Source organism: Streptomyces sp. NPDC079020 (assembly GCF_044542225.1).
GTDB lineage: Bacteria > Actinomycetota > Actinomycetes > Streptomycetales > Streptomycetaceae > Streptomyces.
The window spans coordinates 55,869-111,757 of sequence record NZ_JBITUB010000006.1; the positions used below are offsets into that span (position 1 = coordinate 55,869).

The window sequence follows — 55,889 nt, forward strand, 5'->3', positions numbered from 1 at the left end:
CTCGCGCTGTGCATGTTCGCCGCCGTGATCGGTCCGATCATGCTGCGCCGTCGCGGCGGTATCCGCCAGGTCGCCCCCGGCTCCCCGGACGCGGCCGACCCGGACACGTACGGCTTCGTCCGCCAGGAGGAACTGGACGTCCGGATGCCGGGCCCCGACCAGGACCTGCTCGATGTCCTGGACGTCGTCCAGCGCACCCAGGACTGGCGGGCGGCCGCACAGCTGCTGGCCGGTACGCCGAAGGAGGGCGAGGTGCGCTGGCAGCGGGTGCAGGCGTTCGCGGGCGCGGCCTCGCTGGAGCTGGCGCGGCAGCCGGGCGTGGGCGGGGCATGGCTGCGCAACTGGCGTTCGGAGTCGGCCAAGGACGCGGGCGGCGCCGCGGTGCACGCCGAGTTCCTGGTGCAGCAGGCGTGGCGGTCCTCCACCGCGGGCTCCGACGACTTCCGGATCATCCTGGAGGAGGCCCGGACGGTCTGCGGCGAGGCCGCGCTGCTGGCGCCCGGTGACCCCGTCCCGTACATCGTCGAGCTGGCCGTGGCCCGCGGACTGGGCTACTCCCACGAGCAGTTCGACCAGCTCTGGGCGAAGATCATCGACCGGGCCCCGGCGCACATGGGAGCGCACATCGCCGCGCTGCACTTCTGGTGCGAGAAGTGGCACGGTTCGCGCGAGGAGGCCGAACGGTTCGCGACCACGGCCGCCGCCCGCGCCCCGCGGGGATCGCTGCTCGCCGCGCTGCCGCTGTTCGCGGTGTACGAGCATCTGCCCGAGGTCAACCTGGTGCAGGGCTTCTACCGGGGTGCCGTGGTGACGAAGGCGGTCGAGGGGGCGCTGTTCGCGGTGCACGCGGCCCGTGCGGACGACCCGATGCTCGCGCATGTACACCATCTCCTGGTGCTGTTCCTCGTCCGGATGGAACGCTGGTCCGAGGCGATGAACCAGATCGTCCGCATCGACGGACACGTGGGCGCGCTGCCGTGGACGCAGGACCCGGACCCGGCGGCCGAGTACACGGTCTACCGGGCGCTCGCGGTGGCCGGCTACGAGGCGAACGGCGGCAGCCCCGCGACGCTGCCGAACTGACCCGTCACACCCTTCCCGTACGTCCGGACGCGGACTCCTCCCTGGGCCTCCGATCACGGACGCCCCCGGGCCTCCGGCCACGGACTCCTCGTGCGGACCGGACCGGTACCCCGGGACCGGACCGGTACCCCGCACGGCACGGCTGATCCCGCTCGTCATGATCGCGCCCGCGTCCGGCTCGGGCTCCGGCTCGGGGCGGCCCCTCGGCGGGCGGCCCCTCGGCGGCCCCCCCTCGGCGGGCGGCCCGGAATCCTGACCGCCCTGCCTTTGTTGTACGAAGCGTCCCCGCACCCGGCCCCCGGAGGAGCCCCCCGTATGTTCCTGAACAGCCGTACCCCCGAGCTCCCCACCCGCGAGCAGGCCCTGCGCGGCCGTCCCACCCCCGGATTCACGGTGCCCTCCCGCCACACGGTCCTGGGCAATCCGCTGCTCGGCCCCTACCCCGAGGGCCTGGAGGTCGCGGACTTCGCCCTGGGCTGTTTCTGGGGTGCCGAGCGCAAGTTCTGGCAGACGGAAGGGGTCTGGACGACCCTCGTCGGCTACCAGGGCGGTTACACCGAGAACCCCACGTACGAGGAGGCCTGCTCGGGCCTGACCGGCCACACGGAGGCCGTCCGGGTCGTCTTCGACCCGAGGACCGTCACGTACGCGGAGCTGCTCAGGCTCTTCTGGGAGTCCCACAACCCGACCCAGGGCTTCCGCCAGGGCAACGACGTGGGCACCCAGTACCGCTCGGCGATCTACACCCACTCCCCCGAGCAGGCGGCGGCGGTGGCCGCGTCCCGCGAGGCGTACCAGCGGGTCCTGACCGGCTCCGGCTTCGGGACGATCACCACGGAGATCCTCCCGGCGGAGGGCCGGCCGTTCTGGCCCGCGGAGGCATATCACCAGCAGTACCTCGACCGCAACATTAACGGCTACTGCGGCATCGGCGGGACCGGCGTTTCGTGCCCGATCGGGGTGGCTCCGGCGTCGTCGGGTGAGTGACCGCCCCTCGGGGTGAGCACGTGCGGGAAAGCGGCGGCGGCAGGTCTTCGGGCCTGCCGCCGCCGCTTCCGTGCTCCGGGCCGCTCTGCCGGTGGCGAATCTGCTGTGGGCCGAGAAATGCCCGGTGGCGGCGCGGGCGGGTCAAGAGTGGAGGGAACGCGGCGGTCACTGCCGCACCACCCCACCGGGAGGACCGATGTCGCCACACCCCGCCCCATATCCGCGCGCCGCGTCGGAGGACACGCCCTCGACACGGTTCGACGACCATCTCGCCGCACAGCTCCTGACCCAGCGGATCGTCTTCCTCGGCACACAGGTGGACGAGGTCTCCGCGAACCGGGTCTGCGCGCAGTTGCTCCTGCTGTCGGCGGAGGACCCGCGGACCGATATCAGCCTCTGCATCAACAGCCCCGGCGGCTCGGTGTCCGCCGGGCTCGCGATCTACGACACGATGCGGCTGATACCCAACGACGTCTCCACGCTCGCCATGGGGTTCGCCGCGAGCATGGGGCAGTTCCTGCTCACCGTCGGGACGGCCGGGAAGCGTTTCGCGCTGCCCAACGCGCGGATCATGATGCACCAGCCGTCCGCCGGGATCGGCGGCACCGCGGCCGACATCGCGATCCAGGCGGAGAACCTGGAGTTCACCAAGCGGGCCGTCGAGCGGATCACCGCGGAGCACACTGGTCGGAGCGCGGAGACGATCTCCCGCGACGGTGACCGCGACCGGTGGTTCACGGCCGAGCAGGCGAAGGAGTACGGCATGGTCGACCGGGTCGTCGACACGCTCGACGACGTACGGCCGGCGGGTCCGCGGCGACGGGTGGGACTCTGACATGGGCCAGTACACGATTCCGAACGTCGTCGAGCGCACCCCGCAGGGCGAGCGGTCCTACGACGTGTTCAGCCGGCTCCTGTCGGAGCGGATCATCTTCCTCGGTACGGAGATCGACGACGGGGTCGCCAACGTCGTCATCGCGCAGCTCCTCCATCTGGAGTCGTCGAGCCCGGACACGGAGATCGCGATCTACATCAACTCCCCCGGCGGCTCGTTCACTTCGCTGATGGCGATCTACGACACCATGAGCTTCATCGCCTCGCCCATCTCGACGTTCTGCGTGGGACAGGCCGCCTCGACGGCGGCGGTGCTGCTGGCCGGGGGCGATCCCGGGCGGCGGTTCGTGCTCGAACACGCCCGTGTACTCCTGGGACAGCCGGCGAGCGGCGGGCAGCAGGGGACGGTCTCGGATCTGCGCGTGCACGCCAGGGAGATGCTCCGGATCCGCTCCGAGGTCGAGGACGTGCTCTCCCGGCACACGGACCACGATCCCGCGACGCTCCGCGCGGACATGGACCGGGACAAGATCTTCACCCCGCACGAGGCGGTGGCCTACGGGCTCGCGGATGAGGTGCTCAGCCGGAGGATCCCGCTCAGGGGCTGAGAGCCGCCGGGGGAGGGCGGGGCCCGCGAAGGACGGGGGCGTACGGCGGGGGGCGGAGGCGTACGGCGAGGGACGAGGGCGTACGGCGGGAGCGGAGGGCCGGAGGCGTACGGCGGCGGGAGCGGAGGGCCGGAGGCGCGCGGCGGCGGGAGCGGAGGGCCGGAGGCGCGCGGCGGCGGGGCGGTACGGGGGTCCGCCCCGCCGCCGTACGCCCCGCGCTCAGGCCGCCAGGCGCACCTCGCCCATCGGGGCCCGGGACGGACCGGCGACGCGGACGGGGCGGGTGGCCAGGGGGCGCACCGAGGTCAGCCGGATCAACTCGCCCCGGGCCAGGCCGAGGAGATCGGCGAGACCGAGGCCGAGCGCGTGTGCGGCTGCCGCGAGGACTTCCGACGAAGCCTCCTTGCGGCCGCGTTCCACCTCGGAGAGATAGGCCATCGAGATCCGTGCGGCGTCGGCGACGTCCTTGAGCGTGCGCTCCTGCGCCAGGCGCTCGCGGCGCAGGACCTCCCCGACGATGTCGCGCCACAGCGGCTCTCTGGGCGCGGGCGCGGCGGGCGCCGCGGGGGCGGCGGTGGCCGGAGGGGCCGCGGGGACCGGGCGCAGGGGGATGACGCGGGCTTGGTTCGTCGCTTGGGTGCTCACCGCTCCAGAGTAGGAGTGCCCCGCCCGGCCCGCACCGCACGGGCGTTGCGCGCCGGGCGGATCTGCTGTCGGCGAAGTCCCGTGACACGCGGACGCCTCGCGGGAAAGGCATCGGAGCCCTGCCCGCGAGGCGCGTACGGAGAGGATCAGATGAGGCCCTGCGCGAGCATGGCCTCCGCGACCAGTTCGAAGCCCGCGATGTTGGCGCCCACCACGTAGTTGCCGGGGCTGCCGTAGCGCTCGGCGGTGGTGTAGCAGGAGTCGTGGATGTGGCGCATGATCTCCGCGAGCCGCTCCTCGGTGTGCGAGAACGACCAGGAGTCGCGGGACGCGTTCTGCTGCATCTCCAGTGCGCTGGTGGCCACCCCGCCCGCGTTGGCCGCCTTGCCGGGAGCGAAGGCGACGCCGGCCTCCTGGAGGACCCGGACGGCGTCCGGAGTGGTGGGCATGTTGGCGCCCTCGGCGACAGCCTTCACCCCGTTGCGCACGAGGGTGAGGGCGTCGGCCTCGTGGAGTTCGTTCTGGGTGGCGCAGGGCAGGGCGACATCCACGGGCACGGACCAGACACCCGTACCGGGTACGAACCGCGCGTGCTCGCCGCGGCGTTCGGCGTACTCGGAGACCCGGCCGCGGCCGGCCTCCTTGATCTCCTTGAGGAGGGCGAGGTCGATGCCCTTCTCGTCGACGACATAGCCGTCGGAGTCGGAGCAGGTCACGACGGTCGCACCGAGCTGCTGGGCCTTCTCGATGGCGTAGATGGCCACATTGCCGGAGCCCGAGACGGCGATGCGCTGGCCGTCGAGCGAGTCTCCCCGGCTGCGCAGCATCTCGGCGGTGAACAGGACGCAGCCGTATCCGGTGGCCTCGGTACGGGCCTGGGCGCCTCCCCAGCCGAGGCCCTTGCCGGTGAGCACACCGGACTCGTAGCGGTTGGTGATCCGCTTGTACTGGCCGAAGAGGTAGCCGATCTCCCGGCCGCCCACACCGATGTCACCGGCGGGGACGTCGGTGTACTCGCCCAGGTGGCGGTGGAGTTCGGTCATGAAGGACTGGCAGAACCGCATGATCTCCGCGTCGGAGCGGCCCTTGGGGTCGAAGTCCGCGCCACCCTTGCCGCCGCCGATGGGCATGCCGGTGAGGGCGTTCTTGAAGATCTGCTCGAAGCCGAGGAACTTCACGATCCCGAGGTTGACCGAGGGGTGGAAGCGCAGCCCGCCCTTGTACGGTCCCAGGGAGCTGGAGAACTCGACCCGGAAGCCGCGGTTCACATGGATGTCGCCGGTGTCGTCCGCCCACGGCACCCGGAAGATCAGCTGGCGCTCCGGCTCGCAGACCCGCTCGATGATGCGCGCGTCGACGAACTCCGGCCGCCGTGCCAGCACCGGGCCGAGGGTTTCGAGAACCTCGCGTACCGCCTGGTGGAATTCGTTCTCGCCCTGGTTGCGCCGCAGGATCTCGGCGTAGAGCGGTTCGATGACGCTGTGGTCCGCGTCGCGGGGGAATGACGGGGCGGGGCTGGCCGGCATCTGATCAAGACCTTCCATGGGGGTCGGCGACAGGCACGTCGACGCCCCCGTCCCGAGGGGTGACGCACGGACCGTTGTACGGCGCAATTGTCCCAGAGCTGGCCGATGATCTTCGAAGGCATCCACATATTGGCCTCCATCGACCGCTTTGGCCGCCACGGGGTGCTTCTCGCACGTACCCGGTCCGCAGTCTCCGTAGTCACGGGAGCCGTGGTCACCTGAGCCGGGACGGCCACGGTATCCGCGTTCCCGCACCCGCCGGGACCCGCCCGCCCCCTCAGGATTCACGGGCCCCTCAGGACTCGCGCGGGCTCCGCAGCATCCAGAGCCCGACCCCGGACCCGATCACGACGACGCCCGCGGTGGCGCTCATCACGATCTGGAGGACGCTTTCCTCCACCACGAAGTTGATGAACAGGTTCGCGACGAGAGCGGCGCACAGTACGAGCCAGAGCAGGGCCTTCATGGTGTCCTCCGTGTTGGGGTGATGCGTCAAGTCTCCCGGCCGGCGGCCCCCACCACGAGGGAGCCGTCCCCCCGGACGGGGTGTAGCCACCTACACCCCATGGCCGCATCCGGGAACGGTGTGTCGCCTCGTCGCACCGACGCTCATGCCCCCTGTGACCATTAGGGTCTGGGCGATGGGGATCACCGAGGGCATCCGCACACACCCGCCCGGCCCGCTCGCCGGCGCCGCCGACAACGGGCGCGGGGCGCTCCTGCGGGTGCCCCTCCTCGCGACGCTGGCCGTGGTGCCGCTGTACGCGGTGTGGGCGGCGGTCCTGGCCACCGGCGGCGGGGACCTGGCCGCACAGTTCGCCTGGGCCGAATTCGCGGCGCGGCATCCCTGGTCCGCGTACAACCTCTCCTGGTACGGCGGCATGCACACCGCCAACTACAGCGTGCTGACCCCGCCGTTGATGGGGTTTGCCGGGGTGCGGGCGGTCTCCGTCGGCGCCGGGCTGCTCGGGTCGTGGGCGCTGGGGCGGCTGTGTGTGCGCACCGGGGTGCCGTGGCCGCTGGCCCCCGCGGTGCTGGGGTCGCTGCTGCTCTGGTGCAATGCCGCCTCCGGGCGGACGACGTTCGCGCTGGGGCTGGCGTTCGGGATGGTCGCGCTGCTGTACGTGCGGAACCGTCCGGTGCTCGCGGCGGGCTGCGGGCTGCTGGCGACGGCCGCCAGTCCGGTGGCGGGGCTGTTCCTGGTGGTGGTGGGTGCGGCCCATGGGCTCGACCGGCAGTGGCACCGGGCCCTGGCGCTGGTCCTGCCGCCCTTCGCCGTGGTGGCCATGACCACCGCGCTCTTCCCGTTCACGGGCGAACAGCCGATGCCCGCCGGGAAGTTATGGATGCCGCTCGCCGCCTGCGCGGCCGTGTGGCCGGCGGCGCCGCGCGACGGCGGCTGGCGGGTGGTGCGGTTCGCGAGCGCCGTGTACGCGCTCGGGGTCGTCCTGACCTTCTTGGTGCCCTCGCCCATCGGGACCAACGTGGAGCGGCTGGTGGGGGTCGCCGGTCCGCCCGTGCTGCTGTCCGCCCTGCTGACGCGCGTCCGCCGCGAACGCGGTACGGGACATGAGCGCCGTACGGGACGCGAACGCCGTACGGGACACGAACGCGGTGCAAGATGCGGGCGGCGCACCGTGCGGCGGGGGCGCGTCCTGGTTCTGGCGGCACTGCTCGCCGTCACCACGGGCTGGGTGGCGGACAAGACCGGTGACGATCTGGAGGTCTCCAGCGCCGTGCCCTCCTGGGCGGCGCACCCCGAGGGGGCGGTCGCCGCACTGCGCCGGCTCGGCGCGGACCGCACCCGGGTCGAGGCCGTCCCGGCCCGCAACCACCGGGAGGCCGCCGCACTCGCCCCCCACGTGCGCCTGGCCCGTGGCTGGAACCGCCAACTGGACGTGGAACGCGGGCGGCTGTTCTACGACGGCACCCTGACCCCCCTCACGTACCGCCGCTGGCTCGACCGCTGGGCCGTCGGGCTGGTGGTGCTGCACAGCGGGCGCCCGGACGGTCCGGCGGAGGCGGAGGCGGAGATCGTGCGGCGCGGCACGGACTGGCTGGAACCGGTCTGGCAGGACGCGGACTGGCGGATCTACCGGGTCCGGAACGCGGTGCCGCTGGTGTCCGCGCCCGGTGCCGCGGTGCGCGGGGACGCGGCCTCGCTGGTGGTGCGGATGCCGGCGGCCGGTTCGGTACGGGTACGGATCGCCTACTCCCCGTGGCTGCGGGCGGACGGCGGCGGGTGTGTGCGCCGGGACGGCGCATGGTCACGGCTCACGGTGGACCGGGGCGGTGACTACCGGCTGGACGGGCGCTACCGGCTGCCGGGTACGGGCAGGAACGCGGGTACGGGCGCGGGCTGCGGATAGTCCGTACCACCCCGGGAATTCCTTGCCATGGAGGCAAGGAAGTGGGGTCACCGGCCCGCGCTGTGCGATGTTGATCCGATGTGCGAGGACTTACCTCCGGGAACCGGCGCGCAACAGCCGACAATCGGCCATGATGCCGTCATGACGACGCCATGGGAGCACCGGAACGGCCAACGCCCGTACGGACCAAGGCCGTTGGATGTACATAAGGCAACGGCGCACCCCCCGCGCCGGAACCCCGCGCCACCGATTGGCGCGCCCCGCGGCACCGTCCACCCGCACCGCGCGGCGCCCCCGCGGCCGCCCGGACCGCTGAGACCTCCACCCCGTCTGCCCTCGGCGGCCGGGGACATGCGGCGGTATCTCGCGGTCGGGCTCGACTCCTACCTCTGCCTGCTGGCCGTCGGACTGCTGGTCCGCCCCTATCTGGACGCGACCGGTGCCGGCCGCGCGGCCGCGCTGCTGGTCGTCCAGGCGCTGGCTCTGTCCTTCACCAACCAGGTGCTCCTGACCGCCGCGGTCCGGGCGAGCGCGGGAAAGCTGATCATGGGGGTCCGGGTGATCGGACTGCCCGACGCGGGCCGGCCCGGCTTCCGGCAGCTGGTGCGGCGCTGGCTGTACGGCCTGTTCTGGCTGCCGTTCCAGCCCTGGCGCGGGCTGCGCGCACATGCCCCCGGGCGGACCCCCGACCGCCCGGGGGCGGCCGGACCGGGCGCGGCGCCGGGTGTGCTGTGCCCCATCGCGGACGCCGGACCGCAGCACGAGGATCTGGTGGGGCTCCGCCAGATCAGGCACCGGGACCTGCTCTGCTACCGGGCCGCCGTGGCAGCCCGGACGGAGTGAGCGCGGTACGGGCGGAGTGAGCGCGGTCCGGCGGAAGGCCGGCGCCTCACGGTCCGGCGGAAGGCCGGCGCCTCACGGTCCGGCGGAAGGCCGGCGCCTCACGGTCCGGCGGAAGGCCGGCGCCCGAACACGCCGAAGGCGGCGGCACCGGGGATCCAGGAGGATCCGGGTGCCGCCGCCTTCGTAGGGGGTTCGGTACGGGGATACGTACCGGAATGGCGGAGAAGGGGGGCGGGGTCAGCCGGCGGCGGGCGCCGTCCACTGGGCCCAGCTCATGTTCCAGCCGTTGAGGCCGTTGTCCGGGGTGATGGTCTTGTCCGGGGAGTTCTTGACGATGACCACGTCGCCGACGAGCGAGTTGTTGTAGAACCAGGCGCCGGGCTGGCCGGGGTCACCGGCGCCCTTCACATCGGCGAGGCCCACACAGCCGTGGCTGGTGTTCGCCGAGCCGAAGATGCCCTTGCCCCAGTAGTTGCCGTGGATGAAGGTGCCCGAGGTGGACAGCCGCATGGCGTGCGGCACGTCCTTGATGTCGTACTCACCCTTGCCGTCGTCGTCGGTGAAGCCGACGGTCGCACCGTTCATCCGGGTCTCCTTGTACTTCTCGGAGATCACCATCTGACCGTTGTACGTGGGGTTGTCGGGCGAACCGGCGGAGATCGGGATGGTCTTGACCGTCTTGCCGTCCCGGGTGACCGTCATGGTCTTCGTCCGGGCGTCCACGGTGGAGACCTGGTTGCGGCCGACCTTGAAGGTGACCGTCTTCTGCTGGACGCCGAAGACACCGTCCGCGCCCTCGACACCGTCCAGCGCCAGCTTCAGCGTGACGGTGGAGCCGCCCTGCCAGTAGTCCTCGGGGCGCAGGTCCAGGCGCTGCGAGTTGAACCAGTGACCGGCGACCTCCTGGCCGCTGCTCGACGTCACGGTGATGCCGTCCTGGACGGCCTTCTTGTCCGTGATCGGCTTGTTGAAGTTGATCGAGACCGGCATGCCGACGCCGACGGTGGAACCGTCCTCGGGGGTGAAGTTCCCGATGAAGCTGTTGGCGGGCGACACCGTGGTGAAGGAGCTGTTCTCGTGCGCCTCGCGGCCCTTCGAGTCCTTCGCCGTGGCGTTGATCTTGTACGCGGTGGAGCGCTCCAGCTGACCGGCCGGCTGCCAGCTCAGGCCGTCCGCCGCCAGGGTGCCCTCGACCGCCTCGCCGGCCGCCGTGGTCATGACCACCTCGGTCAGCTTGCCCTTGGTGACGGTGACCTTGGCGTCGTTGTTGATGCTGGCGTTGGTGGCACCGTTCTTCGGCTTGATCGCTATCTGTGCCTCGGAAGCGTCCTCGGCGGCCGCCTTGTCCACCTCCTGCGCCTGCGATGTCTTCGAGCCGTCGGCGTTCGCTCCGCCCTTGTCCCCGTCGTCGCTACAGGCCGAAAGCACCAGCACGCCGCCGAGCAGTGCGGACACGGCCACGAGACCCCTGCGCCGCTTGCTGTCCGTCATCACACGCTTCTCCATCGTTGCCGATTCCCCAAAAATCCCCGAACGGGGCCGCCGGACGGCGAATACCCGTCAATGTTCCAAGAACACCCGGAACGGGCGCTCGGTTCCTCATCCCCGGCGGATGTGGGGAACACCACTCAATGACGTGGCGGTGGCAGCGGCGGTTCCCGGCCGGCCTGTGCATGCGCGGCCCGGGACACGGTTCGGCCCCGGCCCGCGGGTGGGCGGACCGGGGCCGTTCTCTCACACGTCAGCCCTGCCGTACCGCGTCACTGTTCTCGCCGTCGTCCCTCCCATTGTGCGCGACCGCGCCACCGCCGTCGCCGCCGCCCTCGCCGCCCTCCTCGTCGTCGCCGAGAAGGATCTCCTCCCCGAGGAGGAGCGCGTCCGTGAGGTAGTCCTCGTCCTCGTCGTCTTCCCAGCCCTCCGCGTCGGGGTCGTAGTCGACGCTCTCGCTGCTCCAGGAGGCCTGGGCCAGCTCGACCCCGGGTACCTCGCTGACCAGGTCGAAGGGGTCCACCAGGGAGGCGAGTGCCTCCGCCGCGTCGGCCCGGACGGTGCTCTCCGCCCGCGTGCGTTCCTCGGCGGTGTCGCTCTCGGCGATCCCGGTGACGGGCTCCCCGTACTCGGCGGCGATGCTTTCGAGCGCGGTGCCGGTCAGGGCGTCGGAGTCGGTGATCTCCAGCACCATCTCCACACGAAGTCGAACAAACCTGGATGTCTCTGAAGTGCTCATAAGCCGGAGCGTAAGGCTCCCGCTCTCCGCGACTTTCCTACGACCCGCTGCTTTGCTTAGCATCGGCCCACGGGGCTAACTCATGGTTGTCGCAAGGGGATCGAATCTGTGTCAGTCACTCGTCGCACACTGCTGACCACCACCGCCGCGGGCACCCTGCTCTGCGCTCTCTGGTTCGTTCCCTCGGCCAACGCGACCGTCGACAGGACGGCGCACAGGACCGGGGCGGCCGAATCCGCACAGCCGGGAGCGGCGCCCGCCGCCGGGAACGAGGGCCCGGGTGAGACCCTCGCCGACACCGGCACCGGGGTCGACACCAGGCCGTACCTGATCGGCGGCACGGCACTGCTGGGGATCGGCGCGGGCTTCGTCACGTACTCGGCGCGCCGGGGGACGGTACGTCCCGCGCTCTGAGCCGGTGAGCAGGACACACCGGTCACCCGCGGGGGCCGGTACGCGGGACACGGAGGGCTGCCGCACCACCCGGTGCGGCAGCCCTCCGTGCCGTACGGCGCTTCCGGTCCGCCCGGGGACCGGCGGGCTCAGGCCAGCGGCCCGGTGACCGGCTCCACGGCCTCCACGAGCTTCCCCTCGCGTACGAAGGTGTCCGCGGCGGCCAGGTCCGGCGAGAGGAAGCGGTCCGGTCCCGGGCCCTGGACGCCGGCCGCCCGCAGCGCGTCGATGGCGGCCCGCGAGGCGGGGGCAGGGGTGAGGCCCTGCGCGGCGCGCAGCTCGACGGCGCGGGTCGCCGCGTACAGCTCGACGGCGACGATCCGGGCGAGGCTGTCGACGGCGGTACGGAGCTTGCGCGCCGCGGACCAGCCCATGGAGACGTGGTCCTCCTGCATCGCGGAGGACGGGATCGAGTCGGCGGAGGCGGGGACCGCGAGCCGCTTCATCTCGCTGACCAGGGCGGCCTGGGTGTACTGGGCGATCATCAGGCCCGAGTCGACCCCGGCGTCGTCGGCGAGGAACGGCGGCAGCCCGTGCGAACGGTTCTTGTCCAGGAGCCGGTCGGTGCGGCGCTCGGAGATCGAGCCGAGGTCGGCGGCCACGATGGCGAGGAAGTCCAGGACGTACGCCACGGGGGCGCCGTGGAAGTTGCCGTTGGACTCGACCCTGCCGTCGGGCAGCACCACCGGGTTGTCGACGGCGGAGGCCAGCTCACGCCCGGCGACCACGGCCGCGTAGGCGAGGGTGTCCCGCCCCGCGCCGTTGACCTGCGGGGCGCAGCGCACCGAGTAGGCGTCCTGGACGCGCGGCGCGTCGCCTGTGATCTCGGCGTGCCGCCCCGTAAGACCGGAGCCCGCCAGTACCCGCAGCATGTTGTCGGCGCTGACGCCCTGGCCCGGGTGGGGGCGGATGGCGTGCAGTTCCGGCGCGAGGACCTTGTCCGTGCCGAGCAGCGCCTCCAGCGAGAGGGCGGCGGTGATGTCGGCCGAGGTGTAGAGGTTCTTGAGGTCGGCGAGGGCCATGACCAGCATGCCGAGCATGCCGTCGGTGCCGTTGAGGAGGGCGAGGCCCTCCTTCTCGCGCAGCTCGACCGGGGTAATGCCGTGAGCGGCGAGCAGTTCGCCCGCGGGGCGCACGGTGCCGCCGGGGCCCTCCGCGTCGCCCTCGCCCATCAGCGTCAGGGCGCAGTGCGAGAGCGGTGCCAGGTCGCCGGAGCAGCCGAGCGAGCCGTACTCGTGCACGACGGGCGTGATGCCCGCGTTGAGCACATCGGCCATGGTCTGCGCGACCTCGGGGCGTACGCCGGTGTGGCCGGAGGCGACCGTCTTCAGCCGGAGGAACATCAGGGCGCGCACGACTTCGCGCTCGACGTGGGGGCCCATGCCCGCGGCGTGCGAGCGGACGATGTTGCGCTGCAGCTGCGCCCGCAGGTCGGGGCTGATATGGCGGCTGGCGAGGGCGCCGAAGCCGGTGGAGACGCCGTAGACCGGCTCGGGCTTGGCGGCGAGCGCGTCCACGATCCGGCGGGCGGCGGCCAGCGCTTCCACGGCGGCGGCGGAGAGCTCGACCCGGGCTCCCCCGCGGGCCACGGCGATGACGTCCTCGGCGGTGGTACCGGACGTCCCCACCACGACTGTATGCATATCCATATTCAGAAGCGTACGGACTGAAACCCTTCATGTCACTAGTGGTAGCCCGGTTGACCCCTTACCGGACTCCGGGCGCCACCGGCGCGGCCCAGGGGCGCCCACGGGCAGCTCAGGGGCTGTCAGGGGTGACTCAACGGCGGCCAGGGGTCCCCCAGCCGCGACCGGGGGACGGCTCTCACGGCTGGTTGCCGCGCAGCCTGCGCCGGTCGTGGGCGGCCTTCGGCGGCGAATCGGCCAGCCGGATCACCTCGCCGTCGCGCCCGGCCACCACCGGCCCGACGGCGCGCGCCGCCTTGGCCCGGTACTGGGCCGCGTCCGCCAGCCGGAACAGCCGCCGCGCCGAGCGCACCTGCCCGATCGGGTCGCCGGTCGACGCGACCCCGCAGGCGACCCCGTCACCGAGTTCGAGCACGGCCGCCCGCGCGCACAGTTCCGTGGCGACCCGGACCACGTCGTCCGCGCCGGGCCCCACGGCGAGCAGGCAGAACTCGTCGCCGCCGAGCCGCGCCGCGAGGGCACCGGGCAGCATCGCGCCGCACCGGGACAGCACCGAGCCGAAACGTTCCAGCAGACGGTCACCGACCGCGTGGCCATGGGTGTCGTTGACCGTCTTGAGGCCGTTCAGATCGCAGACCACCAGGCTGACGACCGCACTGTCCGTACGGTGGCGCTCCAGGGCCTCGTCGAGCCGGACGTCGACGGCGCGGCGGTTGGCGAGACCGGTCAGCGGATCGGTGAAGGCGAGCTTGCGCACCTCCTCCAGGCGCTCCGTCTGAGCGATCCCGGCCGCGGCGACGGCGGCCAGCACGGTCGCGAAGTCCGCGTCGTCCCGGTCGAACACCGGCTCCCCCGCCCGGCGTGCGACATACAGCTCGCCCCAGGCCCGCCCGTGCAGCACGATCGGCGCGACCACGCAGCAGCCGCGCCCCCGCCGCCGCAGGGCCGCGACCCGCTGATGGCTGTACGGGCGGGTCCCGCGGGCCGGGCCGCCCGCACCGGGCAGCCCGTCGGCGGTCTCCACCCAGGCGTCCGGCTCCCCGCCGCCCGCCCACCGTTCGTGCAGGAACTCGGTGATCTCCGGGAACTGATGCACCGGGTACGCCTCTTCCTCGGGGAACTCCTCCTCCCCCTCGGCCCGCTGCCCGGCGTTCACCAGCACCCGGAGCCTGCCCCGGTCGCGCTCCCACACGGAGAGCGCGGCGAAGCTGCCGCCCAGCGCCTCACAGGCCCCCAGCGCCGCCGCCCGCCACGACTCGCGCGGGGTGTAGGCCGCGGCCATCGTCTGCGCCAGCGAAACCACGGCCCGCAGCCGCGTATCGTCACCACCCATTTGCATAGCTTATGTAGATTTATTCCGTTTTGATCAGTTTGAGACGTCGATAATCTTTCCGCGCCCCGCCCGCGTCACCCGGCGCGTCGCCGTCACTCACCGGGCCAGTTCGGCCTGCGCTTCTCGTTGAAGGCGGCCACGCCCTCCGCACGGTCCCCGGAGAAGGCCACCGACCGCCAGGCCGAGTCCTCCACTTCGAGGCCGGCGCGCAGATCCAGCCCGTGCCCCAGCCGCAGGGCGCGCTTGGCGGCCCGAAGTCCGACCGGGGAGTTGCCCGCGATCCGGCCGCCGAGCGCCAGCGCCTCCTCCCGGTCCCGGCCCGCTTCGACCAGTTCGTCGACCAGCCCCAGCTCCCGGGCCTCGGCGGCCTCCACCCGGCGCGCGGTGAACACCAGCTCGGCCGCCCGCGCCGCACCGACCCGGCGGGGCAGCAGCTGCGTACCGCCGCCGCCCGGGATCACCCCGACCGACACCTCGGGCAGACCGACCACGGCGGTGCGGTCGGCCACGATCAGGTCGCAGGCCAGGGCGAGCTCGAAGCCGCCGCCGAGCGCGAAGCCGTGCACGGCGGCGATCGTCGGCATCGGCAGTTCGAGCACCCCGGTGTACGCGGCCCGCGAGGTGGGCCGCTGCCGCATCAGCTCGGCATCGGTGAAGGAGTTGCGCTCCTTGAGGTCCGCGCCCACGCAGAAGGCCCGGTCATGACTGGAGGTGAGGACGGTGGCGCGTACGTCGCGGTCGGCGCCCAGCGCCTCACAGGCGGCCCCGATGGAGCGGGCCATCTCCGTGGACACGGCGTTCATGACCCTGGGCCGGTCGAGCACCAGCTCGGCGACATGATCCCGGCCCTCGTGCCGCCGTACGACGACGAACTCCCCGAACCGCTGCTCCGACGTGATGGTCATGGCTGCACCCCTCCGGTTGACGAGCGTTACCGGAGGGATCCTAGAGGCTGCCCCGCGGACAGGACCGGCCGTCGCCGACGGGAGCGCCGGCCGGCCGGTGGCCTCGCCCGTCCGGCCGCGCAGGGGCAGCGCCCGTCAGCTGCCCGTCTTCCCCCGCCGGGCCAGCAGCCACGGCTCCACGACTCCCAGCCCGCGCACCGGCCGCTGCCACATCGGCTGGAGCCCGAAGCGGTACGTGGGCAGGGGCGGGGCGTCCACGTCCTCCCGGCCCTCCTTCTCGGCCACCCGGGCCCGCTCCGCGGCGGCGGCGACCTCCTCGGCGGCCTGCGCCTCGGACGCGGGGGCGTCGCCGGTACGGGTCAGCTCCTGGGCGAAGGCCCCGTCGACCAGCACGGCGTCCTTCGGCGCTATGGAGGTGAGCCGGCTGGCGAGGTTCACCGTCGTACCGAAGACATCGCCCATCCGGGTGGTGACCGTGCCGAACGCGATGCCGACCCGCAGCGCAGGCATCGTCTCGTCCTGGGCCATGGCCTCGATCAGACGCAGCCCTATCTCGGCCGCCGTACCCGCGTCGTCGGCGGCGAACAGCACTTCGTCGCCGAGCGTCTTGATGAGCCGCCCGCCGTGGGCCGCGACCAGATCGGCGGCGGTGGTCTCGAAGGACTCGACCAGTTCGCCGAGCTCCTCCTCCTCCAGGCGCCGGGTCAGCCGGGTGAAGCCGACCAGGTCGGCGAAGCCGACGGCGAGCCGCCGGTCGACCATCTCGTCGTCGTCCGCGGCCTGCACGACCCGGCCGGTGGCGGCGGCGAGCTGACGCCGCCACACATAGATGAGGAACTCCTCCAGCTCCGGCAGCAGCAGCTCGATCAGCGGATACGTGACCTCGGTACGGGTCATCCCCGGCTCGGGCGGCTCGGTCAGCCCTTCCAGGAACGAGTCGATCTGCCATTCCGCCAGCCGGGCGGTGGTCTGCCCGGTCGACCGGGCCACCTGGATCGCCATCGGCTCGCTCAGCAGCCCCGCCTCGACGAGACCCGCGAGCCGGCGCAGCGCCAGCACATCGGCCTCGGTGAGCGCCCTGGCCTGCCCGATGTCGGCGAAGCCCATGGCCCGCCAGAACCGGGACGCCAGGTCCATGGAGACCCCGGCGGTACGGGCCGCCTGAAAGGGCGTGTAGCGGCGGTCGGCCCCCAGGATCAGCTGTTCGAGCCGGATCGCGAGGGGATCGTCGCTCGGCTCGGCCGTATGTTCGACCTCAAGATGCGGCGTGGGGTGGACCGAGGATCCCGGCGGGGGCTCCGCGCCCTCGCCGGAGGTCGTGTCGTCGACGGTCACCAGCCGCCTCCTGCCCGTTCCCTGCGCACTTCCCTGCCGATCTGTCGCCGGATCGCCTCAACGATACGGCAGGTGTGCCCTAGCTCACGTCCCCGGTTGCCCGGTACGGGTGCGTCGCGCGTGACATCTCCTGTATTCGCGGTATTCCGTTCTGGCCGGACCCCGGCAGATTCCCCCCGATCTCAGGTCAGACCGCCCTCCGCACCCCGCAGGTGCACGATGTCCCCCGCCGAAACCGGCTCCCGGAGCCCGTCCTCGGTGGACAGGACGAGACGGCCGTCGCCGTCGATCGCGACGGCCTCGCCGACGATCGACCGGTCACCGGGCAGCTGGGCCCGCACGGTCCGGTCCAGGGTGGCGCACCCCGCCGCGTAGGCCGCCTGGAGCCCGGACGCCGCGGCGTCACCGTCCGCCGCGCGCCAGGTCCCGTACCACTGCTCCAGGGAACGCAGGACGGCCCGCAGCAGGGTCTCCCGGTCGGTGGAGACCGCGTCGGCGAGGGCCAGCGAGCCCGCTGTCGGGGCGGGCAGCTCGTCGGCCCGCAGGGAGACATTGAGGCCCATGCCGATGACGACGCCGTCCCCGGCCCGCTCGGCGAGGATGCCGCCCGCCTTGCGCTCCGCGCCCTCCACCGTGACCAGCAGGTCATTGGGCCATTTCAGCGCCGTGTCGACGCCCGCCGACCTGGCGAGCCCCGTCGCGGCGGCGACCCCGGCCAGCAGCGGCAGCCATCCCCAGCGCTCCACGGGCACCTCACCGGGCGTCAGGAAGACCGAGAAAAAAAGCCCCGATCGCGGCGGCGCCGTCCATGTCCGGTCCAGGCGCCCGCGCCCCGCGGTCTGCTCCTCGGCGACCAGCACCGTGCCCTCGGTCAGCGAACCGGCACGTCGCGCGAGGTCGGAGTTGGTCGAGCCGGTCGACTCCACCACGTCGAGCGAGCTCCACAGCCCTCCGGGCCGCAGCAGCCCGCGGCGCAGCGCGGCGACGTTGAGGGGCGGCCGGTCCAGGTCCGACCAGCGGTTGTGTGGCGCATCCGGTGAAGTCATGCAAGCCACCCTAGGTGTGGCAAACGACGCACTGCCGAACCGTATCGGCGCCGATACCCTACGAGTCAGTAGCTAAACGGAGTACTGGCCGTCCCCCGTGACCGGTACTTGTCGTCCCCCGTGACCAGGCAGGGAGCCGCCACCCGATGTCCGAGCCGCAGAGCGACATCCACACCACCGCGGGCAAGATCGCGGACCTACAGCGCCGCATCGAAGAGGCGACGCACGCGGGATCCGCCCGCGCGGTCGAGAAGCAGCACGCCAAGGGCAAGCTGACCGCCCGCGAGCGGGTCGGTCTCCTGCTCGACGAGGGGTCCTTCGTGGAGCTGGACGAGTTCGCCCGGCACCGCTCCACCAACTTCGGCATCGAGAAGAACCGCCCGTACGGAGACGGTGTCGTCACCGGTTACGGCACGGTCGACGGCCGCCCCGTCTGCGTGTATTCGCAGGATTTCACGATCTTCGGCGGCTCGCTCGGCGAGGTCTACGGCGAGAAGATCGTCAAGGTCATGGACTTCGCCCTGAAGACCGGCTGTCCCGTCATCGGCATCAACGACGGCGGCGGCGCCCGCATCCAGGAGGGCGTGGCGGCCCTCGGCCTGTTCGCCGAGATCTTCCGCCGCAATGTGCACGCCTCGGGCGTGATCCCGCAGATCTCCCTGATCGTCGGACCGTGCGCGGGCGGTGCGGTGTACTCCCCCGCGATCACCGACTTCACGGTGATGGTCGACCAGACCTCGCACATGTTCATCACGGGGCCCGACGTCATCAAGACGGTCACCGGCGAGGACGTCGGCTTCGAGGAGCTGGGCGGGGCGCGTACGCACAACACCACCTCCGGTGTGGCCCACCACATGGCGGGTGACGAGAAGGACGCCATCGAGTACGTCAAGTCCCTGTTGTCGTACCTCCCTTCGAACAACCTCTCCGAGGCTCCCGCCTTCCCGGAGGAGGCCGATCTGGCCACCACGGACGAGGACCGCGAGCTGGACACCCTCATCCCGGACTCGGCGAACCAGCCGTACGACATGCACACCGCCATCGAGCATGTGCTGGACGACGGTGAATTCCTGGAGACCCAGGCCCTGTTCGCGCCGAACATCATCACCGGCTTCGGCCGCGTGGAGGGGCACCCGGTCGGCGTCGTCGCCAACCAGCCGATGCAGTTCGCCGGCTGCCTGGACATCGACGCGAGCGAGAAGGCGGCCCGCTTCGTCCGCACCTGCGACGCGTTCAACGTGCCGGTGCTGACCTTCGTCGACGTGCCGGGCTTCCTGCCGGGCGTGGACCAGGAGTACGGCGGCATCATCCGCCGCGGCGCCAAGCTGATCTACGCCTACGCGGAGGCCACCGTCCCGCTGATCACGGTGATCACCCGCAAGGCGTTCGGCGGCGCCTACGACGTCATGGGCTCCAAGCACCTGGGCGCCGACCTCAACGTCGCCTGGCCGACCGCGCAGATCGCCGTGATGGGCGCGCAGGGCGCGGTGAACATCCTGCACCGTCGTACGATCGCCGCCGCCGAAGACCCCGACGCGACCCGCGCCGAGCTGATGGCGGACTACGAGGACGCCCTGCTGAACCCGTACGTGGCGGCCGAGCGCGGCTACGTCGACGCGGTGATCATGCCGTCCGACACCCGGGCCCACATCGTGAAGGGTCTGCGTCAGCTGCGCACGAAGCGGGAGTCGCTGCCCCCGAAGAAGCACGGCAACATCCCCCTCTAGAAAGGCGTCTGGCCATGATCAAGGTCGTACGGGGCAACCCGACCCCGGAGGAGCTGGCCGCCGCCCTCGCGGTGGTCCGGGCCCGCGCCGCGGCGACGGCCGCCGTGTCCTCCGGCGGGCCGCTGCCGCCCGAGCAGTGGTCCGACCCGGGCCGCATCGCCCGCCGCGGACGCCCGCAGCCGGGCCCGCGGTCCTGGGCGCGGACGTACTGGCCCGTCTGACGCGCACTCCGCGCTGGCGGCGGACGGCCCGCGGAACCACGCGGTCCGGAGGAACGGGGCCGGTTGAGTATCCGTACTCAGGCGTGAGCGCGGGCATCGCAGCAGGATCGGAGCATGCTGTGGTCCGATCCCGAGAACAAGCCGCCGAAGGACCTGCGCGACGCCCAGGAGATGATGCGCCGCGCGGGTCTGGTGCTCGCGCTCGCCATGATCGTCGCGATGTTCGCCCTGGGTATCCGCTGAGCTTCGGCCGCGGGGGCGTACCGGGCCCTTCTACGATGGCCGGTATGACTGATCAGCGCCGCCTTGTGCTCGCCTCCGCCTCGCCCGCCCGTCTCGGCCTGCTCCGCCAGGCCGGTTTCGCTCCCGAGGTGATCGTCAGCGGCGTCGACGAGGACGCCCTGACCGCCCCGACGCCGGCCCGGCTGGCGCTCGTCCTGGCCGAGGCCAAGGCGGCGGCCGTCGCCGCCCGTCCCGAGGCCGCGGGCGCCCTGGTGATCGGCTGCGACTCCGTCCTCGAACTGGACGGCGAGGCGCTCGGCAAGCCCGCCGACGCCGAGGAGGCCACCGCGCGCTGGAAGTCCATGCGCGGCCGGTCCGGCATCCTGCGGACCGGACACAGCGTGATCGACACCGCGTCCGGCCGCACCGCCTCCGAGACCGCGTCCACCGTCGTCCGGTTCGGCGAGCCGACCGACGCCGAGGTCGCCGCCTATGTCGCCTCGGGCGAGCCGCTCCATGTGGCGGGGGCGTTCACCCTGGACGGCCGTTCGGCACCGTTCGTCGACTCGATCGAGGGCGACCACGGCAACGTCATCGGGCTCTCCCTGCCGCTGCTGCGCCGACTGCTCGGCGAACTGGACATCTCCGTGACGGAGTTGTGGGCCTGAGAGCCGCCCGGGAGTCGCGGGCCGCCGGGCACATCGGCCCGCGGAAGGGGCGTGAGCCAAGGCTGTCGCGCCCGCCAGGGGTTACGGAACAGCCGTCAGGCGGGCGCGGGCGCGGACGCTTCGGCACCGCTCCCGTTCCCCCTCCCGCCGGTGTCCGCGCCCTCGGAGCCGTACGCCACCAGCGTCAGCACGAGCAGCGCCAGCACGGCCATCATGAACGCGAAGGCGGCCCAGCCGACCAGACCCACCGTGAGGGCCCCCAGCACCCCGTGCACGACCGCGCACCCGATGAGGGCGACACGGCCCGCCCGCCCCGGCGAGCGGTCGCGTATCCCGGCCACGAGGGCGACCAGACCGCACAGCACCAGCAGGAGGCCGGAGACACCGCCCATCACCCAGGTGCCGGTGGACATGGCCTCCGGGTCCATTCCGGCGAGCGACATGTTCTGGTTCTCCGCGACCGTCGCGAGCACGGCGTTGATGAACACGATGCCCACGGCCTCCCCGAACAGTACGAGCGCCGTCACGACCGCCACCGGTCTGCGCACCACTGCGCCACCCCCTGTTACCTGTAGTACGTGTGATATGGCGGACCCTACTAATGGGTAATCGTTCGAACAAGGGGTCCCGCCACCCTCGCGGGCCGGGCAAAGAATCCACCGGCCGTTCGTAGGGAGTCCACAAAGAAATGCCCCGAAGCGTTGACTCAAATTACAGAGACCTGCACCACACCTCGTGGCTACTGTGCGCTTGAGGAACGCGGCGTACCGTGGTGCGACAAGGGATTTCACGACTCAAGCAAGCCTCGAATCACACTCCGTGTGGGCAAGCTCACTATTGGGGACGGGTCGTACGGCCGTGTCGGTAGTCCCTAAACTCAGCTTGTTTCAAGGAGGGAGTCATCGTGCGCAAGGTGCTCATCGCCAACCGTGGCGAAATCGCTGTCCGTGTTGCCAGGGCGTGCCGGGATGCCGGTATCGCGAGTGTGGCGGTCTACGCGGATCCGGACCGGGATGCTCTGCATGTCCGGGCGGCTGATGAGGCGTTCGCTCTGGGCGGTGACACCCCGGCCGCGAGTTATCTGGACATGGCCAAGGTGCTCCGGGCAGCGGCCGACTCGGGAGCGGACGCGATTCATCCGGGGTACGGGTTCCTGTCGGAGAACGCGGAGTTCGCCCAGGCGGTGCTCGACGCGGGTCTGACGTGGATCGGTCCGCCGCCGCAGGCGATCCGTGACCTCGGCGACAAGGTCGCCGCCCGGCACATCGCGCAGCGCGCGGGTGCCCCGCTCGTCGCGGGGACGCCGGACCCGGTGTCCGGCGCGGACGAGGTCGTGGCGTTCGCGGCCGAGAACGGGCTGCCGATCGCGATCAAGGCGGCGTTCGGCGGCGGCGGCCGCGGGCTGAAGGTGGCCCGGACGCTGGAGGAGATCCCGGAGCTGTACGACTCCGCGGTGCGTGAGGCGGTCGCGGCGTTCGGGCGGGGCGAGTGCTTCGTCGAGCGGTATCTCGACAAGCCCCGGCATGTGGAGACGCAGTGCCTGGCCGACACCCACGGCAACGTGGTGGTCGTCTCGACGCGTGACTGCTCGCTCCAGCGGCGGCACCAGAAGCTGGTCGAGGAGGCCCCGGCCCCGTTCCTGTCCGAGGCGCAGAACGCGGAGCTGTACGCGGCCTCGAAGGCGATCCTGAAGGAAGCCGGCTATGTCGGCGCCGGCACGGTCGAGTTCCTGGTCGGTCTGGACGGGACCATCTCGTTCCTGGAGGTCAACACCCGTCTCCAGGTCGAGCACCCGGTGACCGAGGAGGTCACCGGCATCGACCTGGTCCGCGAGATGTTCCGGATCGCGGACGGCGAGGAGCTCGGCTACGGGGACCCCGCGCTGCGCGGGCACGCGTTCGAGTTCCGGATCAACGGCGAGGACCCGGGCCGCGGGTTCCTGCCCGCCCCCGGCACCGTCACCACCTTCGCCCCGCCGACCGGTCCGGGTGTCCGTCTGGACACGGGCGTGGAGTCGGGCAGTGTGATCGGCCCGGCGTGGGACTCGCTCCTCGCGAAGCTGATCGTGACGGGTGCGACGCGGGAGCAGGCGCTCCAGCGGGCGGCCCGTGCGCTGGGTGAGTTCACCGTGGAGGGAATGGCGACCGCGATTCCGTTCCACCGCGCCGTGGTGGTCGACCCGTCCTTCACCTCGGACCCGTTCACCGTCCACACCCGGTGGATCGAAACGGAGTTCGTCAACGAGATCACGCCATTCACCGCGGCCGCCGACGCCGACAGCGACGACGAGCCGGGGCGCGAGACGGTCGTGGTCGAGGTCGGCGGGAAGCGGCTGGAGGTCTCGCTGCCCTCGTCCCTGGGCATGAGCCTGGCCCGGACCGGGCTCGCCGCGGGCGCGAAGCCGAAGCGGCGGGCGGCGAAGAAGGCCGGCTCCGCCGCCTCCGGTGACACCCTCGCCTCCCCGATGCAGGGCACGATCGTGAAGATCGCGGTCGAGGAGGGCCAGGAGGTCAAGGAGGGCGACCTCGTCGTCGTCCTCGAAGCGATGAAGATGGAGCAGCCGCTCAACGCGCACCGCGCGGGCACCGTCAAGGGCCTGGCGGCCGAGGTCGGCGCCTCCGTCTCCTCCGGCGCGATGATCTGCGAGATCAAGGACTGACCGCACGGCTGTTTCCCTGAGGGCCCGGTCCGGGTTGTGCGACTCGGACCGGGCCCTCGGGCATGCGGTGGCATCCTGGACCCAGGGATTCTGGGAGGACTGCGCGATGGCAAGGGCGATCTCGATGTCGACGAGCACGGCGCAGGGGCCGGACCGGCCGATGCGGGCGGACGCGCGCCGGAACTACGACCGGCTGCTGGGCGAGGCCCGTACGGCGTTCGCGGAACACGGCACCGATGCCTCGCTGGAGGACGTCGCGCGGCGGGCGGGTGTGGGCATCGGCACGCTGTACCGGCACTTCCCCAACCGGCACGCCCTGATGAACGCGGTGTTCCAGGAGGCCCTGAGCGCGCTCCTGGAGCGCTCCCGTGAGCTGGCGGGCGCCGAGCAGCCGTGCCGGGCGCTGGTGGAATGGCTGGGGGCGATCGTCACTCATGCGGGTGAATACCGCGGGCTGGCCCAGGCGCTCATGTCGGCCTCCCGCGACGAGACCTCGGCGCTGGCCCAGTGCCATACGCCCCTGCGGGAGGCGGGCGCCCGGCTGCTGTCACGGGCGCAGGAGAGCGGGTCGGTGCGGGCGGACGTCTCGATCGATGATCTGTTGCAGCTGACGAACGCGATCGCGCTGGCCGCGGAGCAGACGCCGGACGACCCGGCGCTGGCGGACCGTCTGCTGCTCCTGACGCTCCAGGGCCTGAAGGGCCGCGAGGAGCCCCCGCGCGGCTGACCCCGCGGGGTCCGGGCCCACTCCACTTCGCCGGGGCGCGAGCCCGGCGGCCGACGGCCGGGCCGGACCTGGGCGGGGTGTCCGCCGGGTGTCCGACGGGCGTCACGGGGCCCGGCGGGACGATCTGCCGGGGCGGTACGGTCCTAAGGGCTGTCCCGTAATCCCTGGCGGGCGCACGACGACAGCTACGGCACCTCGCCGCATTGTCGGAACGCCCGCATACATCCAGCATGCGGACGTCCCTCCGCCCTGCGATGCACCGCATCCGACGCCGCGCGCCGATCCGCCAGGGATTACGGGACAGCCCTTAGCGTCGGCGGAGGTCCGCCACCCTGGCCCGGTCACCCTGATCCGGCATGCCCGCCGCGTTCCGCAGCGGGCTCCCCAGCCCCCCGTTCTGCGTACGGCGCTGCCCCGGCAGGGGCATGTCGCGGCGGGCGGGCGGGCGGCCCGACGGCGCGCCTTCCCCGCCGGAGGTGCCCGGCTCCGGTCCCGCCACCGTGATCTCCACGCCCTGGTCCGCCAGGGCCTGGAGCTCGGCGGCGGCACGCTCGTCGTGGGGCGGGGGTTCGTCCGTCACCAGCCGGGTGATGAGGTCCGTCGGCACCGTCTGGAACATGGTGTCGGAGCCCAGCTTGGTGTGGTCCGCCAGGACGACCACCTCCGCGGCGGCCTGCACCAGTGCGCGATCGACGCTCGCGGAGAGCATGTTGGAGGTGGACAGGCCGCGTTCGGCGGTGAGACCGCTCCCGGACAGGAACGCCCGGGAGACCCGCAGCCCCTGGAGGGACTGCTCGGCCCCGCTGCCCACGAGGGCGTAGTTGCTCCCGCGCAGGGTGCCTCCGGTCATCACCACTTCCACCCGGTTGGCATGGGCCAACGCCTGGGCGACCAGCAGCGAGTTGGTGACCACGGTGAGACCGGGAACCCGCGCGAGCCGGCGGGCCAGCTCCTGCGTGGTCGTACCGGCGCCGACCACGATGGCCTCGCCCTCGCCGACGAGACCGGCGGCGACATCCGCGATGGCCGTTTTCTCCGCGGTGGAGAGGTGGGATTTCTGCGGAAAGCCGGACTCCCGCGTAAAACCGCCCGGCAAGACCGCACCGCCGTGCCGGCGGTCGAGGAGTCCTTCTGCCTCCAGTGCCCGCACGTCCCGCCGTACGGTCACTTCGGAGGTCTGGACGACGCGGGCGAGCTCACGGAGCGATACCGCCCCGTTGGCACGCACCATTTCGAGGATCAACTGACGACGTTCTGCAGCGAACACGGAACTGACAGTAACGTGACCGCCGGATAGTTTTCAGCAGTTTGCGCCGAATAACAGAAGTTGTACGCACAAGGGGCCGCCAAGTGGTATAGGCGGCCCCTCTGTTGTCCCGAAGTGATCGCGCGGCGCCCCCGGACCCGCCTGAGTTGCCGGGGGTTGCCGGGGATTGCCGGGTTCTACGCCTCGCCGGTGAGCTTGCGGGTGTGCAGCTGCCGGGCCACTTCGGCGATCGATCCGGACAGGGACGGGTACACGGTGAAAGCGTTTGCGATCTGTTCCACCGTCAAGTTGTTGTCGACCGCGATCGAGATCGGATGGATGAGTTCGCTGGCGCGCGGTGCGACGACGCAGCCGCCGACCACGATGCCGGTGCCGGGCCGGCAGAAGATCTTGACGAACCCGTCGCGGATGCCCTGCATCTTGGCGCGCGGGTTGCGCAGCAGCGGCAGCTTCACCACACGGGCGTCGATCTTGCCCGCGTCGACGTCGGCCTGGCTGTAGCCGACGGTGGCGATCTCCGGATCGGTGAAGACGTTCGAGGAGACCGTCTTCAGGTTCAGCGGGGCCACCGCGTCACCGAGGAAGTGGTACATCGCGATCCGGCCCTGCATCGCGGCCACCGAGGCCAGCGCGAAGATCCCGGTGACATCGCCCGCCGCGTAGACGCCGGGGGCGCTCGTGCGGGAGACCCGGTCGGTCATGATGTGCCCGGACTCCTTGAGCCGGACCCCGGCCTCCTCCAGGCCCATGCCCGCGGTGTTCGGGATCGCGCCGACCGCCATCAGACAGTGCGAGCCGGAGATGACCCGGCCGTCGGCGAGGGTGACCTCGACCCGGTCGCCCACCCGCTTCGCGGACTGGGCCCGGGAGCGGGCCATGACATTCATGCCCCGGCGCCGGAAGACGTCCTCCAGGACGGCGGCGGCGTCCGGGTCCTCACCGGGCAGCACCCGGTCCCGGGAGGAGACGAGGGTGACGCGCGAGCCGAGCGCCTGGTAGGCACCCGCGAACTCGGCACCCGTCACACCGGAGCCGACCACGATCAGTTCCTCGGGCAGCTCGTCGAGGTCGTAGACCTGGGTCCAGTTCAGGATGCGCTCGCCGTCGGGGAGCGCGTCCGGGATCTCGCGGGGGTGACCACCGGTGGCGACCAGCACGGCGTCGGCGGTGAGCCGTTCCTCCGTACCGTCGGCGGCGGTCACGACGACCTGGCGGGACCCGTCGGCGGCCTGGAGACCTTCGAGACGGCCGCGGCCGCGCATCACCCGGGCACCGGCACGGGTGACGGACGCGGTGATGTCGTGGGACTGGGCGAGCGCGAGGCGCTTGACCCGTCGGTTGACCTTGCCGAGGTCGACGCCGACCACGCGCGCCGCCTGTTCCAGGTGCGGCGTGTCGTCGGCGACGATGATGCCCAGCTCCTCGTACGAGGAGTCGAAGGTGGTCATCACCTCTGCCGTCGCGATCAGGGTCTTCGAGGGCACACAGTCGGTGAGTACCGAGGCTCCGCCGAGGCCGTCGCAGTCCACGACAGTCACCTCCGCGCCGAGCTGGGCGCCCACCAGTGCCGCCTCGTAGCCGCCGGGGCCGCCGCCGATGATCACGATCCGGGTCACGAAAAGTCCGCCTCGCGTGGTGTCATCCCACGGCCGTCTGCCGCCCCGGCCGGGGGTCCGGGGGATCGCCCCGGGGGAATGCAGTACGTACTCCATTGTCCCGCACGCGCCAAAGTGCTTCGCCCCGGGGCCCTCCATACGTGGCGCGGGCGCCGTGGCCACGCGCGGAGAACTCCCCGACCGGGGGCTTCCTCTCCGGAATCGGCACTCCCGCGGCCACCTCCCGTACCCTCGACCTCATGTCGCTCTACGCCGCGTACGCCGGCAACCTCGACGCGCGGCTGATGACCCGCCGCGCCCCGCATTCGCCGCTGCGCGGTACCGGCTGGCTCAACGGCTGGCGGCTGACCTTCGGCGGGGAGCAGATGGGCTGGGAAGGGGCGCTGGCCACCGTGGTGGAGGCGCCGCGGTCCCAGGTCTTCGTGGCGCTGTACGACCTCGCGCCGATGGACGAGGACTCCATGGACCGCTGGGAGGGTGTCGGGCTCGACATCTACCGGCGGATGCGGGTGCGGGTGCACACCCTGGACGGCGAGGAGCCGGCCTGGATGTACGTACTGAACGGATACGAGGGCGGGCTGCCTTCGGCCAGGTATCTCGGCGAACTGGCGGACGCCGCGGAGTCCGCGGGCGCACCGCACGACTATGTGATGGAGCTGCGCAAGCGGCCCTGCTGAACCCGGGCGGGCCCGCCTTCCGCCCGCTCCCCCTCGTTCACGGGTTCGTATGAAAGTACGACCATGACCGGCCAGACTCTTCGCATGGGCATCTACGCGCGTAGGGAATCAGCGGTTACGCTCATCCGCGTGAACGCATCTGTTATTCCGGACAACATCCAGGGCGACCCCCACGCCGCCGCTGCCGGGGCCGCCGCCCGTCTGCGCGAGCTGACCGGCGCCGAGACCCACGACGTCGCCCTCGTGATGGGATCGGGCTGGGCTCCCGCGGGCGACGCACTCGGCACTCCGGAAGCCGAATTCCCGGTGACCGAGCTTCCCGGGTTCCCCGCACCCGCCGTCCAGGGCCACGGCGGCACGATCCGCTCGTACAAGATCGGCGCGAAGCGCGTCCTGGTCTTCCTCGGACGTACGCACTACTACGAGGGCCGCGGGGTCGCCGCCGTCGCGCACGGTGTGCGCACCGCCGTCGCCGCGGGCTGCGGAACCGTGGTCCTGACGAACGGCTGCGGCGGACTGCGCGAGGGCATGCGCCCCGGTCAGCCGGTGCTGATCAGCGACCACATCAACCTCACGGCGGCGTCCCCGATCATCGGCGCCAACTTCGTCGATCTCACCGACCTCTACTCGCCGCGCCTGCGCGCGCTGTGCAAGGAGATCGACGAGTCGCTCGAAGAGGGCGTGTACGTGCAGTTCCCCGGCCCGCACTACGAGACCCCGGCCGAGATCAACATGGTCCGGGTCATGGGCGGCGACCTGGTCGGCATGTCGACCGTCCTCGAAGCGATCGCGGCCCGGGAGGCGGGAGCGGAGGTGCTGGGCATCTCGCTCGTCACGAACCTCGCCGCCGGACTGTCCGGGGAGCCGCTCAACCACGAAGAGGTGCTTCAGGCGGGACGGGACTCCGCGACCCGTATGGGGTCGCTGCTGGCACGGGTGCTGGACCGCATATGAGCCGGGGCGCGCGCCCGCCCCGGCGGCCTCGCCCCTTCCCGTGACGCCCGTACCCGTCCGTACCCGTACGTCTCCGTACGCCGAGTGCGCCGCGTACGCGGTCGTACGCCGCGCAGCCCCGTATGCCCCGGCACTTCCGTGCCCCTCGCACCCCTGGCGCCCCTCGCGTCCCGAAAGGTGGACCCCGTGCAGCACGACCTCATCGCGCAGGCCAGGACCTGGCTGGCCGAGGACCCGGACCCCGAGACCCGTGACGAGCTCGGCGGGCTCATCGACGCGGAGGACCTGGACGAGCTCGCCGTGCGCTTCGCGGGCACGCTCCAGTTCGGCACGGCCGGGCTGCGCGGCGAGATCGGGGCCGGGCCGATGCGGATGAACCGGTCCGTCGTGATCCGGGCCGCCGCCGGTCTCGCCGCGTACCTCACGGCGCGGGGGCAGAAGGGCGGGCTCGTCGTCATCGGGTACGACGCCCGCTACAAGTCCGAGGACTTCGCCCGGGACACCGCGGCCGTGATGACCGGTGCCGGGCTGCGGGCCGCCGTACTCCCCCGGCCCCTGCCCACCCCGGTCCTGGCGTACGCCATACGGCACCTGGGCGCCGTGGCCGGCGTCGAGGTCACCGCCAGCCACAACCCGCCGCGCGACAACGGCTACAAGGTCTATCTCGGCGACGGCTCGCAGATCGTGCCCCCGGCCGACGGCGAGATCGCCGCCGGTATCGCCGCCGTCGGGCCGCTGGACGGCGTCCCGCGCCCCGGGTCCGGCTGGGAGGTGCTCGGCGAGGAGGTGCTGGACGCCTATCTCGCCCGCACGGACGCGGTGCTCGGCGCGCGGACCCCGCGTACCGCCCGGGTCGTGTACACCGCGATGCACGGCGTCGGCACCTCCGTGCTGACGGCCGCGTTCGCCCGCGCCGGGTTCCCCGAACCGGTGCTGGTGGCCGAGCAGGCCGAGCCCGACCCCGCGTTCCCCACCGTCGCCTTCCCCAACCCGGAAGAGCCCGGCGCCATGGATCTCGCCTTCGCGACCGCGCGCCGGGCGGACCCCGACCTGATCATCGCCAACGACCCGGACGCCGACCGCTGCGCCGTGGCCGTACCGGACGCCGCCGTCGAGGGCGGCTGGCGGATGCTGAGCGGCGACGAGGTGGGCGCGCTGCTCGCCGCCCATCTGGTGGACCGGGGCGCCACGGGCGTCTTCGCCGAGTCGATCGTGTCCTCCTCGCTGCTCGGCCGGATCGCCGAGAAGGCGGGGCTCGGCCATGAGGAGACGCTGACCGGCTTCAAGTGGATCGCCCGCGTCGACGGCCTGCGCTACGGGTACGAGGAGGCGCTCGGCTACTGCGTGGACCCCGAGGGCGTCCGCGACAAGGACGGCATCACGGCCGCCCTGCTCGTCGCGGAACTGGCCTCCGTGCTCAAGGAGCAGGGGCGTACGCTCCTGGACCTTCTCGACGACCTCGCCCTCGCGCACGGGCTGCACGCCACCGATCAGCTGTCGGTGCGGGTCGAGGACCTGTCGGTCATCGCCGACGCGATGCGGCGCCTGCGCGGGACGCCGCCGGCCGCGCTGGCGGGCCTCGCGGTCGTCTCGGCCGAGGACCTTTCCCGGGGCACCGGCCAGCTGCCGCCCACCGACGGGCTGCGCTACCGGCTCCGGGGTGCCCGGGTGATCGTCCGTCCGAGCGGCACCGAGCCCAAGCTCAAGTGCTACCTGGAGGTCGTGGTGCCGGTCGGTTCGCGGGCGGAGCTGCCCGCCGCACGGGCGAAGGGCGCCGAGCTGCTCGCGGGGATCAAGCGGGACCTGGCGGCGGCTGCCGGGATCTGACTCCCGGCGGGGCGCGCCGGAGCCGCTGTCCTGACCGTCGCCCCGCCCCTCCCGCTCACCCCACGGCGAGCAGCACCACGAGGAGCACCGCGCCCGCCACGGCGGGCGCGATCAGCTCGACGGCCCACCGCACGGACGGGGCCGTGACCGCGGTCGCGGCCCCGGCGGCCTCACCGGTCCCGCTCGCGGTGGCCTCCGTGCCCCGTACCGCCGCGGCCCGCTCGGCCAGCTCCCGCAGGTCCAGCACGGCCCGGTCGGCCGCCGCGACGCGTGCCTGCGTGTCGCGTACGTCGGCGTTCACGGAGGTCCGGCCGTACGGGTCGTCGTGCGCCTGACGCGAGGCCCTGCGGGCCGCCCGCTTGCGTTCGCGCAGCGAGACGGGCACGGCCCACAGCTGGTACTTGGTGCCGCCCTGGGTGAAGAGCTCGGTGGAGTACCCGGCCCGCACATCGGCGACCTCGCTCCAGGGCAGCGCGATCGTCCGGAACGGGTTGCGGATCCTGATGTCCCGCCCGGTCGCGAACACCGCAGGCCGCAGCGTGAACGCCACGATCAGCGGAGCCACCATGAGCAGCGCGGCGAGGGCAAGCCACGGCACCTGTCCCTCGCCCCGGAACATGGCGTCCCCGGCGAGCCAGGCGGCCAGCAGAAGCAACAGCACACCGCAGACCAGCCCGGCGCCCGACCGGAAGGTCCGGGCGGCGTAGGTCGGCTCTGCGGGAGGTGTGGGGCTCGTCATGGGGCCGATTCTGCCTGACGGCCGCCGACGGTGACGGGGCGGCCGGGCCCGGCACCGCGCGCCGGCGGGCCAGGCCGCACGGGAATTCCGCGGGACCTCCGGTCCACGGGGGCCCCTGTACAGGTCGCTACGCGCGTAGATATGCTCATCTGGTGACCATGCCCACCACTGCACCCGCATTTTCCGACGCGACCGCGTCCGACGCTGCGCTGCGCCGCTTCCTGTACGGGCTCCCCGGCGTCGACGCCGTCGGCCTCGAAGCGCGCGCCGCCTCCCTCGGAACCCGTTCGATCAAGACGACGGCCAAGGCGTACGCCATCGATCTCGCCATCTCGATGATCGACCTCACGACGCTGGAAGGCGCGGACACCCCGGGCAAGGTCCGGGCACTCGCCGCCAAGGCCGTCAACCCCGACCCCACCGACCGCACGACCCCGCGCACCGCCGCGGTCTGCGTCTACCCCGACATGGCGGCGACCGCCGTCGCCGCGCTGGCGGGATCCGGAGTGAAGGTGGCGTCCGTCGCGACGGCCTTCCCCGCCGGACGCGCCGCGCTGGACGTCAAGCTCGCGGACGTCCGCGACGCCGTGGCGGCCGGGGCCGACGAGATCGACATGGTGATCGACCGCGGGGCGTTCCTCTCCGGCCGTTTCCTCAAGGTGTACGAGGAGATCCTCGCCGTGAAGGCGGAGTGCGGCTCCGCGCGCCTGAAGGTGATCTTCGAGACCGGCGAGCTGTCCACGTACGACAACATCCGCCGCGCCTCCTGGCTCGGGATGCTGGCCGGCGCCGACTTCATCAAGACGTCGACCGGCAAGGTCGGGGTCAACGCCACCCCGGCGAACACCCTCCTCATGCTGGAGGCCGTGCGCGACTTCCGGGCGCAGACCGGCGTACAGATCGGTGTGAAGCCGGCCGGCGGCATCCGCACCTCCAAGGACGCGATCAAGTTCCTGGTGCTGGTGAACGAGACGGCGGGCGAGGACTGGCTGGACAACCACTGGTTCCGGTTCGGCGCCTCCAGCCTGCTCAACGACCTGCTGATGCAGCGCCAGAAGCTCAGCACCGGCCGTTACTCCGGCCCCGATTACGTGACGGTGGACTGATCCCCATGGCATCTGCATTCGAGTACGCACCGGCGCCGGAGTCCCGCTCCGTCGTCGACATCGCCCCGTCGTACGGCCTGTTCATCGACGGTGAGTTCACCGAGGCCGCCGACGGCAAGGTCTTCAAGACCGTCTCGCCGAGCAGCGAGGAGGTGCTCTCCGAGGTCGCCCGGGCGGGCGAGGCGGACGTCGACCGGGCCGTGAAGGCGGCCCGCAGGGCGTTCGAGAAGTGGTCGGCGCTGCCCGGCTCCGAGCGCGCCAAGTACCTGTTCCGGATCGCCCGGATCATCCAGGAGCGCAGCCGCGAGCTCGCCGTCCTGGAAACCCTCGACAACGGCAAGCCGATCCGGGAGACCCGCGACGCGGACCTCCCGCTGGTCGCCGCGCACTTCTTCTACTACGCGGGCTGGGCCGACAAGCTGGACCACGCGGGCTACGGCCCGAACCCGCGCCCGCTGGGCGTGGCCGGCCAGGTCATCCCGTGGAACTTCCCGCTCCTGATGCTCGCGTGGAAGATCGCCCCGGCGCTCGCCACCGGCAACACGGTGGTCCTCAAGCCCGCCGAGACGACCCCGCTCTCCGCGCTCTTCTTCGCGGACATCTGCCGCCAGGCGGGCCTGCCCAAGGGCGTCGTCAACATCCTCACGGGACACGGCGACACGGGCGCCGCACTCGTCGGCCACCCGGACGTCGACAAGATCGCCTTCACCGGCTCGACCGCGGTCGGCAAGGCCATCGCCCGTCAGATCGCCGGTACGGGCAAGCGGGCCACCCTGGAACTGGGCGGCAAGGGCGCCAACATCGTCTTCGACGACGCGCCGGTCGACCAGGCGGTCGAGGGCATCGTCACCGGCATCTTCTTCAACCAGGGCCAGGTCTGCTGCGCGGGCTCCCGCCTCCTGGTCCAGGAGTCGGTGCACGACGAGGTGCTGGACTCGCTGAAGCGCCGGCTGTCCACGCTGCGGCTCGGCGACCCGCTGGACAAGAACACCGACATCGGCGCGATCAACTCCGCGGAGCAGCTCTCCCGGATCACATCGCTCGTCGGGACGGGCGAGGCGGAGGGCGCCGAGCGCTGGACCGCCCCCTGCGAACTCCCCTCGGCCGGCTACTGGTTCCCGCCGACGCTGTTCACCGGCGTCTCCCAGGCGCACACGGTCGCCCGTGACGAGATCTTCGGCCCGGTGCTCTCCGTCCTGACGTTCCGCACCCCGGACGAGGCGGTCGCCAAGGCCAACAACAGTCAGTACGGCCTCTCGGCCGGCATCTGGACGGAGAAGGGCTCCCGCATCCTCGCGGTGGCGGGCAAGCTCCGTGCGGGCGTCGTCTGGGCCAACACGTTCAACAAGTTCGACCCTACGTCGCCCTTCGGCGGCTACAAGGAGTCGGGCTTCGGCCGCGAGGGCGGCCGCCACGGCCTGGAGGCATACCTCGATGTCCGATAACCGTCTGAGCGTCTTCAAGACCTACAAGCTGTACGTCGGGGGCAAGTTCCCCCGCTCCGAGAGCGGCCGGGTGTACGAGGTGACGGACTCCAAGGGCAACTGGCTGGCGAACGCCCCCCGGTCCTCCCGCAAGGACGCCCGCGACGCGGTCGTGGCCGCCCGCAAGGCGTTCGGCGGCTGGTCGGGCGCGACCGCGTACAACCGCGGCCAGATCCTCTACCGCGTCGCCGAGATGCTGGAGGGCCGCCGGGACCAGTTCGTCCGCGAAGTGGCGGACGCGGAGGGCCTGTCGAAGTCCAAGGCCGCGGCCGTCGTGGACGCGGCGGTCGACCGCTGGGTCTGGTACGCGGGCTGGACCGACAAGATCGGCCAGGTCGTGGGCGGGGCGAACCCGGTGGCGGGGCCCTTCTTCAACCTCTCCACCCCGGAGCCGACCGGTGTGGTCACGGTCCTCGCCCCGCAGAAGTCCTCGTTCCTGGGCCTGGTCTCGGTGATCGCGCCGGTGATCGCCACCGGCAACACCGCCGTGGTCCTCGCCTCGGCCGCATCGCCGCTGCCCGCGCTGTCCCTGGGCGAGGTGCTGGCCACCTCCGACCTTCCGGGCGGTGTGGTGAACATCCTCTCCGGGGACACCGCTGAGCTCGCGGCCCCGCTCGCCTCCCACCAGGACGTCAACGCGATCGACCTGACGGGGGCGGACGCGGCGCTGGCGAAGGAGCTGGAGATCGCGGCCGCGGACAACCTGAAGCGGGTTCTGCGCCCGCGCCCGGTGGACGCGGAGGGCGAGGCCGGCTCCACCGACTGGTCGGCCGACCCCGGTACGCACCGGCTGACGGCCTTCCTGGAGACCAAGACGGTCTGGCATCCCACGGGCGCCCTGGGAACCTCCGGCTCCTCGTACTGACCGGGCCGGGGTGCCGTACGGGTACCGCGGCACCCCGCGGCACGCCCGCGATGCGGGGCCGCCCCTCCACGCGAGGGGCGGCCCCGCGCCGTGCGTCAGCCCGCGGCGGGCCCGGCGGCGCCCGGCAGTCCGCCCGTGATCAGCCCGGTGACCTGCCCCACCAGGGGGAGGTCGTTCAGCGCGCCGCCACTGGTCAGCGGGTCGGTGAGGACCGCCGTGGTCAGCGGCTGGAAGTCGGCGATCTGGGTGCCCACCGCGTTGTCCAGCGGGTCCACCCCGGTCCCGGCCAGCGGGTCGAGCTGCATGTCCGTGATGGGCGAGACGGCCCCGGCGAGCGAGTACCCGAGCGCCCCGGTCAGCGCGGGCGCGGCGGCGTCGGTGACCGCGCCGATCGTGCTGTCGGCCTCGCCGGCCGGCGCGGTGTGCGACGGTGCCGCCTGCGCCACCGCGGCTCCGCCACCGAGGGCGGCGCCCAGCGCGGTGATGGTCAGACCGGCGCGCAGCAGAATGCGACGTGCGGGCCGACGTGCGTGAAGTCCCATGATTTTCCCACCTGATCGGGTCCGGATGTGTAATCGTACGTGCGCGCAGAGTAGTTGAGGTGTGATGCTCGATACCAACAAGACCTCCGAGGGATCCCCTGCGCGGGTCAATGCCTCACACTTCTGTTCTGTGAGTTCCCAACCGATCCCGACCCGCGTCGTCCTGCTCGCGGGCCCCTCAGGCTCCGGGAAGTCGTCCCTCGCCGCCCGCACCGGTCTGCCGGTGCTGCGCCTGGACGACTTCTACAAGGAGGGCGACGACCCCTCGCTGCCCCAGGTCCCGGGCAGCGGGGACATCGACTGGGACTCCTCGCAGTCCTGGGACGCGGACGCGGCGGTGGCCGCCATCGAGGAGTTGTGCCGCACCGGCCGTACGGAGGTGCCGGTGTACGACATCTCCCTCAGCGCCCGAACGGACCGGGAGGCGTTCCACATCGAGCGTTCGCCGCTGTTCGTGGCCGAGGGCATCTTCGCGGCGGACATAGTCGGGCGGTGCCAGGAGCTGGGGCTGCTGGCCGACGCGCTGTGCCTGCGCGGCCGTCCTTCGACGACGTTCCGGCGGCGGCTGCTGCGGGACCTGCGCGAGGGGCGCAAGTCGGTGCCGTTCCTGCTGCGGCGCGGGTGGCGTCTGATGCGGGCCGAGCGGCGGATCGTGGCGCGTCAGACGGCGCTGGGCGCGTACCCCTGCGGCAAGGACGAGGCGCTGGGCCGCCTGGCCGCGGCAGCGGCGGGCCGCTGCCGCCGCGGGGCGTCCGCGGGACACTGAGCCCCGGGCGGGTGCGCCCGCCCGTCGCGCGCCCGCACCCGTGGGCGGACACGCGAACGGGGCCGGACAGGACCCCCCGGCCCGTCCGACCCCGCTGCGTTCCCCGTACCGCCGCCTCCCCCGAAGCGGCGACCCGTTCCCCCGTGTCCCCGTTCCCCCGTTGCCTCAGGCCACCAGCTCGCCGAAGGACTCCTCCTCGTCACGGCCGAAGCTGAGGACCTCGTCCTCGCGCAGCCGGCGGAGCGACCGCCAGATGCTCGACTTCACCGTGCCGACACTGATGTCGAGGATCGACGCGATCTCCGGATCGGTCCGCCCCTCGTAGTACCGCAGGACCAGCATCGTGCGCTGGAGTTCCGGCAGCCGGGCGAGCGCCTGCCAGAGCACTGCCCGCAGTTCCGTGCCGCGCATCGCGTCCGTGTCGCCCACCGTCTCCGGCAGCTCCTCGGTCGGATACTCGTTGAGCTTGCGCCTGCGCCAGGCGCTGATGTGCAGATTGGTCATGGTGCGGCGGAGATATCCGCCGACCGCCGCCTTGTCGCTGATCCTGTCCCACGCCCGGTACGTCGAGAAGAGGGCGCTCTGGAGCAGATCCTCGGCCTCGAACCGGTCGCCGGTCAGGTGATAGGCGGTTGCGTACAGGGAGGCGCGGCGCTCCTGGACGTAGGCCGTGAACGCCGCTTCGGCGTCCTCGGTCCCCGTCGAGGCCTTCCGCTCCCCCGTGACCTCCCCGTACGCGGCTCCCCCGCGGTTTCCCCCGTGATGTCCCCCGTTGACCCCCGTGGGCACCGGGGCCACCGTCATGAACGACGGATGCTGACGCCCGGCGCCACGAACACACCCCCGCCCCGCCGCGAGCTCCCGGCCCCGCTCGACGAGGGAGGCACCCCCCGCCGCACCGGACTTCTCCGAGCTCCTGCCGACGTCGTGGAGACGCGTGACAACTGCGCTTGAGCTGGTGCTGTGCAGTGCGTTCATCTCGCGCCCCCTGTTCGGTGGAGTCCGTTCGTTCCATGTGCCAACGAGCTTGCCCGGCCAGTTTCATCACGCTGTCCCCCGACTGTCACAGGCCTGTCACAGGGCTCTCTTCTCCCGTGACGTATCGATGGGTGCACTCCAACGGTCGAACTGAGGCACCACCATGAGTCAGAATGACCTCCGTGCCTTTCCTGTTGCTGATCGAGGACGACGACGCCATCCGCACGGCCCTCGAACTCTCGCTGTCACGCCAGGGCCACCGTGTGGCCACCGCGGCGACGGGAGAGGACGGCCTGAACCTGCTGCGCGAACAGCGGCCGGACCTGGTTGTGCTGGATGTGATGCTGCCCGGGATCGACGGTTTCGAGGTGTGCCGGCGGATCCGCCGTACCGACCAACTGCCGATCATTCTGCTGACCGCGCGCAGCGACGACATCGACGTCGTGGTGGGACTGGAGTCCGGCGCGGACGACTATGTGGTGAAACCCGTGCAGGGCCGGGTGCTGGACGCCCGGATCCGCGCGGTGCTGCGCCGCGGCGAGCGCGAGTCCACCGACTCGGCGACCTTCGGGAGCGTGGTCATCGACCGTTCCGCGATGACGGTCACCAAGGGCGGTGAGGATCTGCAGCTGACACCGACGGAGCTGCGGCTCCTGCTGGAGCTGAGCCGCCGGCCGGGCCAGGCGCTGTCCCGGCAGCAGCTGCTGCGGCTGGTGTGGGAGCACGACTATCTCGGTGACTCGCGGCTCGTGGACGCCTGTGTGCAGCGGCTGCGCGCGAAGGTGGAGGACGTCCCGTCCTCGCCGACGCTGATCCGTACGGTGCGGGGAGTGGGCTACCGGCTGGATTCGCCTCAGTGAGCGAATCCGCCACACGGTCGATCCGCGCGGGTCTTCGCTGGACCAGTCTGCGTCTGCGTCTCGTCATCGTGTTCGCCCTGGTCGCGCTGACCGCCGCGGTGTCCGCCTCGGGAATCGCGTACTGGCTGAACCGCGAGGCGGTGCTCACCCGTACCCAGGACACGGCGCTCGGGGACTTCCGGCGGCAGATGCAGGGCACGGCGGCCACGCTGCCCCTGCGGCCCACCAAGGACGATCTGCAGAGCGCCGCCGCGCGGATGGCGAGCAGCAGCCCGGGGTACAGCGTGCTGCTCGTGGACGAGCGCGACAGCGGCAAACCGATCGTCGGGTACTCGGATCTGGACACGTTCACCCGGGTCAATGTGCCGGACTCGCTCCAGAAGCAGGTGAGCCGGAAGCGGCCGCTGACGTCGGGCAACAAGTTCGAGTACCACCTGTTCTGGCAGCGTACGAGCATCGCGGGCAAGCCGTATCTGGTGGCCGGTACGAGGATCATCGGCGGTGGCCCCACGGGGTACATGCTGAAGTCGCTCGACCAGGAGCGGGAGGACCTGAACTCGCTCGCCTGGTCGCTGGGGATAGCCACCGGCCTGGCACTGGTCGGCTCGGCACTGCTCGCGCAGGCGGCGGCGACGACCGTGCTGCGGCCCGTCCAGCGGCTCGGCGACGCCGCGCGCAAGCTCGGCGAGGGCAAGCTCGACACCCGGCTCGTGGTCTCCGGCACGGACGAACTCGCCGATCTGTCACGTACGTTCAACAGGACCGCGCACTCGCTGGAGAAGAAGGTCGCCGACATGACGGCGCGGGAGGAGTCGAGCCGCCGGTTCGTCGCCGACATGTCGCACGAGCTGCGGACCCCGCTGACCGCGATCACCGCGGTGGCCGAGGTGCTGGAGGACGAGGCCGACAGCCTGGACCCGATGATCGCGCCCGCCGTGCATCTGGTGGTGAGCGAGACCCGGCGGCTGAACGACCTGGTGGAGAACCTGATGGAGGTCACCCGCTTCGACGCGGGTACGGCCCGCCTCGTGCTGGACACGGTCGATGTCGCCGACCAGGTCACCGCCTGCATCGACGCCCGCGCCTGGCTGGACGCGGTGGACCTGGACGCGGAGCGCGGAATGATGGTCCGGCTCGATCCGCGCCGGCTCGATGTGATCCTGGCGAACCTGATCGGCAACGCGCTCAAGCACGGCGGTTCGCCGGTACGGGTGTCGGTACGGACCGAGGGCGAGGAACTGGTCATCGAGGTGCGCGACCACGGCCCCGGCATTCCCGAGGACGTCCTGCCGCATGTCTTCGACCGTTTCTACAAGGCGAGCGCCTCACGGCCGCGCTCCGAGGGCAGCGGCCTGGGACTGTCCATCGCCATGGAGAACGCCCATGTCCACGGCGGCGACATCACGGCCGCGAACTCTCCGGACGGCGACGGCGCCGTGTTCGTACTGAGGCTGCCGCGCGACGCGGAGAGGCTCACCGGACCCGCCGGTCCGGCCGGGCCCGGATCACCGGGGCCGGACGGCCGCGACGACGAGAGTGGGCCGACGTGACACGCGCCGACCGTGCGCCACGCGCACCCCGTACCGGCCGCCCGCGGCGGACCCCCGCGGCGCTGGCCGCCGCCCTGGCCTGCGCGGCGCTGGCGGCCGGCTGCGGGATCCGGAGCACCTCGGTGCCGGTGGACGCGGGGGCGGCACCGTCCAGGGTGCCGTGCCGGCTGTCCTCGTCCGAGGACACCGCCACGAAGGCGCTGGACGGCATCCGGGCCGATGTCTATCTGGTGTGTGCCTCGCAACTGGTGACGGTCGACCGCACGGTGCCCGTCCCGGACACGGGCTCCGACCGGCTGCTGGTCGCACGGGTCCTGCTGGACGAGGTGCGGTCGCCACCGGCCGCGGCGGAGCGGCGGGCCGGGTTCACCACGGCGGTGCCCTCGGACCTGCGGGTCACCGGGGGCCGCACGGGCGACCCCGCGGGCACGCTGCGGCTGAGCGCCCAGCCCGAGGACCTGTCGGCGGAGGCGCTGGCGCAGCTGGTGTGCACGTACGCGGAGAACAAGGTGCTCGTCACCGAGGGCACCGTTCTTCTGGGCGGCCCCGGGAACTACGCGCCGCGGGGCTATCTGTGCACCGCCGAGACGAAGGCGCGGCCGAGGGACGTGCCGACGCTCGGCGCGGTCGAACTGCGCTGAGCGGACGGGCCCCGGGCCGAGCGGGACATCACGGCACGGCGCGGCGTCCTCGGCACCGCGCGGCGTCCTCCGCACCGCACCGGCGCACGGCGCGGCGTCCTCGGCACCACGCGGCGTCCTCCGCACGGCGAGGCGTCCTCCGCACCGCACCGGGGCACGGCGGCCCCCGGCGCGCCCCGCGACCTTCCTGCGGCTGCGCGGAACCGATCCTGCCGGTCGTGACGTCTTGGTGGACGTGCGTCAAGGTTCGGGCGGCCAGACCGTCATCCGCTTCCGCGCGGCCGGGGTGCTTCTCCTCTTCGCGCATCTGCTGCTCGTCGGGTGGCTGACCCTGCGCCCGCTGGACGTGCCCTGGATGACCGCCGCGAATTTCGAGCCGCTCGCCGGCATCAGGGCGGATCTGGCACTCGGCCCGGTCGAGGCGGCACGCCGCATCGGTGAGGGCTTGCTCCTGCTGGCTCCGCTGGGTGTGCTGCTGCCCATGGCCGGGGGGCGGCTCCTCGTCTCCCCGTGGGCCTCGCTGGTACGCACGGTGGCCACAGGCGCCCTGATCTCGCTCGCCATCGAACTCGCGCAGACCGCGGTGCCCGGTCAGGTCGTGGACATCGACTCGCTGCTGCTGAACACGGCGGGAGTGGGGCTGGCCCATCTGCTCGTCGTCCCGGTCTGCCGGGCGCGGCTGCGCCGCCGCGAGCGGCCGGGGGTGCGGAACGCTCCCCGCCCCAGGGACGAGGCCCCTGGGGGGTCGACCCCGACGATTTCCAGGGTCGGCATCGCACCGTAGAGCGATGCTCCGCACCCCTTCGCCGAGCCACCATGGATACATCGGGAGCACACACGATGCTCCCTCCGCAACGGTTCGCGAAGGAGCCCACCATGGCCGCACTTGTCCGCCCCCGCGAAGGACGCATGATCGGTGGAGTGTGCGCCGCGCTGGCACGGCGCTTCGGCATGTCCGCCGGGACGATGCGCATCATCTTCCTCGCCTCGTGCCTGCTCCCCGGCCCGCAGTTCCTGCTGTACCTGGCGCTCTGGGCGCTGCTGCCGTCGGAGAAGTCCGCCACCTCCGCGACGGCCTGGTGATCCGGGGACCACGGGGAGAACGCCCGGTGGGGCACGCACCCGGTCCGGGTGTGTGCCCCACTGTCATGTGCGGTGGTGTGCCGCGGCGGCGCTGATCAGCGGCCGAGCGGAATCCCGTTCGCCGACAGGCCCTTGGTGGGCAGGCCGCCGAGCAGGCCGGTGACGGGCGCGACGGCGTCGGTGGCCTCGCCGCCGAGCACCTTGCCCGCGGTCTCCTGGACCGGGAGGGACTTGGCGACGGTGTCCAGCGCGCTGGTGGAGACGGGGAGCGCTCCGGCCACCGCGTCGACCGGCAGAGCGGTGACGGCCGAGGCGCTGCCGGCGGCGGCAGCGGCGAAAGCGGCACCGAGAACGGCGACGCCGAGGGTCCTGGCAGCAGACTTCTTCATGACGGATTCATCCTTGGGGGAAGGGAATGTGAGGGGCTCTGCAACGTAGCCAGCTCATTACCTCCACCGCAAACATGGCGACACGCGAAAAACGGCCGGGATACCAGGTTCCCGGCCGTTTCCCTTTTGGTTCGCTCAGCCCGCGAAGGACGAAGAACCGCTGGTCGCAGCCGTCTGCCGGAACAGCCATTCGGACTTCAGTTCCGCGTATCCGGGCTTGACGACCTCGTTGATCATCGCCAGACGTTCATCGAAAGGAATGAACGCTGATTTCATCGCATTGACTGTGAACCACTGCATGTCATCGAGCGTGTATCCGAAGGTCTCGGTCAGCCGCTCGAATTCCTGGCTCATGCTCGTCCCGCTCATCAGCCGGTTGTCCGTGTTCACGGTCGCGCGGAAATGCAGCTTCCGCAGCAGCCCGATGGGGTGCGTGGCGTAGGAGTCGGCGGCACCGGTCTGGAGGTTGGAGGTCGGGCAGAGCTCCAGCGGGATGCGCTTGTCGCGTACGTAGGAGGCGAGGCGGCCGAGGGTCACGGTGCCGTCCTCGGCGACCTCGATGTCGTCGATGATGCGGACGCCGTGGCCGAGGCGGTCGGCGCCGCACCACTGGAGCGCCTGCCAGATCGACGGCAGACCGAACGCCTCGCCCGCATGGATGGTGAAGTGGTTGTTCTCGCGCTTGAGGTACTCGAACGCGTCGAGGTGCCGGGTGGGCGGGTAGCCCGCCTCGGCACCCGCGATGTCGAAGCCGGCGACGCCCAGATCGCGGTAGCGGTTGGCGAGTTCGGCGATCTCCAGGGCACGGGCCGCGTGCCGCATCGCGGTGAGGAGCGCGCCGACGCGGATGCGGTGGCCGCTCTCGCGGGCCCGGCGCTCGCCCTCGCGGAAGCCCTCGTTGACCGCTTCGACGACCTCTTCGAGGGTGAGGCCGCCGGTCAGGTGCTGCTCGGGGGCGTAGCGCACCTCGGCGTACACGACGCCGTCCGCGGCCAGGTCCTCCGCGCACTCCGCGGCCACCCGGAACAGCGCGTCGCGGGTCTGCATGACGGCGCAGGTGTGGGCGAAGGTCTCCAGATAGCGCTCCAGCGAACCGGAGTCGGCCGCCTCGCGGAACCAGATGCCGAGCTTGTCGGGCTCGGTCTCGGGGAGGTCGTCATAGCCCTGTTCGCGCGCCAGGTCCACGATCGTGCCGGGGCGCAGGCCACCGTCGAGATGGTCGTGGAGAAGCACCTTGGGGGCGCGGCGGATCTGGTCGGGGGCGGGGACATTCAGGGTCTGGCTCGTCATTTTGGCACTCTAGCGCCTACGCGCGTAGAGCGCTGGTCGCCGATGCGTAACAGTGACCGCGAAGACGGGTGGCGTACACCTCTCCTTCTGACACTGTTCTGTCATGGCACAGCGCGCACTTCCCCTGCCTGCTGCGAGGCTGGGACGGGCCGTCAACACGGCCGGAGCACCACCTGAGGTCAGCGGCGTGGTTCTGCTGCTCCCGGACGGCGCGGCGGATTCGCGCCGCCGTCCTTCCCCCTTCTCGTACGCGGCACAGCTGCCGTTCGCCCGGACCCTGGCCCGCGCGGGCCGGGGCGACGGTCTCGCGGTGCATGTGCTGCGCTACCGCGCGCGCGGCTGGAACGGCGACGCGGCCCCGGCCGCCGACGCCGGGTGGGCCGCCGACGAGGTCGTACGGCGCTACGGGGACGTCCCCGTCTGCCTCGTCGGCCATGGCATGGGCGGCCGGGCCGCGCTCCGGGCGGGCGGGCACGAAGCCGTCAACTCCGTCCTGGCGATGGCCCCCTGGCTGCCGGAGCAGGCGGCCGGCGAACTGGAGCCGGTGAAACAGCTGGTGGGGCGGCGAGTGCTGATCGTGCACGGCACGAACGACTCGCACACCGACCCGGAGCTGTCCTACCGGCTGGCCGAGCGGGCCAAGAAGTCCAACCGGGACACCTGCCGCTTCGAGGTCCACTCCGACGGGCACGCGCTCCGCCAGCACCGGTCCGAGGTGGAGGCACTGGCCGCCGACTTCGTACGGGGATCGCTGTTCGCCCGGTCCTACGCCCGGCCGGTGGCCGACGCGCTGGCGGCGCCGCCGCCGCTGGGGCTGCGGATGCCGCTGGCGGCCGGGTTCGGGCGGTCGCTGCGGGGGTGAGGGGTGGGGCGTCCCAGCGGTGCGGGGCCGTCCCCAGGTCCGGGAACGGCCCCGCACGGCCCGTTCATGGGCGGCTCAGCCACGCCTCCAGCGCGTCGGGGGTATCGGGGATCCCGTGTTCGCAGGAGAGGAGCAGGCCGAGTTCTCCCGATGTCCAGATCATGTCGCCGTCGAGCAGTGCCCGGAGCACGGCGTGCTGCCACGGCGTCAGTTCCGCGGCGGTCGGCCGGCCGACGTCGAGGAGGGCGTACCCGGCGAGTGTCACGGCCGTGCCCCACGGCTTGGGTTCCTGTTCCTCGGTTCGCCGAAGGAGCCGTGCGAGGCAGGCACGGGCGGTCTCCCGGCCTGCCTCGGGCAGACGGCGCAGGGTCTTCAGTACCGGCTCCGCCACGAAGCCGTCGCAGAAGATCACCCGGGCGACCGTCTCGTACGCGTCGGGGTCGGCGCAGATCACGCCCAGTTCGTCGGTCAGGGCGCCGATCGCCGTGGCGGGGAGGCCGGGTGCGGAGATCCTCGCCAGGGCCACGGCCGCCGCCCAGCGGTCGGGGTCGTCGCCGTCCTGCAGTATCCGCTCCAGCCGGGCCGTGTCGGAGCGGTCGTCGGCGGCGCCGGCCAGCAGGCCCAGGACCAAGAGGGCGGTGGCGCGGTGGGGGCGCGGCAACGGCCTGGCGCACAGCCGGCGCAGTGCGGGCAGGACATGCGGGGCCGCGCTGGGGAACCATGCCGTGAGCACGGCTGCCAGGGTCGCCGTCTCGGGGTCGTCGTGGTCCAGCAGCGGTGCGACGACGGTCGGGATCCCGGCTTCGACGGCTTCGTACACGGCGGATTCGACCGGCCGTCCGTCGAGCATCGTGCTGTCGTACCCGTCCGGGAACCACCGGCCCTCGTCCTCGCCGGTGACCAGCACGGACAGGTATCCCAGGAACCCCTTGCGGTGGGGAGTCGTTTCGTCGGTGAGCAGATGCAGCAGGAAGGGGACGGCGTGGGCTGTCGCCTCGTAGACGTTTCCCTGGTGGTACAGGTTGGACCACAGGCGATCCCAGGCCCGGGTGCGGGCCTCCTCGTCGGGCGAGGCCAGGTCGCGGAGCTGGGAGGGGACCTCGGTCGCCGGACCGTAGCAGTGGGCGAGACCCGCCCAGGGCACCTGGTCGAGGTCGGCGAGGGGGCGCGTGGCCGGTCGGCCGGAGAGTCCGGGTGTCATCGGTTGCCTCCGAGGGCCTTGTCGATGCGCTGGGCCTGCCGCCACTGCTGGAACTCGGGGGAGGAGGCGATGTCGGTGAAGTCGTCGAAGGACGGGTCGCGGGTGAGGACCTGGTCGGCGACCCGGTAGGCGTCGTCGGTGCGGCCGAGGGCGAGCAGGACGCGGACCTGGGTGTCGCGGACGAAGTCGTACTCCGGGCCGGAGGAGACCGACAGTGACTGTTCCACGGCGGCCAGGGCACGTTCCGGTTCGCCGCTGTGCAGCAGTTGCCAGGCGAGGGCGTTGCCGGTGCGGCGCTTGACCTCTTCCTGGAAGGCGCCCTCGTCGGTGAAGTGCCAGATCATGTCGGGTACCAGGGCGAGCGCCTGTTCGGCGTACCGGATGAGTGCGGCGCTCAGGGCGGGGCGGTCGGCGTCCGACGCCTTGTCGACGAGGTGGCCGAGGGCGTCGACGAGGCCGTAGTGGGCGTAGAGCTGGTCGTAGTCGGAGTAGCGGTCGCCGGGGACGCAGAGGGCGAGGGCTTCCTCGAAGGCGGCCGCGGCCTCGTGGTGTTCCTGTGCGTGGAGCTTGGCGCCGCCGGTCCTGACCAGGGCATGCACGGACTGCCAGTTCGCGTCGTGGGAGACGCCGCGGGTGCCGGTGTCGCGCAGGTCGACGCGGACCTGCGGGAACGTGCTGCGCAGCCGCTCCCGGGTGGGCTGGTCGAGCTGGGCGTACCGCAGGCCGACGAACTCCAGGTGCCGCAGGGCGAAGAAGGACTCGGGGAGGGTGGTGAGTTCGTTGAACGACAGGTCGAGGTACCGGAGGTTCGGGGTGCGGGCGAACGCGTCGTCCGGAAGTGTGCGGAAGAACTCGCGGGCCTTGTTGCCCTCGAAGATCTTCCTGCCCCAGCGGTCGATCTCCAGGTGTTCCAGCGTGGTGATGTCCCAGATGCCGGAGAGCAGGTCGCGGCCCGGTGGACGCCCGTTCGACGGGGCGTGGCCGTTGAGGCGCAGCACGCGCAGGCGGGGCAGCCGGGCCAGCTCGGGCAGCCGGGTCATCCGGGCGGACAGACAGTCGTCGAGGTTGAGTTCCTCCAGTCCGGTGAGGCGGAGGAGGGTGTCGGGGACGGAGGCCAGCCAGGTGCCGGACAGGTCCAGGGAGCGCAGTCCGGACAGGCGGGTGACGACTTCGGGGAGTTCGAGCGGGGTGTCGGAGAGGTGGGCCCCCGGGCGGAAGCGGGACAGGTCCAGCTCGCGCAGGGAGCGAAGCCGGTCGAGCGAGTCGGGGAGCCGGCAGGTCAGATGCCCGGCGCGCAGGACCTCCAGGCGTCCGAGGCCACCGAGTGACTCGGGGAGTTCCATGAAGCGGTTGCCGGATATGTCCAGCACCCGGAGGTTCTGGAGGGCTCCGATGGATTCGGGCAGCCCGGTCAGCCCCGTTTCCGACACGTCGAGTTCTTCCAGGGCGGTGAGTTCGCCGACGCGTGTGCCGATGGCGCCGAGATCGGCGTTGTCCGCGAGGGACAGGACGCGCAGCCGGGGGAACGCGAGCAGTTGTTCCGGGAAGCCGCGGAGCATTCGTCCGGAGAGGTCGAGTTCGGTGACCTCATCGGCCCGGTCCAGCAGGAGGTCCAGATCCTCCAGCGCGATGACGTGGCTCGGGCGCACCCCGGCGCGCAGCACCTGCCGCCCCTCGCCCATGGCCTCCTCGATCTTCCGCGCGTCGGCCTCGCCGTCCTTGTCCAGCAGCTCGGGCAGCAGGACGCCGCTCAGTTCGTCGTCGCCGAAGTCGACCGGGCAGTTGCTGCGGTAGCGGTCGGCGATGAGCAGGGCGTGCGGCTGCTCGGCGAAGACCAGGTTGAAGTAGAGCATGCTGATGAGGAGTTGGGAGCGGGTGCTGCCGCACACCGTGAGGATGCCGCCGTCGTCGCCGTACGAGCAGCAGATGCCGCCCGTCACCTCCAGGTTCCCGCGCACCAGGATGCTCGGGCAGCCGGACAGGAGCACGTTCCGGGCCCGCAGGCTGCCCGTCACGGCGAGGAAGTTGCCGCTGTTGTCGTCCCACCACTTCAGATCGCCGTCGACGGTGAGGTCACCGTCCACGATGGTGTTGTACGGCACCCAGTCGTCGTCCCCCTCCGGCCCCAGGTGCCCCGCGACATGCAGACCGCCCTCGTACAGGCGGATCTCCTGCTCGTCGGCGAAGTCGGCGTACGGGTACCAGACATCGTCGGAGATCCGGAAGCGTTCCTCCGCCTCCTCGACGGTGATGACGCGGTACCCCGGGGGTGAGTGAACCATTGTGAGGTCGTCGCTCGACGGAGCGGCCGCGCACCGGGATTCCTGATCGGTCATCCTTGCTTGCTCCTTTGCTGCCCTGCTCGGTTTGGCGCGGTGCGCCGGTTCGACGAGACCGTGTCGCGTGCATGCGGAGGCGACGGTGTCGTGCGACTTCCGGACCGCCGCAAGGCAGGAGGGCCCGGTCACGCGGGTGACTCTAGGGGGAGGCACTGACAGCGGGAGGGCAGCTCCCGGTACGGGGGCCGACGGCGGCTCAGTCCGGGAGCAGGTGGCCCCGGCGGGAGAGCAGGAAGCGCTTGAAAGCGGCGACCGGCGGGGTGTCCGGGTGGCCGTCCAGCCACGCGACGCCGATCTCCCGGGCGGCGCGCGGCGCCGTGACCGTCAGTTCGACGACGCCGGGCCGGGCCACCGCGGGCGGTGGCAGCAGGGCCACCCCGAGCCCGGCCGCGACCAGCCCGCGCAGCGTCTCGGCCTCCTCGCCCTCGAAGGCGATCCGCGGGGTGAAGCCCGCCTCCGCGCAGAGGTCGTCGGTGATCCGCCGCAGGCCGTAGCCGGGTTCCAGGGTGACGAAGGCTTCGTCGGCGGCCTCCGCGAGGCGGACCCGGCGGCGGCCCGCGAGACGGTGGTCGTCGGGGACCACCAGGCGCAGCCGCTGCTCGTCGAGGCGGCGGGCGACCAGGTCCGGGGCGTCGGGGACGGGTGAGGTGAGACAGAGGTCCAGGCCGCCCGCGCGCAGGCGCTCGATCATCGCCTCGCCGTAGTTCTGGACGAGCTGGAAACGGACGCCCGGGTGGTCGACCCGGAAGGCGCGGATCAGGGCGGGCACGGTCTCGGAGCCCATGGTGTGCAGAAAGCCGAAGGAGACCCGGCCCGCGGTCGGGTCGGCGTCCGCCCGTACGGAGTCGGCGGCCTTCTCCACCTCGGCCAGCGCCCGTTCCGCCGAGCCGAGGAAGGTGCGGCCCGCCGGAGTGAGCGAGACCGTGCGGCCGTTGCGGGCGAACAGGGCGACACCGAGGTCCTGTTCCAGCCGGACCATGGCCCGCGACAGGGTCGACTGCGGGACCCCGAGCTCGTGCGCGGCGCGGGTGACGTGCTCGTGCCGGGCCACCGCCGCGAAGTACGCGAGCCTCGGGGCGAGGACGGCGCGGATGTCTTCTTCGTAACTACTCGGTGACAGCCGAGGCCGTGAGCTGCGTTCATGCACCATGGGAACGATTATGACGAGTTCGTGCATTGGACGCATGAAACGCGGCGTCCTACTTTCGACGTATGCCTCCTGCCAGTACCGGGGCATCCACCCTCGCCGTGGATGCCGCAGCCCCGTCGTCGCCCGTCTCCTCGCCGCCCGCCTCCGCCGCCTCCGCCGCCGGGGCCCCGTCGCGGCTCGAACCCGGCCGCCCCGGCTACCGCCGGATGAGCTTCGCGCTCTTCGCCGCCGGTGTCGCGACCTTCGCCCTCCTCTACTCCACCCAGGCCCTGCTGCCCGCCGTCTCCGCCTCCTTCGGCGCCACGGCGGGGCAGGCGAGCTGGACGGTCTCCGCGGCGACCGGGGCGCTGGCGCTGTGCGTGCTGCCGCTGAGCGCGCTCTCCGAGCGGTTCGGGCGGCGGCGGATGATGACCGCCTCGCTGACGGTCGCCGTACTGGTGGGGCTGCTCGTGCCGTTCGCCCCCTCGCTCGGCTGGCTGATCGCGCTGCGCGCCGTGCAGGGCGCCGCGCTCGCCGGACTGCCGGCCTCCGCGATGGCGTACCTGGCCGAGGAGGTGCGGCCCAAGGCGCTGGTCGCCGCGATCGGACTGTTCGTGGCGGGCAACAGCATCGGCGGCATGAGCGGACGCATCCTCACCGGCTGGGTGGCCCAGCTGTGGGGCTGGCGGGCCGCGCTCGGCGCCGTCGGACTGCTCGCCGCGGTCTGCGCGGTGGTCTTCCACTTCATGATCCCCAAGGCCCGGAACTTCACGCCCGGTTCCCTCAACCCGAAGGCACTGGCGAAGACCGTCGGCGGCCACCTCGCCGACCCGCTGCTGCGCCGGCTGTACGCGATCGGCGCCCTGTTCATGACCGTGTTCGGCGCGGTCTACACGGTGATCGGCTACCGGCTGGTCGAGGCGCCGTTCAGCCTGCCGCAGGGCATCGTCGGCTCGATCTTCCTGGTCTACCTGGTCGGTACGGTCTCCTCCGCCGCGGCCGGGCAGCTCGTCGCCCGGCTCGGCCGCCGGGGAGCGCTCTACCTGGCCGTCTCCACCACGGCGGCCGGACTGCTGCTCTCGCTGGCCGACCGGCTCGCCGCCGTGCTGCTGGGCCTGGTGCTGATCACGGCCGGGTTCTTCGCCGGGCACGCGGTCGCCTCGTCCTCCGTGAGCCGTACGGCGACCACCGGCCGCGCCCAGGCGTCGGCGCTCTACCAGTCCGCGTACTACCTGGGCTCCAGCGCGGGCGGCACGCTCGGCGCGGTCGCCTTCCACGCCGGGGGCTGGGCGGGGACGGTGGCCCTGGGACTGCTCGCGGTCCTCGGCGTCGTATCGATCACGCTGTACGGGACACGGGCCGCGCGGGCCGAACGGCGCGCGCTGGTCCCGGCGACCCGCTGAATCGCCCCCGGGCCCGGCGACCCGCTGGACCGGCGCACGGCGGAAGCGGCCGGATCCGAACCGCAACGCAACCGAGACGTCACCCCGGGCAACCGCCCGCTCCCCTTCACGCGTCTGACAGGAGAGACCAACGCACTGCTCGTGAAGGGGAGTTGGCGTACATGGGAGTGACGGAGAAGATACGCACCGTACGGCTGCGACGCGGGGTCGCGCTGTCCGTCGCCGGTCTGGTGGCGGCACCCGCGCTCGTACTGGGCACCGGCACCGCGGCCCAGGCTGCGTCCTGCACGAAGTCCACCGGGCCGTACCAGAAGCAGGTGGAGAAGTTCCTGGAGCGGCCGGTGGACGGCAAACAGTCCTCGGCGGACTGCAAGGCGGTCCAGAAGTTCCAGAAGGCCCACGGGATCACGCCCACGATCGGGTACGCGGGGCCGCTCACCTGGCGCACGATGAACACCATGCTCGCCCAGAAGGCGGCCGGGAAGAACCCGAACAAGGCCAAGAAGTGCCCCACCGACAAGGGCCGCATCGCGTGCGTGGACCTGACCCGGCAGCTGAGCTGGATCCAGGACGGCAAGAAGCTGAAGTTCGGTCCGGTGCCGGTGCGGACGGGACGCGACGGCGCGGAGACGCGCACCGGTGCCAGCAAGGTCTACTGGCGCAACATCAAGCACTGGTCGACGATCTACAAGGTCTGGATGCCGTACTCCCAGTTCTTCGACGGCGGCCAGGCGTTCCACTCCGTCACCAAGTCCATGTACAACCCTCCGGGTTCGGGCGGCTGCGTCAACATGCGGCCCGCGGACGCGAAGGCGTACTGGAAGATGCTGAAGAAGGGCGACGACGTCTTCGTGTACGGACGCAAGCCCGGTACGTGAGGGCTTCGGCCCTTCCCGCCCCCGCTGTCAGTGGCCTGCGGTAGCTTCCGGAGTGCTGAGGACAGGTGTCACAGCGTGAACTGGGGTGGAGCGATGAGCGATCTGACGACGACGGCGGCGGCGAGTGTCGACAGCCGTCTGGAAGGACACCGGGTCGAGCTGACCGGCTACTGCTACCGGATGCTCGGCTCGGCCTTCGAGGCCGAGGACGCGGTCCAGGACACGCTGGTGCGCGCCTGGCGCAACTTCGACAAGTTCGAGGGCCGTTCCTCGCTGCGCTCCTGGCTGTACCGGATCGCGACGAACGTCTGTCTGGACATGCTGAACGCGGGCAACAAGCGGGCCAGGCCGGTGGATCTGACCGGCCCGACCCCGCTGGCACAGGCAGCGCTCAACCCGCTGCCGGAGAACACCTGGCTGGAGCCGATGCCCGACGGCCGGATCCTGCCCTCGGTGGCCGACCCGGCGGAGGCCGCCGTGGCCAAGGAGTCGGTGCGTCTGGCGTTCGTCGCCGCGCTCCAGCACCTGCCGCCCAAGCAGCGGGCCGTGCTGATCCTGCGCGAGGTCCTCGCCTGGAGGGCGAGCGAGGTCGCCGAGCTGCTCGACACCTCCGTCGCCTCGGTCAACAGCGCCCTCCAGCGGGCGCGGGCCACGCTCACGGACACGGACCACCGCGCCCCGGACACCGCGAATCCGCTCGACGCGGAACAGCAGAAGCTCCTTGAGCGGTACGTATCGGCCTTCGAGGGCTACGACATGACGGCGCTGACCGCCCTGCTCCACGAGGACGCGGTGATGACGATGCCGCCGTTCGACCTGTGGCTGAAGGGGCACGACGACATCACGGGCTTCATGCTCTCCTACGGCGCGAGCTGCGCGGGCTCCCGTCTGGTGGCGACCGAGGCCAACGGAACACCGGCGTTCGCTCACTACAAGCCGAATCCCGAGGGATCCGGCTTCGTGCCGTGGGCGTTGCAGATCATCGACATCACGGACGGGTCGATCTCCGGGATGCACTGCTTCCTGGACACGCCGCGCTGGTTCCCGCTGTTCGGGCTGCCCGACCACCTCGCGGCCGACGCCGCGTGAGCGGACGCCCCGGCCTCGGCCGGGGCGCCGTTCCCCCGGCCGGTGCCGCCCCGCTCACGGGACCCGTTCCCCGGGGTTCTCCGGGGGTACGGGGGCCTCCAGCGCCACCACGTCCGCCAGCCCCACCAGGTCCAGCAGCGATCGGAGTTCGGGCGGCACCCGGCAGAGGCGCAGTCGTCTGCCGCCCTCCCGCCGCGCGACCAGCGCCAGCCGGGCCACCGCCTCGACCAGGGCCAGGTCCGGTCCGACGACATCGCCCACGTCGCAGTCCACCACCCCGCCCGGTTGGAGGGCGGCGGCCCCTGGGCTCCGTAGCAGCGCCTCCAGCTCCGCACAGAGCCCCGGAACGGCGGACCGGGTGACGCGGCCCGCGACGACGAGAACGTTCGGGTTCATGGCATCCACACCAGGCAGACCCCGCAGGCCGCCGAAACTCATCTGCACCCGGTGAAAGTCCCGCCCGGCCCACCGGCCCGCGACCGCCCGTGCCCGTGAGCGTCCCGACCCGCGCGCTCTCCACGAGCGCCCACTGCCCCGCGCCCTTTCCCCCGCGCGCACTCCCCCGCACCTTTCCCTCAGCCGCCTTTCCCTCAGCCGCCTTTCCCGCCCCGGCTGTCCGTCCCCGCGCACGCGTCCGGCCATTCACCCGCGTGTTTTTCGTCAACTCCGAACCCAGGCACCGCTTTCGTGAACCTGTTCGTCGCTTTTTCCCTCTTGGTGGGTGAACCAGCGGGTACCGGCAGTTCACCGGCTCCCGCGGACCGACGGTTCCCAGGAACCGCCTCATTCTCCAGGGGGAGAGTTGCGCAGACACGTGAAGAGCGCGTGTGTTTCCACCATCGCCGCGGCGGCAGCCGTGGCACTTGCCGCGGGGATGGCCACCCCCGCGGCGGCCCAGCCGGACCGGGCACGGCAGACCGGCACCGGCACCACGGCCGGGGCGGCGCACCACCTGACCCTCATCACCGGCGACCGGGTGGCGGTCGACGCCAAGGGCCGCATCGTGGGCTTCGAGCCCGCGAAGGGCCGCGCCGGGATACCGGTGCAGAAGCGGATACGCGACGGGCACACGCTCGTCATACCGGCCGACGCCCACCGGCTGATCGCCTCCGGCAAGCTGGACCGGCGGCTCTTCGACATCACGGAGCTGAACCGACCGGAGAACCGCCGCGCCCAGAAGCAGGGCCTGCGGCTGATCGTCGGCTACCGGGGCGCGCAGGCGGCCGCCGCGAAGGCCGGGGTGCGCGACGCCGGTGCCACCCGGGTCGGCCGGAGCCTGAGCTCGCTGAACGCCGAGTCGGTGCTCACACCGAAGCGCGACGCCAAGGACATCTGGCAGGCACTCACCAGCAAGCAGTCCCACAGCCCCCAGCGCACCACGGCGGCGGGCATCGACCGGGTCTGGCTGGACGGGGTGCGCCGGGCGAGCCTGGACAGGAGCGTCGGCCAGATCGGCGCACCGGCCGCCTGGAAGGCCGGCTACACCGGCAAGGGCGTGAAGATCGCGGTCCTGGACACGGGTGTGGACGCCACGCACCCCGACCTCAAGGACCAGATCCTCGCGTCGAAGAACTTCACCGCCTCGCCCGACACCAAGGACCGCGTCGGGCACGGCACGCACGTCTCCTCGATCGCGGCCGGTACGGGCGCCCGGTCGGGCGGCAAGTTCAAGGGCGTCGCCCCGGACGCCAAGCTGCTCGAGGGCAAGGTGCTCGACGACGACGGCTTCGGCGACGACTCCGGCATCCTGGCCGGCATGGAGTGGGCGGTCGCGCAGGGCGCCGACATCGTCAACCTGAGCCTCGGCGGCAGCGACACCCCCGAGATCGACCCGCTCGAAGCGGCGGTCGACAAGCTGTCCGCGGACAAGGGCGTCCTGTTCGCCATCGCGGCGGGCAACGAGGGCGACGGGGCGGGCACCGTGGGTTCGCCGGGCAGCGCGGACGCCGCGCTGACCGTCGGTGCCGTCGACGACAAGGACGTGCTGGCGGACTTCTCCAGCCGCGGTCCGCGCATCGGTGACGGCGCCATCAAGCCCGATGTGACCGCCCCCGGCGTGGACATCACGGCCGCCGCCGCCCCCGGTTCGGCCATCGACCAGGAGGTCGGCCAGAACCCGCCCGGGTACCTGAGCATTTCCGGTACGTCGATGGCGACCCCGCATGTCGCGGGCGCCGCTGCGCTCCTCAAGCAGCAGCACCCCGACTGGAAGTACAGCGAGCTGAAGGGTGCGCTGACGGCCTCCACCAAGCCGGGCGCGTACAACCCGTTCCAGCAGGGTTCGGGGCGGATCGCGGTCGACAGGGCGCTCGGCCAGAGCATCGTGGCCGACCCGGTCTCGGTGAGCTTCGGCGTGCAGCAGTGGCCGCACACCGATGACACCCCGGCCACGAAGAAGGTGACGTACCGCAACCTCGGTACGAGCGATGTCACCCTCGACCTGACGGTGACGGGCACCGGCCCCCAGGGCAAGCCCGCCCCGGCGGGCTTCTTCACCCTCGGCGCCGACAAGGTCACCGTCCCGGCGGGCGGCAGCGCCGATGTGGCGCTGAGCACCGACACCCGGCTCGGCGGCACGGCGGACGGCACGTACTCCGCGTATGTCGTGGGCACCGGCGGCGGGCAGACCGTCCGCACCGCGGCCGCCGTCGAGCGCGAGGCCGAGTCGTACGACGTGACGCTGAAGGCCCTCGGCCGCGACGGCAAGACCCCCGCCTACGCGGAGGCCGGTCTGGACGCGCTCGGCGGCGCGCTGTCGCTCGCACCGGTGATCACCGACGGCACGGTCAAGGTGCGGGTGCCCAAGGGCACCTACACGCTTAACGCCAACATCTACGCGAGCGAGGACCCCGAGGCCGGCGTCGACTGGCTGTCCCAGCCGAAGCTGAACGTCACGGCGGACACCTCGGTGACCCTGGACGCCCGCACGGCGAAGCCGGTCTCCTTCACGCTGCCGGAGAAGGGCACCAAGTCCCGCGGTCTCCTGGCCGAGTACACGATCACCACCAAGAACAGCGAGGCGAGCTACGCCTGGATCCTCGGGGACACGAAGGGCTTCGGCACGGCCCACATCGGCCCGAAGGTCACCGACGGTTCGCTGTCCCAGCACTGGACGGGCAACTGGACCAAGGGTGCGTCGAGCGAGTACAACGTCGCGCTCGGCGGACGGGTGCAGCAGCTCGCGACGGGCTACAGCCGGAAGCTCACGTCCGGTCAGTTCGCCACGCTGAAGGTGTCCATGGGCGTCGGTGCGGTCACCCGCAAGACCGGCCAGATCTACGCCTGGGGCTCGCTGCCCGGCAGTGACCAGTTCTTCGGCACGGCGACCGAGCAGAAGCTGCCCGGCACCCGCACGGTCAAGGTCTCCACTCTCGACAAGGCCCGCTGGAGCTTCGACTTCGCGCAGGCGGGCGGGCACAGCCCGGAGGGCTTCCCGCTGACCGAGGCGTACTACGCGATCGGCGACGAGGCCGCGTACAAGGGCGGCAAGAGCTACGCCAGGACCGTCAACACCGGGGTCTTCGGGCCGCTGGTGTCCAAGGAGTCCGGCATCTTCCGCAGCGGCAACGAAATCACCGCCGCTCTGCCCGTCCTGGCCGACGGCAAGGGCAACTACGGTTCGCCGGACCTCACGTCGGTGAAGACGGTGCTCCACCGCAACGGCAAGAAGATCGCCCAGAACAAGGACCCGCTGACGGGCACCGAGTTCTTCACGGTCCCCTCGGCCGCCGCCGACTACCGGCTCACGACCTCGGTCCGGCACAGCGCGAAGATCGGCGCGCTGTCCACCCGGGTCGACGCGAGCTGGTCGTTCCGCTCCAAGAAGACCGCGGACGCCCAGCTCCCCGCGTCCACGGTCCGCTTCACGCCCGCCCTGGGCACGGACGGCCGGGCGAAGGCGGGCAGGACCGTCCCGGTGCCGGTGAAGGTGCAGGGCGCGGCCGCCGGCAAGAACCTCAAGTCGCTCACGGTGTACGTGAGTTACAACGACGGCAAGACCTGGAAGAAGGTCACCGTCAAGAAGAACAAGATCACCGTGAAGAACCCGGCGAAGGGGAAGGCCATCTCCTTCAAGGCCAACGTCACGGACAAGAAGGGCAACAAGTCGTCGGTGACGATCCACAGCGCGTACCTGGGCAAGTGACCGGGGACGGCGGAATGCCGAGGCCCGGCGAGGGCTGACACTCCGTACGACAGCGGCCCGCCGCACGGATTCCGGGAATCCGTGCGGCGGGCCGCGCGTGTTGCCCCCGGTCCACCGGTCTCCCGGTCTCCCGGTCTCCCGGTCTC

The 55,889-nt window shown here is 71.8% G+C and carries 52 protein-coding genes (1 of these 52 only partly in view); 30 read left to right on the top strand and 22 right to left on the bottom strand.

Going from position 1 to position 55,889, the window contains the following annotated elements:
- From ACIGJO_RS14245 to ACIGJO_RS14260, 4 genes are all read left to right on the top strand, one after another.
- A protein-coding gene (locus ACIGJO_RS14245; RefSeq protein WP_399957149.1) for a hypothetical protein crosses the window boundary here: on the top strand, positions 1–1,083 show its 3' portion. It extends 21 nt beyond the left edge of the window; the window shows 1,083 of its 1,104 coding nt (coding positions 22–1,104); its start codon lies beyond the left edge, outside the window; it ends in the stop codon at positions 1,081–1,083.
- A gap of 315 nt (positions 1,084–1,398) precedes the next feature.
- Positions 1,399–2,070: a peptide-methionine (S)-S-oxide reductase MsrA gene (gene msrA / locus ACIGJO_RS14250; protein ID WP_399957151.1), complete on the top strand. Its 672-nt coding sequence runs from the start codon at positions 1,399–1,401 to the stop codon at positions 2,068–2,070.
- Between the two features lie 196 nt (positions 2,071–2,266).
- The gene (locus ACIGJO_RS14255; RefSeq protein WP_399957154.1) at positions 2,267–2,905 is read left to right on the top strand and encodes an ATP-dependent Clp protease proteolytic subunit; all 639 of its coding nucleotides are present in this window, start codon (positions 2,267–2,269) and stop codon (positions 2,903–2,905) included.
- A gap of 1 nt (position 2,906) precedes the next feature.
- A complete protein-coding gene (locus ACIGJO_RS14260) occupies positions 2,907–3,512 on the top strand; it encodes a ClpP family protease (protein ID WP_399957157.1) in 606 nt (201 codons plus the stop codon).
- A 219-nt stretch (positions 3,513–3,731) separates the two neighbouring features.
- Here ACIGJO_RS14260 and ACIGJO_RS14265 read toward each other — a convergent pair whose 3' ends face one another.
- The 3 genes from ACIGJO_RS14265 to ACIGJO_RS14275 all read right to left on the bottom strand — a co-directional run bounded on the left by ACIGJO_RS14265 (position 3,732) and on the right by ACIGJO_RS14275 (position 6,179).
- Positions 3,732–4,157 (bottom strand): helix-turn-helix domain-containing protein, encoded by a 426-nt coding sequence (locus tag ACIGJO_RS14265; protein ID WP_399957160.1) that lies wholly within the window; start codon positions 4,155–4,157, stop codon positions 3,732–3,734.
- A gap of 146 nt (positions 4,158–4,303) precedes the next feature.
- A complete protein-coding gene (gdhA, locus tag ACIGJO_RS14270) occupies positions 4,304–5,683 on the bottom strand; it encodes an NADP-specific glutamate dehydrogenase (protein WP_399957163.1) in 1,380 nt (459 codons plus the stop codon).
- 295 nt (positions 5,684–5,978) lie between these two features.
- Positions 5,979–6,179 carry a hypothetical protein gene (locus ACIGJO_RS14275; RefSeq protein ID WP_399957166.1) on the bottom strand — a complete coding sequence of 67 codons (201 nt, stop codon included), beginning with the start codon at positions 6,177–6,179 and terminating at the stop codon, positions 5,979–5,981.
- Between the two features lie 145 nt (positions 6,180–6,324).
- Here ACIGJO_RS14275 and ACIGJO_RS14280 point away from each other — a divergent pair, with 145 nt between their 5' ends.
- The gene (locus tag ACIGJO_RS14280; RefSeq protein WP_399957169.1) at positions 6,325–8,052 is read left to right on the top strand and encodes a hypothetical protein; all 1,728 of its coding nucleotides are present in this window, start codon (positions 6,325–6,327) and stop codon (positions 8,050–8,052) included.
- 351 nt (positions 8,053–8,403) lie between these two features.
- Positions 8,404–8,895, top strand: coding sequence for an RDD family protein (locus ACIGJO_RS14285; protein WP_399957172.1), 492 nt, complete (start codon positions 8,404–8,406; stop codon positions 8,893–8,895).
- Between the two features lie 237 nt (positions 8,896–9,132).
- Here the strand turns inward: ACIGJO_RS14285 and ACIGJO_RS14290 are convergent, their stop codons facing one another.
- Together ACIGJO_RS14290 and ACIGJO_RS14295 are read right to left on the bottom strand one after the other, a co-directional pair.
- Positions 9,133–10,401 (bottom strand): Ig-like domain-containing protein, encoded by a 1,269-nt coding sequence (locus tag ACIGJO_RS14290; RefSeq protein ID WP_399957175.1) that lies wholly within the window; start codon positions 10,399–10,401, stop codon positions 9,133–9,135.
- A 235-nt stretch (positions 10,402–10,636) separates the two neighbouring features.
- Positions 10,637–11,122, bottom strand: coding sequence for a hypothetical protein (locus ACIGJO_RS14295; RefSeq protein WP_399957178.1), 486 nt, complete (start codon positions 11,120–11,122; stop codon positions 10,637–10,639).
- 108 nt (positions 11,123–11,230) lie between these two features.
- Between ACIGJO_RS14295 and ACIGJO_RS14300 the strand changes: the two genes are divergently transcribed.
- Entirely contained in the window at positions 11,231–11,536 is a 306-nt protein-coding gene (locus ACIGJO_RS14300; RefSeq protein WP_399957181.1) for a hypothetical protein, read from the top strand.
- 128 nt (positions 11,537–11,664) lie between these two features.
- On the opposite strand, the gene hutH is transcribed toward ACIGJO_RS14300, so the two are convergent.
- From hutH to ACIGJO_RS14325, 5 genes are all read right to left on the bottom strand, one after another.
- Positions 11,665–13,224: a histidine ammonia-lyase gene (gene hutH, locus ACIGJO_RS14305; protein WP_399957184.1), complete on the bottom strand. Its 1,560-nt coding sequence runs from the start codon at positions 13,222–13,224 to the stop codon at positions 11,665–11,667.
- Positions 13,225–13,399: 175 nt separating this feature from the next.
- Complete coding sequence (locus tag ACIGJO_RS14310; protein ID WP_399957187.1) at positions 13,400–14,554, bottom strand: diguanylate cyclase domain-containing protein; 1,155 nt, start codon at positions 14,552–14,554, stop codon at positions 13,400–13,402.
- Between the two features lie 92 nt (positions 14,555–14,646).
- On the bottom strand, positions 14,647–15,459 hold the full coding sequence (locus ACIGJO_RS14315) for an enoyl-CoA hydratase/isomerase family protein (RefSeq protein WP_399957190.1): 813 nt from the start codon (positions 15,457–15,459) through the stop codon (positions 14,647–14,649).
- A gap of 135 nt (positions 15,460–15,594) precedes the next feature.
- Complete coding sequence (locus ACIGJO_RS14320; RefSeq protein ID WP_399957192.1) at positions 15,595–16,794, bottom strand: adenylate/guanylate cyclase domain-containing protein; 1,200 nt, start codon at positions 16,792–16,794, stop codon at positions 15,595–15,597.
- 182 nt (positions 16,795–16,976) lie between these two features.
- Positions 16,977–17,840, bottom strand: coding sequence for a biotin--[acetyl-CoA-carboxylase] ligase (locus ACIGJO_RS14325; RefSeq protein WP_399957194.1), 864 nt, complete (start codon positions 17,838–17,840; stop codon positions 16,977–16,979).
- Between the two features lie 146 nt (positions 17,841–17,986).
- Between ACIGJO_RS14325 and ACIGJO_RS14330 the strand changes: the two genes are divergently transcribed.
- The 4 genes from ACIGJO_RS14330 to ACIGJO_RS14345 all read left to right on the top strand — a co-directional run bounded on the left by ACIGJO_RS14330 (position 17,987) and on the right by ACIGJO_RS14345 (position 20,678).
- Positions 17,987–19,567, top strand: a complete 1,581-nt coding sequence (locus tag ACIGJO_RS14330) for an acyl-CoA carboxylase subunit beta (RefSeq protein ID WP_399957196.1) — start codon at positions 17,987–17,989, stop codon at positions 19,565–19,567.
- A gap of 14 nt (positions 19,568–19,581) precedes the next feature.
- Complete coding sequence (locus ACIGJO_RS14335; protein WP_399957198.1) at positions 19,582–19,788, top strand: acyl-CoA carboxylase epsilon subunit; 207 nt, start codon at positions 19,582–19,584, stop codon at positions 19,786–19,788.
- 114 nt (positions 19,789–19,902) lie between these two features.
- Positions 19,903–20,031: a morphogenic membrane protein MmpB gene (gene mmpB, locus ACIGJO_RS14340; protein WP_399957201.1), complete on the top strand. Its 129-nt coding sequence runs from the start codon at positions 19,903–19,905 to the stop codon at positions 20,029–20,031.
- Positions 20,032–20,066: 35 nt separating this feature from the next.
- On the top strand, positions 20,067–20,678 hold the full coding sequence (locus ACIGJO_RS14345) for a Maf family protein (protein WP_399957204.1): 612 nt from the start codon (positions 20,067–20,069) through the stop codon (positions 20,676–20,678).
- Positions 20,679–20,773: 95 nt separating this feature from the next.
- Here the strand turns inward: ACIGJO_RS14345 and ACIGJO_RS14350 are convergent, their stop codons facing one another.
- Positions 20,774–21,226: a hypothetical protein gene (locus ACIGJO_RS14350; protein WP_399958116.1), complete on the bottom strand. Its 453-nt coding sequence runs from the start codon at positions 21,224–21,226 to the stop codon at positions 20,774–20,776.
- A gap of 356 nt (positions 21,227–21,582) precedes the next feature.
- On the opposite strand from ACIGJO_RS14350, the gene ACIGJO_RS14355 reads away from it, so the two are divergent.
- Positions 21,583–23,337: an acetyl/propionyl/methylcrotonyl-CoA carboxylase subunit alpha gene (locus ACIGJO_RS14355; protein ID WP_399957207.1), complete on the top strand. Its 1,755-nt coding sequence runs from the start codon at positions 21,583–21,585 to the stop codon at positions 23,335–23,337.
- Between the two features lie 106 nt (positions 23,338–23,443).
- Complete coding sequence (locus tag ACIGJO_RS14360; protein ID WP_399957210.1) at positions 23,444–24,064, top strand: TetR/AcrR family transcriptional regulator; 621 nt, start codon at positions 23,444–23,446, stop codon at positions 24,062–24,064.
- Positions 24,065–24,371: 307 nt separating this feature from the next.
- Here the strand turns inward: ACIGJO_RS14360 and ACIGJO_RS14365 are convergent, their stop codons facing one another.
- On the bottom strand, positions 24,372–25,331 hold the full coding sequence (locus tag ACIGJO_RS14365) for a DeoR/GlpR family DNA-binding transcription regulator (RefSeq protein ID WP_399957213.1): 960 nt from the start codon (positions 25,329–25,331) through the stop codon (positions 24,372–24,374).
- A 176-nt stretch (positions 25,332–25,507) separates the two neighbouring features.
- On the bottom strand, positions 25,508–26,947 hold the full coding sequence (locus ACIGJO_RS14370) for an NAD(P)H-quinone dehydrogenase (protein WP_266923186.1): 1,440 nt from the start codon (positions 26,945–26,947) through the stop codon (positions 25,508–25,510).
- A gap of 239 nt (positions 26,948–27,186) precedes the next feature.
- On the opposite strand from ACIGJO_RS14370, the gene ACIGJO_RS14375 reads away from it, so the two are divergent.
- From ACIGJO_RS14375 to ACIGJO_RS14385, 3 genes are all read left to right on the top strand, one after another.
- Positions 27,187–27,624 (top strand): gamma-glutamylcyclotransferase, encoded by a 438-nt coding sequence (locus tag ACIGJO_RS14375; protein WP_073718187.1) that lies wholly within the window; start codon positions 27,187–27,189, stop codon positions 27,622–27,624.
- A 129-nt stretch (positions 27,625–27,753) separates the two neighbouring features.
- Complete coding sequence (locus ACIGJO_RS14380) at positions 27,754–28,578, top strand: purine-nucleoside phosphorylase (RefSeq protein ID WP_399957216.1); 825 nt, start codon at positions 27,754–27,756, stop codon at positions 28,576–28,578.
- A 186-nt stretch (positions 28,579–28,764) separates the two neighbouring features.
- On the top strand, positions 28,765–30,405 hold the full coding sequence (locus ACIGJO_RS14385; RefSeq protein WP_399957219.1) for a phospho-sugar mutase: 1,641 nt from the start codon (positions 28,765–28,767) through the stop codon (positions 30,403–30,405).
- Positions 30,406–30,460: 55 nt separating this feature from the next.
- Here ACIGJO_RS14385 and ACIGJO_RS14390 read toward each other — a convergent pair whose 3' ends face one another.
- Positions 30,461–31,144, bottom strand: coding sequence for a PH domain-containing protein (locus ACIGJO_RS14390; protein WP_399957223.1), 684 nt, complete (start codon positions 31,142–31,144; stop codon positions 30,461–30,463).
- A 158-nt stretch (positions 31,145–31,302) separates the two neighbouring features.
- Here ACIGJO_RS14390 and deoC point away from each other — a divergent pair, with 158 nt between their 5' ends.
- The 3 genes from deoC to ACIGJO_RS14405 are packed head-to-tail and all read left to right on the top strand — an operon-like array spanning position 31,303 to position 34,599.
- Positions 31,303–32,250 (top strand): deoxyribose-phosphate aldolase, encoded by a 948-nt coding sequence (deoC, locus tag ACIGJO_RS14395; RefSeq protein WP_266923178.1) that lies wholly within the window; start codon positions 31,303–31,305, stop codon positions 32,248–32,250.
- 5 nt (positions 32,251–32,255) lie between these two features.
- Positions 32,256–33,695, top strand: coding sequence for an aldehyde dehydrogenase family protein (locus tag ACIGJO_RS14400; protein ID WP_399957228.1), 1,440 nt, complete (start codon positions 32,256–32,258; stop codon positions 33,693–33,695).
- On the top strand, positions 33,685–34,599 hold the full coding sequence (locus ACIGJO_RS14405; protein ID WP_399957231.1) for an aldehyde dehydrogenase family protein: 915 nt from the start codon (positions 33,685–33,687) through the stop codon (positions 34,597–34,599). Before ACIGJO_RS14400 ends, ACIGJO_RS14405 begins: the two co-directional genes overlap by 11 nt.
- Before the next feature lie 95 nt (positions 34,600–34,694).
- Here ACIGJO_RS14405 and ACIGJO_RS14410 read toward each other — a convergent pair whose 3' ends face one another.
- Positions 34,695–35,141, bottom strand: coding sequence for a hypothetical protein (locus ACIGJO_RS14410; protein WP_399957234.1), 447 nt, complete (start codon positions 35,139–35,141; stop codon positions 34,695–34,697).
- 64 nt (positions 35,142–35,205) lie between these two features.
- On the opposite strand from ACIGJO_RS14410, the gene ACIGJO_RS14415 reads away from it, so the two are divergent.
- On the top strand, positions 35,206–35,907 hold the full coding sequence (locus ACIGJO_RS14415; protein WP_399957238.1) for a uridine kinase: 702 nt from the start codon (positions 35,206–35,208) through the stop codon (positions 35,905–35,907).
- A gap of 165 nt (positions 35,908–36,072) precedes the next feature.
- Here ACIGJO_RS14415 and ACIGJO_RS14420 read toward each other — a convergent pair whose 3' ends face one another.
- Positions 36,073–36,885 carry a SigE family RNA polymerase sigma factor gene (locus ACIGJO_RS14420; protein WP_399957241.1) on the bottom strand — a complete coding sequence of 271 codons (813 nt, stop codon included), beginning with the start codon at positions 36,883–36,885 and terminating at the stop codon, positions 36,073–36,075.
- Positions 36,886–37,067: 182 nt separating this feature from the next.
- Between ACIGJO_RS14420 and afsQ1 the strand changes: the two genes are divergently transcribed.
- The 5 genes from afsQ1 to ACIGJO_RS14445 all read left to right on the top strand — a co-directional run bounded on the left by afsQ1 (position 37,068) and on the right by ACIGJO_RS14445 (position 41,019).
- The gene (afsQ1, locus tag ACIGJO_RS14425; protein WP_399958119.1) at positions 37,068–37,745 is read left to right on the top strand and encodes a two-component system response regulator AfsQ1; all 678 of its coding nucleotides are present in this window, start codon (positions 37,068–37,070) and stop codon (positions 37,743–37,745) included.
- Complete coding sequence (locus tag ACIGJO_RS14430; RefSeq protein ID WP_399957244.1) at positions 37,742–39,295, top strand: ATP-binding protein; 1,554 nt, start codon at positions 37,742–37,744, stop codon at positions 39,293–39,295. Before afsQ1 ends, ACIGJO_RS14430 begins: the two co-directional genes overlap by 4 nt.
- Entirely contained in the window at positions 39,292–39,936 is a 645-nt protein-coding gene (locus ACIGJO_RS14435) for a hypothetical protein (protein WP_399957247.1), read from the top strand. Before ACIGJO_RS14430 ends, ACIGJO_RS14435 begins: the two co-directional genes overlap by 4 nt.
- Positions 39,937–40,171: 235 nt before the next feature.
- Positions 40,172–40,720 carry a VanZ family protein gene (locus tag ACIGJO_RS14440; RefSeq protein ID WP_399958122.1) on the top strand — a complete coding sequence of 183 codons (549 nt, stop codon included), beginning with the start codon at positions 40,172–40,174 and terminating at the stop codon, positions 40,718–40,720.
- A gap of 92 nt (positions 40,721–40,812) precedes the next feature.
- Positions 40,813–41,019: a PspC domain-containing protein gene (locus ACIGJO_RS14445; RefSeq protein WP_399957250.1), complete on the top strand. Its 207-nt coding sequence runs from the start codon at positions 40,813–40,815 to the stop codon at positions 41,017–41,019.
- Between the two features lie 95 nt (positions 41,020–41,114).
- Here the strand turns inward: ACIGJO_RS14445 and ACIGJO_RS14450 are convergent, their stop codons facing one another.
- Together ACIGJO_RS14450 and ACIGJO_RS14455 are read right to left on the bottom strand one after the other, a co-directional pair.
- Complete coding sequence (locus ACIGJO_RS14450; protein ID WP_399957253.1) at positions 41,115–41,408, bottom strand: hypothetical protein; 294 nt, start codon at positions 41,406–41,408, stop codon at positions 41,115–41,117.
- Positions 41,409–41,543: 135 nt separating this feature from the next.
- Positions 41,544–42,698: an adenosine deaminase gene (locus tag ACIGJO_RS14455; protein ID WP_399957256.1), complete on the bottom strand. Its 1,155-nt coding sequence runs from the start codon at positions 42,696–42,698 to the stop codon at positions 41,544–41,546.
- Positions 42,699–42,801: 103 nt separating this feature from the next.
- On the opposite strand from ACIGJO_RS14455, the gene ACIGJO_RS14460 reads away from it, so the two are divergent.
- Positions 42,802–43,560, top strand: a complete 759-nt coding sequence (locus ACIGJO_RS14460; RefSeq protein WP_399957259.1) for an alpha/beta hydrolase — start codon at positions 42,802–42,804, stop codon at positions 43,558–43,560.
- Positions 43,561–43,624: 64 nt separating this feature from the next.
- Here ACIGJO_RS14460 and ACIGJO_RS14465 read toward each other — a convergent pair whose 3' ends face one another.
- From ACIGJO_RS14465 to ACIGJO_RS14475, 3 genes are all read right to left on the bottom strand, one after another.
- Positions 43,625–44,761 carry a hypothetical protein gene (locus tag ACIGJO_RS14465; RefSeq protein WP_399957262.1) on the bottom strand — a complete coding sequence of 379 codons (1,137 nt, stop codon included), beginning with the start codon at positions 44,759–44,761 and terminating at the stop codon, positions 43,625–43,627.
- Entirely contained in the window at positions 44,758–47,097 is a 2,340-nt protein-coding gene (locus tag ACIGJO_RS14470) for a hypothetical protein (protein ID WP_399957265.1), read from the bottom strand. Before ACIGJO_RS14470 ends, ACIGJO_RS14465 begins: the two co-directional genes overlap by 4 nt.
- A gap of 199 nt (positions 47,098–47,296) precedes the next feature.
- On the bottom strand, positions 47,297–48,250 hold the full coding sequence (locus ACIGJO_RS14475; RefSeq protein WP_399957268.1) for a LysR family transcriptional regulator: 954 nt from the start codon (positions 48,248–48,250) through the stop codon (positions 47,297–47,299).
- A 62-nt stretch (positions 48,251–48,312) separates the two neighbouring features.
- Here ACIGJO_RS14475 and ACIGJO_RS14480 point away from each other — a divergent pair, with 62 nt between their 5' ends.
- The 3 genes from ACIGJO_RS14480 (at position 48,313) to ACIGJO_RS14490 (ending at position 51,599) form a co-directional block, all read left to right on the top strand.
- Positions 48,313–49,632, top strand: coding sequence for an MFS transporter (locus ACIGJO_RS14480; RefSeq protein ID WP_399957271.1), 1,320 nt, complete (start codon positions 48,313–48,315; stop codon positions 49,630–49,632).
- Between the two features lie 161 nt (positions 49,633–49,793).
- Positions 49,794–50,510, top strand: coding sequence for a L,D-transpeptidase family protein (locus ACIGJO_RS14485; RefSeq protein ID WP_399957274.1), 717 nt, complete (start codon positions 49,794–49,796; stop codon positions 50,508–50,510).
- Between the two features lie 93 nt (positions 50,511–50,603).
- Positions 50,604–51,599 carry a sigma-70 family RNA polymerase sigma factor gene (locus ACIGJO_RS14490; protein WP_399958125.1) on the top strand — a complete coding sequence of 332 codons (996 nt, stop codon included), beginning with the start codon at positions 50,604–50,606 and terminating at the stop codon, positions 51,597–51,599.
- 54 nt (positions 51,600–51,653) lie between these two features.
- Here the strand turns inward: ACIGJO_RS14490 and ACIGJO_RS14495 are convergent, their stop codons facing one another.
- Positions 51,654–51,995 (bottom strand): STAS domain-containing protein, encoded by a 342-nt coding sequence (locus ACIGJO_RS14495; protein WP_399957277.1) that lies wholly within the window; start codon positions 51,993–51,995, stop codon positions 51,654–51,656.
- A gap of 418 nt (positions 51,996–52,413) precedes the next feature.
- On the opposite strand from ACIGJO_RS14495, the gene ACIGJO_RS14500 reads away from it, so the two are divergent.
- Positions 52,414–55,743, top strand: coding sequence for a S8 family peptidase (locus ACIGJO_RS14500; protein WP_399957280.1), 3,330 nt, complete (start codon positions 52,414–52,416; stop codon positions 55,741–55,743).
- Positions 55,744–55,889 lie beyond the last annotated feature (146 nt).

Bases quoted from the DNA above. Each gene is read 5' to 3' on its own strand.
- ACIGJO_RS14335 (WP_399957198.1), top strand. From the start codon at position 19,582: ATGATCAAGGTCGTACGGGGCAACCCGACCCCGGAGGAGCTGGCCGCC.
- ACIGJO_RS14375 (WP_073718187.1), top strand. From the start codon at position 27,187: ATGTCGCTCTACGCCGCGTACGCCGGCAACCTCGACGCGCGGCTGATG.
- ACIGJO_RS14285 (WP_399957172.1), top strand. From the start codon at position 8,404: ATGCGGCGGTATCTCGCGGTCGGGCTCGACTCCTACCTCTGCCTGCTG.
- ACIGJO_RS14490 (WP_399958125.1), top strand. From the start codon at position 50,604: ATGAGCGATCTGACGACGACGGCGGCGGCGAGTGTCGACAGCCGTCTG.
- ACIGJO_RS14445 (WP_399957250.1), top strand. From the start codon at position 40,813: ATGGCCGCACTTGTCCGCCCCCGCGAAGGACGCATGATCGGTGGAGTG.
- ACIGJO_RS14475 (WP_399957268.1), bottom strand. From the start codon at position 48,250: ATGGTGCATGAACGCAGCTCACGGCCTCGGCTGTCACCGAGTAGTTAC.
- msrA (WP_399957151.1), top strand. From the start codon at position 1,399: ATGTTCCTGAACAGCCGTACCCCCGAGCTCCCCACCCGCGAGCAGGCC.
- ACIGJO_RS14455 (WP_399957256.1), bottom strand. From the start codon at position 42,698: ATGACGAGCCAGACCCTGAATGTCCCCGCCCCCGACCAGATCCGCCGC.
- ACIGJO_RS14495 (WP_399957277.1), bottom strand. From the start codon at position 51,995: ATGAACCCGAACGTTCTCGTCGTCGCGGGCCGCGTCACCCGGTCCGCC.
- ACIGJO_RS14465 (WP_399957262.1), bottom strand. From the start codon at position 44,761: ATGACACCCGGACTCTCCGGCCGACCGGCCACGCGCCCCCTCGCCGAC.
- ACIGJO_RS14485 (WP_399957274.1), top strand. From the start codon at position 49,794: ATGGGAGTGACGGAGAAGATACGCACCGTACGGCTGCGACGCGGGGTC.
- ACIGJO_RS14295 (WP_399957178.1), bottom strand. From the start codon at position 11,122: ATGAGCACTTCAGAGACATCCAGGTTTGTTCGACTTCGTGTGGAGATG.
- ACIGJO_RS14460 (WP_399957259.1), top strand. From the start codon at position 42,802: ATGGCACAGCGCGCACTTCCCCTGCCTGCTGCGAGGCTGGGACGGGCC.
- ACIGJO_RS14450 (WP_399957253.1), bottom strand. From the start codon at position 41,408: ATGAAGAAGTCTGCTGCCAGGACCCTCGGCGTCGCCGTTCTCGGTGCC.
- ACIGJO_RS14280 (WP_399957169.1), top strand. From the start codon at position 6,325: ATGGGGATCACCGAGGGCATCCGCACACACCCGCCCGGCCCGCTCGCC.
- deoC (WP_266923178.1), top strand. From the start codon at position 31,303: ATGCCCACCACTGCACCCGCATTTTCCGACGCGACCGCGTCCGACGCT.
- gdhA (WP_399957163.1), bottom strand. From the start codon at position 5,683: ATGCCGGCCAGCCCCGCCCCGTCATTCCCCCGCGACGCGGACCACAGC.
- ACIGJO_RS14400 (WP_399957228.1), top strand. From the start codon at position 32,256: ATGGCATCTGCATTCGAGTACGCACCGGCGCCGGAGTCCCGCTCCGTC.
- ACIGJO_RS14390 (WP_399957223.1), bottom strand. From the start codon at position 31,144: ATGACGAGCCCCACACCTCCCGCAGAGCCGACCTACGCCGCCCGGACC.
- ACIGJO_RS14420 (WP_399957241.1), bottom strand. From the start codon at position 36,885: ATGAACGCACTGCACAGCACCAGCTCAAGCGCAGTTGTCACGCGTCTC.
- ACIGJO_RS14290 (WP_399957175.1), bottom strand. From the start codon at position 10,401: ATGGAGAAGCGTGTGATGACGGACAGCAAGCGGCGCAGGGGTCTCGTG.
- ACIGJO_RS14345 (WP_399957204.1), top strand. From the start codon at position 20,067: ATGGCCGGTATGACTGATCAGCGCCGCCTTGTGCTCGCCTCCGCCTCG.
- ACIGJO_RS14260 (WP_399957157.1), top strand. From the start codon at position 2,907: ATGGGCCAGTACACGATTCCGAACGTCGTCGAGCGCACCCCGCAGGGC.
- ACIGJO_RS14410 (WP_399957234.1), bottom strand. From the start codon at position 35,141: ATGGGACTTCACGCACGTCGGCCCGCACGTCGCATTCTGCTGCGCGCC.
- ACIGJO_RS14325 (WP_399957194.1), bottom strand. From the start codon at position 17,840: ATGACTTCACCGGATGCGCCACACAACCGCTGGTCGGACCTGGACCGG.
- ACIGJO_RS14470 (WP_399957265.1), bottom strand. From the start codon at position 47,097: ATGACCGATCAGGAATCCCGGTGCGCGGCCGCTCCGTCGAGCGACGAC.
- ACIGJO_RS14415 (WP_399957238.1), top strand. From the start codon at position 35,206: ATGCTCGATACCAACAAGACCTCCGAGGGATCCCCTGCGCGGGTCAAT.
- mmpB (WP_399957201.1), top strand. From the start codon at position 19,903: ATGCTGTGGTCCGATCCCGAGAACAAGCCGCCGAAGGACCTGCGCGAC.
- ACIGJO_RS14315 (WP_399957190.1), bottom strand. From the start codon at position 15,459: ATGACCATCACGTCGGAGCAGCGGTTCGGGGAGTTCGTCGTCGTACGG.
- ACIGJO_RS14360 (WP_399957210.1), top strand. From the start codon at position 23,444: ATGGCAAGGGCGATCTCGATGTCGACGAGCACGGCGCAGGGGCCGGAC.
- ACIGJO_RS14330 (WP_399957196.1), top strand. From the start codon at position 17,987: ATGTCCGAGCCGCAGAGCGACATCCACACCACCGCGGGCAAGATCGCG.
- ACIGJO_RS14480 (WP_399957271.1), top strand. From the start codon at position 48,313: ATGCCTCCTGCCAGTACCGGGGCATCCACCCTCGCCGTGGATGCCGCA.
- hutH (WP_399957184.1), bottom strand. From the start codon at position 13,224: ATGGATATGCATACAGTCGTGGTGGGGACGTCCGGTACCACCGCCGAG.
- ACIGJO_RS14255 (WP_399957154.1), top strand. From the start codon at position 2,267: ATGTCGCCACACCCCGCCCCATATCCGCGCGCCGCGTCGGAGGACACG.
- ACIGJO_RS14405 (WP_399957231.1), top strand. From the start codon at position 33,685: ATGTCCGATAACCGTCTGAGCGTCTTCAAGACCTACAAGCTGTACGTC.
- ACIGJO_RS14310 (WP_399957187.1), bottom strand. From the start codon at position 14,554: ATGGGTGGTGACGATACGCGGCTGCGGGCCGTGGTTTCGCTGGCGCAG.